The organism is Cupriavidus sp. OV096 (assembly GCF_900115455.1).
GTDB lineage: Bacteria > Pseudomonadota > Gammaproteobacteria > Burkholderiales > Burkholderiaceae > Cupriavidus.
Window position 1 is genome coordinate 56,780 of sequence record NZ_FOWM01000004.1, and the last position, 57,671, is coordinate 114,450.

Annotated in this window: 41 protein-coding genes (2 of these 41 running past the window's edge); 11 read left to right on the forward strand and 30 right to left on the reverse strand. The window is 64.6% G+C overall.

What is annotated here, in order from left to right:
- The 7 genes from BM115_RS10545 to BM115_RS10575 all read right to left on the reverse strand — a co-directional run.
- Positions 1 to 374: the 5' portion of an SDR family oxidoreductase gene (locus BM115_RS10545; protein WP_092293439.1), read on the reverse strand. It extends 430 nt beyond the left edge of the window; the window shows 374 of its 804 coding nt (coding positions 1-374); its start codon is at positions 372 to 374; the stop codon falls past the left edge of the window.
- Between the two features lie 22 nt (positions 375 to 396).
- The gene (locus tag BM115_RS10550) at positions 397 to 1,236 is read right to left on the reverse strand and encodes an IclR family transcriptional regulator (RefSeq protein WP_092293441.1); all 840 of its coding nucleotides are present in this window, start codon (positions 1,234 to 1,236) and stop codon (positions 397 to 399) included.
- A gap of 35 nt (positions 1,237 to 1,271) precedes the next feature.
- A complete protein-coding gene (locus BM115_RS10555; protein ID WP_092293443.1) occupies positions 1,272 to 1,808 on the reverse strand; it encodes a cupin domain-containing protein in 537 nt (178 codons plus the stop codon).
- A gap of 19 nt (positions 1,809 to 1,827) precedes the next feature.
- Positions 1,828 to 2,598, reverse strand: a complete 771-nt coding sequence (locus tag BM115_RS10560; RefSeq protein WP_092293445.1) for an SDR family oxidoreductase — start codon at positions 2,596 to 2,598, stop codon at positions 1,828 to 1,830.
- The gene (locus tag BM115_RS10565; protein WP_092293447.1) at positions 2,591 to 3,646 is read right to left on the reverse strand and encodes an aromatic ring-hydroxylating dioxygenase subunit alpha; all 1,056 of its coding nucleotides are present in this window, start codon (positions 3,644 to 3,646) and stop codon (positions 2,591 to 2,593) included. The genes BM115_RS10560 and BM115_RS10565 overlap by 8 nt, the downstream gene beginning before the upstream one ends.
- Before the next feature lie 25 nt (positions 3,647 to 3,671).
- A complete protein-coding gene (locus BM115_RS10570) occupies positions 3,672 to 3,992 on the reverse strand; it encodes a recombinase-like helix-turn-helix domain-containing protein (protein ID WP_092293449.1) in 321 nt (106 codons plus the stop codon).
- 187 nt (positions 3,993 to 4,179) lie between these two features.
- On the reverse strand, positions 4,180 to 5,058 hold the full coding sequence (locus BM115_RS10575; RefSeq protein ID WP_092293451.1) for an alpha/beta fold hydrolase: 879 nt from the start codon (positions 5,056 to 5,058) through the stop codon (positions 4,180 to 4,182).
- A 497-nt stretch (positions 5,059 to 5,555) separates the two neighbouring features.
- Here BM115_RS10575 and BM115_RS10580 point away from each other — a divergent pair, with 497 nt between their 5' ends.
- Entirely contained in the window at positions 5,556 to 6,650 is a 1,095-nt protein-coding gene (locus BM115_RS10580; RefSeq protein ID WP_092293453.1) for a porin, read from the forward strand.
- A gap of 159 nt (positions 6,651 to 6,809) precedes the next feature.
- Positions 6,810 to 7,805, forward strand: a complete 996-nt coding sequence (locus tag BM115_RS10585) for a Bug family tripartite tricarboxylate transporter substrate binding protein (protein ID WP_092293455.1) — start codon at positions 6,810 to 6,812, stop codon at positions 7,803 to 7,805.
- Here the strand turns inward: BM115_RS10585 and BM115_RS10590 are convergent.
- The 4 genes from BM115_RS10590 to BM115_RS10605 form a co-directional block, all read right to left on the reverse strand.
- Entirely contained in the window at positions 7,786 to 8,175 is a 390-nt protein-coding gene (locus tag BM115_RS10590) for a hypothetical protein (protein ID WP_143093872.1), read from the reverse strand. The genes BM115_RS10585 and BM115_RS10590 overlap by 20 nt on opposite strands.
- Before the next feature lie 26 nt (positions 8,176 to 8,201).
- Positions 8,202 to 9,212: a PAAR domain-containing protein gene (locus tag BM115_RS10595; RefSeq protein WP_369823402.1), complete on the reverse strand. Its 1,011-nt coding sequence runs from the start codon at positions 9,210 to 9,212 to the stop codon at positions 8,202 to 8,204.
- Positions 9,213 to 9,420: 208 nt separating this feature from the next.
- Positions 9,421 to 11,637, reverse strand: coding sequence for a DUF6351 family protein (locus BM115_RS10600; protein WP_143093873.1), 2,217 nt, complete (start codon positions 11,635 to 11,637; stop codon positions 9,421 to 9,423).
- Positions 11,638 to 11,883: 246 nt separating this feature from the next.
- A complete protein-coding gene (locus BM115_RS10605) occupies positions 11,884 to 12,249 on the reverse strand; it encodes a hypothetical protein (protein WP_092293461.1) in 366 nt (121 codons plus the stop codon).
- 132 nt (positions 12,250 to 12,381) lie between these two features.
- Between BM115_RS10605 and BM115_RS10610 the strand changes: the two genes are divergently transcribed.
- Positions 12,382 to 12,603 carry a DUF1484 domain-containing protein gene (locus tag BM115_RS10610; RefSeq protein ID WP_255370769.1) on the forward strand — a complete coding sequence of 74 codons (222 nt, stop codon included), beginning with the start codon at positions 12,382 to 12,384 and terminating at the stop codon, positions 12,601 to 12,603.
- 47 nt (positions 12,604 to 12,650) lie between these two features.
- On the opposite strand, the gene BM115_RS10615 is transcribed toward BM115_RS10610, so the two are convergent.
- The 5 genes from BM115_RS10615 to BM115_RS10635 form a co-directional block, all read right to left on the reverse strand.
- Positions 12,651 to 12,878: a hypothetical protein gene (locus BM115_RS10615; RefSeq protein WP_092293463.1), complete on the reverse strand. Its 228-nt coding sequence runs from the start codon at positions 12,876 to 12,878 to the stop codon at positions 12,651 to 12,653.
- Between the two features lie 408 nt (positions 12,879 to 13,286).
- Positions 13,287 to 15,050 carry a ShlB/FhaC/HecB family hemolysin secretion/activation protein gene (locus BM115_RS10620; RefSeq protein ID WP_092293465.1) on the reverse strand — a complete coding sequence of 588 codons (1,764 nt, stop codon included), beginning with the start codon at positions 15,048 to 15,050 and terminating at the stop codon, positions 13,287 to 13,289.
- 1,221 nt (positions 15,051 to 16,271) lie between these two features.
- Positions 16,272 to 16,922, reverse strand: a complete 651-nt coding sequence (locus BM115_RS10625; protein ID WP_092445168.1) for a hypothetical protein — start codon at positions 16,920 to 16,922, stop codon at positions 16,272 to 16,274.
- 360 nt (positions 16,923 to 17,282) lie between these two features.
- Positions 17,283 to 27,425 (reverse strand): hemagglutinin repeat-containing protein, encoded by a 10,143-nt coding sequence (locus BM115_RS10630; protein ID WP_092293469.1) that lies wholly within the window; start codon positions 27,423 to 27,425, stop codon positions 17,283 to 17,285.
- A gap of 439 nt (positions 27,426 to 27,864) precedes the next feature.
- Complete coding sequence (locus tag BM115_RS10635; RefSeq protein ID WP_092293471.1) at positions 27,865 to 28,305, reverse strand: PRC-barrel domain-containing protein; 441 nt, start codon at positions 28,303 to 28,305, stop codon at positions 27,865 to 27,867.
- A gap of 291 nt (positions 28,306 to 28,596) precedes the next feature.
- On the opposite strand from BM115_RS10635, the gene BM115_RS10640 reads away from it, so the two are divergent.
- A complete protein-coding gene (locus tag BM115_RS10640; RefSeq protein WP_092293473.1) occupies positions 28,597 to 28,959 on the forward strand; it encodes an ElaB/YgaM/YqjD family protein in 363 nt (120 codons plus the stop codon).
- On the opposite strand, the gene BM115_RS10645 is transcribed toward BM115_RS10640, so the two are convergent.
- The gene (locus BM115_RS10645; protein WP_092293475.1) at positions 28,947 to 29,879 is read right to left on the reverse strand and encodes a LysR substrate-binding domain-containing protein; all 933 of its coding nucleotides are present in this window, start codon (positions 29,877 to 29,879) and stop codon (positions 28,947 to 28,949) included. The genes BM115_RS10640 and BM115_RS10645 overlap by 13 nt on opposite strands.
- Before the next feature lie 105 nt (positions 29,880 to 29,984).
- Between BM115_RS10645 and BM115_RS10650 the strand changes: the two genes are divergently transcribed.
- On the forward strand, positions 29,985 to 31,253 hold the full coding sequence (locus BM115_RS10650) for an MFS transporter (RefSeq protein WP_092293477.1): 1,269 nt from the start codon (positions 29,985 to 29,987) through the stop codon (positions 31,251 to 31,253).
- A 42-nt stretch (positions 31,254 to 31,295) separates the two neighbouring features.
- Here BM115_RS10650 and BM115_RS10655 read toward each other — a convergent pair whose 3' ends face one another.
- The 5 genes from BM115_RS10655 to BM115_RS10675 form a co-directional block, all read right to left on the reverse strand.
- Entirely contained in the window at positions 31,296 to 34,418 is a 3,123-nt protein-coding gene (locus tag BM115_RS10655; RefSeq protein ID WP_092293479.1) for an efflux RND transporter permease subunit, read from the reverse strand.
- A 15-nt stretch (positions 34,419 to 34,433) separates the two neighbouring features.
- Positions 34,434 to 35,618, reverse strand: a complete 1,185-nt coding sequence (locus tag BM115_RS10660; RefSeq protein WP_369823404.1) for an efflux RND transporter periplasmic adaptor subunit — start codon at positions 35,616 to 35,618, stop codon at positions 34,434 to 34,436.
- Between the two features lies 1 nt (position 35,619).
- The gene (locus BM115_RS10665) at positions 35,620 to 36,957 is read right to left on the reverse strand and encodes a TolC family protein (RefSeq protein ID WP_092293483.1); all 1,338 of its coding nucleotides are present in this window, start codon (positions 36,955 to 36,957) and stop codon (positions 35,620 to 35,622) included.
- A 278-nt stretch (positions 36,958 to 37,235) separates the two neighbouring features.
- Positions 37,236 to 38,102, reverse strand: a complete 867-nt coding sequence (locus BM115_RS10670; protein WP_092293485.1) for an HpcH/HpaI aldolase/citrate lyase family protein — start codon at positions 38,100 to 38,102, stop codon at positions 37,236 to 37,238.
- A gap of 13 nt (positions 38,103 to 38,115) precedes the next feature.
- Complete coding sequence (locus BM115_RS10675) at positions 38,116 to 39,288, reverse strand: CaiB/BaiF CoA transferase family protein (RefSeq protein ID WP_092293487.1); 1,173 nt, start codon at positions 39,286 to 39,288, stop codon at positions 38,116 to 38,118.
- Positions 39,289 to 39,431: 143 nt separating this feature from the next.
- On the opposite strand from BM115_RS10675, the gene BM115_RS10680 reads away from it, so the two are divergent.
- The gene (locus BM115_RS10680; protein ID WP_092293489.1) at positions 39,432 to 40,409 is read left to right on the forward strand and encodes a LysR substrate-binding domain-containing protein; all 978 of its coding nucleotides are present in this window, start codon (positions 39,432 to 39,434) and stop codon (positions 40,407 to 40,409) included.
- A gap of 119 nt (positions 40,410 to 40,528) precedes the next feature.
- Entirely contained in the window at positions 40,529 to 41,503 is a 975-nt protein-coding gene (locus BM115_RS10685) for a Bug family tripartite tricarboxylate transporter substrate binding protein (RefSeq protein ID WP_092293491.1), read from the forward strand.
- A 20-nt stretch (positions 41,504 to 41,523) separates the two neighbouring features.
- Here the strand turns inward: BM115_RS10685 and tssE are convergent, their stop codons facing one another.
- From tssE to tssB, 8 genes are all read right to left on the reverse strand, one after another.
- Positions 41,524 to 41,955, reverse strand: a complete 432-nt coding sequence (gene tssE, locus BM115_RS10690) for a type VI secretion system baseplate subunit TssE (RefSeq protein ID WP_092293493.1) — start codon at positions 41,953 to 41,955, stop codon at positions 41,524 to 41,526.
- Positions 41,955 to 44,618 carry a type VI secretion system ATPase TssH gene (tssH, locus tag BM115_RS10695; RefSeq protein WP_092293495.1) on the reverse strand — a complete coding sequence of 888 codons (2,664 nt, stop codon included), beginning with the start codon at positions 44,616 to 44,618 and terminating at the stop codon, positions 41,955 to 41,957. Before tssH ends, tssE begins: the two co-directional genes overlap by 1 nt.
- A gap of 114 nt (positions 44,619 to 44,732) precedes the next feature.
- On the reverse strand, positions 44,733 to 45,218 hold the full coding sequence (locus tag BM115_RS10700; RefSeq protein ID WP_092293497.1) for an Hcp family type VI secretion system effector: 486 nt from the start codon (positions 45,216 to 45,218) through the stop codon (positions 44,733 to 44,735).
- 4 nt (positions 45,219 to 45,222) lie between these two features.
- Positions 45,223 to 46,947, reverse strand: a complete 1,725-nt coding sequence (locus BM115_RS10705; RefSeq protein ID WP_092294337.1) for an OmpA family protein — start codon at positions 46,945 to 46,947, stop codon at positions 45,223 to 45,225.
- 10 nt (positions 46,948 to 46,957) lie between these two features.
- Positions 46,958 to 47,605, reverse strand: a complete 648-nt coding sequence (locus tag BM115_RS10710) for a DotU/TssL family secretion system protein (protein WP_092293499.1) — start codon at positions 47,603 to 47,605, stop codon at positions 46,958 to 46,960.
- Entirely contained in the window at positions 47,602 to 48,948 is a 1,347-nt protein-coding gene (gene tssK / locus BM115_RS10715) for a type VI secretion system baseplate subunit TssK (protein WP_092293501.1), read from the reverse strand. The genes BM115_RS10710 and tssK overlap by 4 nt, the downstream gene beginning before the upstream one ends.
- Before the next feature lie 20 nt (positions 48,949 to 48,968).
- Positions 48,969 to 50,531, reverse strand: coding sequence for a type VI secretion system contractile sheath large subunit (tssC, locus tag BM115_RS10720; RefSeq protein WP_092293503.1), 1,563 nt, complete (start codon positions 50,529 to 50,531; stop codon positions 48,969 to 48,971).
- Positions 50,532 to 50,554: 23 nt separating this feature from the next.
- Positions 50,555 to 51,070: a type VI secretion system contractile sheath small subunit gene (tssB, locus tag BM115_RS10725; RefSeq protein ID WP_092293505.1), complete on the reverse strand. Its 516-nt coding sequence runs from the start codon at positions 51,068 to 51,070 to the stop codon at positions 50,555 to 50,557.
- A 293-nt stretch (positions 51,071 to 51,363) separates the two neighbouring features.
- On the opposite strand from tssB, the gene BM115_RS10730 reads away from it, so the two are divergent.
- The 4 genes in view from BM115_RS10730 to BM115_RS27080 are tightly spaced (at most 55 nt apart) and all read left to right on the forward strand, a layout consistent with a single transcriptional unit that may run on beyond the window.
- The gene (locus BM115_RS10730; RefSeq protein WP_092293507.1) at positions 51,364 to 53,706 is read left to right on the forward strand and encodes a type VI secretion system Vgr family protein; all 2,343 of its coding nucleotides are present in this window, start codon (positions 51,364 to 51,366) and stop codon (positions 53,704 to 53,706) included.
- 8 nt (positions 53,707 to 53,714) lie between these two features.
- Entirely contained in the window at positions 53,715 to 56,354 is a 2,640-nt protein-coding gene (locus BM115_RS10735; protein ID WP_092293509.1) for a glycoside hydrolase family 19 protein, read from the forward strand.
- Positions 56,347 to 57,213 carry a tetratricopeptide repeat protein gene (locus BM115_RS27075; RefSeq protein WP_143093874.1) on the forward strand — a complete coding sequence of 289 codons (867 nt, stop codon included), beginning with the start codon at positions 56,347 to 56,349 and terminating at the stop codon, positions 57,211 to 57,213. The genes BM115_RS10735 and BM115_RS27075 overlap by 8 nt, the downstream gene beginning before the upstream one ends.
- Before the next feature lie 55 nt (positions 57,214 to 57,268).
- Positions 57,269 to 57,671: the 5' portion of a hypothetical protein gene (locus BM115_RS27080; protein ID WP_143093875.1), read on the forward strand. It continues 833 nt past the right edge of the window; the window shows 403 of its 1,236 coding nt (coding positions 1-403); it begins with the start codon at positions 57,269 to 57,271; its stop codon lies beyond the right edge, outside the window.

The following is a 57,671-nucleotide window of genomic DNA, read 5'->3' on the forward strand; positions in this document are numbered from 1 at the left end:
GGGTGGATCACGGAGAAGAACTTCAGTTGCAGCTCCTCCATCCAGGCGGCGTCCTCGGTGCTGGCGAAGGTCGACACGCGGCCCTGGCCGGCGTTGTTGACCAGCATGTCCACCGGGCCGAGTTCGCGCGCCACGTCGGCGGCGAAGGCGTTGACCTGCGCAGCCTGCAGCACGTCGCACTGGGCCGCGTAGAGGCGGCAGCCGGTGAAACGCGCGCGCAGCGAGGCCTCGGCCTGGCGCAGGCGCCGTTCGTCACGGCCGCACATGGCCACGGCGGCGCCGGCTTCCAGCAACAGTTCGACGGTCGCCAGCCCGATGCCGGAGGACCCGCCGGTCACGACGGCCACTTTGCCGTCGAGTTGAATCATGGACATCGTCCTCACTCCCCTCTTTTGCTCATTCCCGATGTAAAGACACGACCTTGCCGTGCCCGTTGGCGCGATGCGGCCGGTAGTCCAGCAGCCGCGACAGCTCGCGCGCGGACGCCCTCACCCGTTCCACCATCAGCCCGAGCTGCTCCGGGTCGATGCGCGACGCCGGGATCGTGGCGCCCAGCGCGGCGGTGACCTTGCCGGTGCGGTCGCGCACCGGCGCGGCGATGGTGGAGATGCTGGCTTCGAAGAAGCCTTCGTGCAGCACGTAGCCGCGCGAGCGGTCTTGCTGCACCATCTCGAACAGCGCGTCCACGGTGCGTGGCGTGCTGTCCGAGTAGATCTGCAACTGCGGCTCCGGATAGATCTCGCGTAGCTGCGCCAGCGAGAGGTCTTCCAGCAGCACGCGCCCCAGCACGGTCGCATGCACCGGCAGGCGCGTGCCCACGTTGACATTGCTGGCGAACGGGCGCGACGCCGCCGACTTGGCGACGTAGACCACCGAGCGGCCATCGCGCACCACGAGGTTGCACGGGTACTCGATTTCATCGCGCAGCTTGTTCAGCAGCGGCGCGCCCAGTTCGGTCAGCTCCAGCGAGGCCAGGTAGTCGAAGCCGAGCCGGAGCACGGCCAGGCCCAGCCGGTATTCGCGGCCGCCGTCGGCACGCTCCACGTAGCCCGTGGCTTCCAGCGTCGCCAGCAGGCGGAACACCGTGGAGCGGGGCACGTCGAGCCGGCGCGCGAGGTCGGCCGCCGACAGCACGCGGTCACGCGCGCTGAACTCGGCCAGCAGGCGCAGGCCACGCTCCAGGCCGGGCACGATGTACCGGTCCTGGATCTCGGCGGGCAGTGGTTGGGTGCTCATGGCGGATGGCTGGATGGATCGACGATCGGCGCGGTTCAGCGCTTGACCTGGGTGAGCGGATGCTCGGGCGGGTACGTCGGCGTGATCGGCTTCTTGGCGCCGAGCATCACGCACATCAGCGCGTCTTCGTCGCCGATGTTGATTTCCTCGCGGTACACGCCCGGCGGCACCGACACGAGGTCGCGGTCGGTCAGGATGGTCTCGAAGCGCTCGCCGTCCTTCTCCAGGACCAGCTTGATCTTGCCGCGCAGGATGAAGAAGACCTCTTCCACATCGGTGTGCAGGTGCGACGGGCCTTCGTGGCCGGCCGGGATGATCATCGTGGAGAACGTGAAATGCTCCGACGGCACCGTGTTGGTGTCCGCGGCCACGCCGGTGCCGCCCGTACCGAGGTAGCGCATCTGGGCGCGGCGGTACTTCGGGTCGTAGTCGGCCTGGAACTTCAGGGCATCCCAGTCGTACCGGCGGGTGGAGAAGCGCGCCACGCGGCTTTCCATCCACTGGTCGAACGAGGCGTCGGCAGGTTGCTCCCAGCTACGCTTGATGTTTTCCTGTTGGGACATATCGCTCATTGGATCGGGTTCCTTGGTTTCAGTGCATGACAAAGCCGCCGTTCACGGCCAGGGTCTGGCCGGTGACGAAGCGGGAGAGGTCGGACAGCGCGAACAGCACGGCGCCGCAGACATCGTCGGGGACTTGCTCGCGCTGGAGCGCGCGCTGGTTGCGGTACAGGTCGTGGCGGTGCTGCGGCACGTATTCGGTGGCTTCCACCAGCGTGAGGCCCGGCGCCACGGCGTTGACCGTGACCTGCGCATCGCCCAGTTCACGGGCCAGCGAGCGGGTCATGCCGATGATGGCGCTCTTGCTGGCCACGTAGGCCAGCAGGTTGGGCGCGCCCCACAGCGGGGTGTCCGAGGCCAGGTTGACCACGGCGCCCCGGCCGCTGGCGCGCAGCGCGGGCGTGCAGGCGGCGGTCATCAGCCAGGTGCCGCGCACGTTCACGTTCATCACGCGGTCCCAGGTGGCCACGTCCAGCGCGGTCAGGTCCCGGCCGCCGGAATCGGTGACCGCGCCGTTGTTGACCAGGCCGTCGAGGCCGCCGAGGGCCTCTGCGGCGGCGGCGGCGCAGGCCTGCACCGAGGCCAGGTCGTTCAGGTCCAGCGTCAGCGGCACCACGTTGAAGCCGCGCGCCTGCAAGGCGGCGGCCGATTCCTGCACGCGGTCCGCGAGGATGTCGGCCATCGCCACGGCGCCGCCGGCTTCGGCAATCGCGGTGGCGAAGGCCAGCCCGAGGCCGCGCGCGGCGCCGGTGACCAGCACCTTGCGCCCTGCCAGCAGGTTGGCGGTTGCGGCGTCACGCATGGCTGGGGACTCCGCCTGCCGGTTGCAGCATCGCCACCGGTTCGTTGGCCACTTCGGCATCGGCGCGGCGCTTCAGCAAGCGGCGCACGCGGGTGATGCCGGCGTCGTGCTGGTACAGCATCTCGTGGTCGCGCGCGTTCGGCGCCATCGACTCCAGCACCACGCGGTCTTGCTCGAGGACGTCCCAGTGCAGCCCTTCCAGGCGGTTGCGATACAGGAAGCGCCACACGTCGCGCTCCCAGCCCTGCACGTGGCGGGTGCGCCAGAAGAACACCAGGCAGTGATCCTCGTCCACCGGCGTGGCCATGCCGACGATGCCGAACGGGCCGCCGGGGCCCACCTTGTCGCGGTAGGGGATGGACAGGCGCAGCCACAGCGTGCCGGTCTCGCCGAATTCCACCCAGTCGAAGTTCACGCCGCGCTGGCCGGTCTTCTCGAAGATCAGGCCGCTCTCGGTCTCGCGGATCTGCATGACGGCCGACTTCTCGCCGCTGGCCATCGAGTGCGAGACGGCGTGCAGGTAGGCGCCGTGCATCGGGTCCATGACGTTGTCGATCGCGTAGCGGTAGTTGCAGTCCCAGTGGGCCACGCAGAGGAAGTTGGTGTGGTCGTCGCTGACCAGTTCCTCGGGCAGGCGCAGGGCATCGGCTTCGGCCGGGGCGCTGTCGCCGAACCACAGGAAGATCGCGCCGGCCTGCTCCTGCACCGGGTAGCTGCGCACGCAGGTGCGGCCTTCCAGCGGGCAGCTCTCCACGGCCGGCACGCTCTTGACCTGGCCGTCGCCGCCCACTTCCACGCCGTGGTACCAGCAGGCCACGCGGTCGCCGAGGTTCCAGCCCATCGACAGACGCGCGCCACGGTGCGGGCAGCGGTCTTCCAGTGCGTGCAGCGCGCCGGCGTTATCACGCCACACGACGATGTTCTGGCCCAGGCGGGTGATGCCGATGGGCGCGTGGGTGACCTGCCACGACGCCGCCACCGGATACCAGTAGTTGCGCAGGCCGCTGTTCAGACGCGCCTCGGCACGTGCTTGCTTGTTCGATTCCATGTCTTGTCTCGCTGGGGTTCCGGCGTCAGGCGCCCAGGCGGCGCATTTCGGCGAGGAAGGCTTCCTCGGTCCACGGCTGGCCATCGGCGGCCAGGAAATTCGTGCGGTTGAGCGCGCGGACGATGTCGCCGGGGTTCTTGGCGCCGCCCTCGAAGGCCGCCTCCAGCGCATCGGCGAGCGCGTTCTCGTACGCGGTGGGGGCCGCCGCACGGGTCTGCCAGACGATGTTGGCCACCTTGCCCGGCTGCTCGATATGGCCCTTGCCCGCTACGTTGTTCGGCGCGGGGCGCTCCCACGGCACCAGGTTCGGGTTGTACGAGAGGCTTTCCATTGCGCTTTGCTCCATGGCTGGCTTTGTTGGGGACGGCGGGTTCAACCGCGCTCGCGTTCTCAGGCTCGCTTTGTTTTACCTGTGAAACACGAGTTTAAATATTGAACACAGGTACGACTATAGACAACGACGCTTCAAAAATTGACTGGGGTTAACCCCGTGAAGCGCCGGTTCGTGGCGGAGAAGTGCTGAAACCCTCGCCTTAGTCGTGCAGCGTGGCGCGGATGCGTTGGGCGACGGCCCGGGGCTGCTCGATGTAGCAGGCGTGGCCGGCGTCGGCGATCAGGTGGAACGGGAACTGGCATCGCCCGGCCAGCGCGGACGAGGCGGCGGGCGTGGTCACCACGTCCTGCGCGCCGCAGCCGACATCCACGGGGCGGGAGGCATCGGCAAGGTATTCATCGATGTCATCGCCACAGAGCAATGCGACCGCCTGGCGGTAGCCGTCCGGATGCAGGCGGCGCATATTCCAGCGCACCCAGGCTTGGGCATCGGGCGTGGCAGCCGGGCTGAGCAGGCGGGTGGGGCCGCGCTGGGCGAGACCATCGACGCCGAGGGTGTCGAGCGCTTCGAGGCGCTGGGCCGAGACCTCGCGCGACTTGGCCTCATTACCCGGCGCGCCATAGCCGAGTGCGGGACTCAATAGAAGGAAGCTGGCCGGTTGCATGTCCGGCGCGGCCTGGGCGGCGTAGCCGGCGGCCATCAGCGCGCCGAGCGAATGGCCGACGATCAGGTCCGGGCGGACCTGGAGAGCGGCCAGCAGTTGCTCGAGCCGCGCGGCGTAGTCGCGGGCCGTGGGGGCGGGCATCGGCAATGGGGTGGAATCGCCGTAACCTGGCGCATCCCAGGCAATCACCCGCGCGCCGGCGGCGAGCAGGCTCGCGCAGGGCAGCCAGGATGCCGCGCCGGAGCTGATGCCGTGCAGCAACACGATCACCGGACCATGCGCGCCACCGACGCGGCAGGACACGCGTGTGCCTTGCGCATCGACCGTCACGGTACGCGCGGCGAAATGGTTGTCCAACGCCGCCAGCAGGTCGGCGCCCGGTTCAAGTGCTCGATGGGGCGCGTTTTGTTCCATATGTGAAACCTGTATTTATAAATAAAACTCCTCGACTATAGGCCGGGTTCCGGGAGGGGTGGGATCAGGGTAAACAAGTAGAAAAAATCCACGTCTGAAGCGCCGCCGCCGCGCGCAGTCCGGACGGCCTCGGCATGCCCCGCAACGGGGCATCGTCAGATTTCACCCGAAAGCGGCTTGCTGCCTCGGTTTGCCGAGCGAGGACTGACTTCGCCCGCCCGGCCACTTTCGCAAAGGCGGTGCGCTGCCCTGGAAGCCGCGCACCACAACGATTCCAGGCCTTTGTGGTATCCGCGCCATGCCACGGCGTCGCCATGTCGCCTCACTAGGGTTCCCCCTGATCTACGCCGCAGGCTCTCCTGTCTATATTTCGCTGAACGTTTCCTATGTAGTTCATTGTTTTACTAATGAAACGCAAAGACGGATCGGTCCCCCAACATGCCCCGGCCGGACGGAAACGCAGACGAGCCCACGAAAACTAGAGAAGGAAACGGTAGATGAAGATCGGAAAGTACGCGGCAGGCCTGCTGGCCGCAGCGCCCCTGCTGGCCTCGGCGCAATCGTCCGTCACACTGTATGGCGTGGTGGACACCGGCGTCGAGTTCGTCAACAACGTCGGCGCGGCCGGCAACAGCGTGGCCCGCATGAATACGCTGACCGGCACCGTGCCGTCCCGCTGGGGCCTGCGCGGCACCGAGGATCTCGGCGGCGGCCTGAAGAGCGTCTTCGTGCTGGAGTCCGGCTTCGCGCCGGATTCCGGCACCGCCAACCAGGGCGGGCGCCTGTTCGGGCGCCAGGCGCTGGTCGGCCTGAGCGGCAAGTGGGGCCAGGTCTCGTTCGGCCGCCAGTACACCATGCTGTTCTGGGCCGTGCTCGATCCGGACATCCTCGGGCCGAACGCGTTCGGCTCCGGTTCGCTGGACAGCTACATCCCGAACACCCGCGCCGACAACGCCATCGCGTACAAGGGCACCTTCGGCGGCCTGACCGTGGGCGGCACGTACAGCTTCGGCCGCGACGTGGCCAACGCCGGTCCGAGCCCGGCCGGCACGAACTGCGCCGGCGAGAATCCGGCCGACAAGTCGCAGTGCCGCGAGTGGTCCGCCATGATCGGCTGGGACCAGAAGACCTGGGGCATTACCGCCGCGTATGACTCGCAGCGCGGTGGCCCGGGCGCCTTCGCCGGCCTGACCAGCAGCAGCCTCCGTGACGACCGCGCCTCGCTGGCTGGCTACGTGTTGCTCGATCGCACCAAGATCGGCGCCGGCGTGATCCGCCGCGAGAACCAGGGCAGCGCCACGCCGATCTCGGCGCTGTACTACATCGGCGCCGCATACGACATCACGCCCGCGTTCACGCTGGCCGGCCAGGTCTACTATCTGAACTACAACAGCAGTGATAACAAGTCGATGCTGTACGCCATCCGCGGCATGTACAACTTCAGCAAGCGCACGGCCGTGTATGCGACCGCCGGCTTTATCAACAACGACGGCAACCTGACGTTGTCCGTCAGCGGCGCGCAGGCCGGCGCCAACACGAAGCCGGGCGGCCAGCAGTTTGGCGCCATGCTCGGCATCAAGCACATCTTCTAAGAACGGCGGACGCACGCGGCGCCGGGCAGCGTGTCCTCTGCCTTGCGCGCCGCTCGCCACAAGCCCGATGGGAAATCCGGCACAGCACCGTTTCCCCGACTCCTTCGCGCCGCCATGCCCCCGCATCGGGCGCGAACCCTGACAAGAGGTGTTTCGACCATGAAGACTGTCCGCCGCAACGTTCTCGCCGCCATGGGTGCGGCCTTCGGCGCCGCTGCCCTGCTCGCCGCCCTGCCCGCGATGGCCCAGGGCGGCTACCCCAACAAGCCGATCACCATCGTGGTGGCCTACCCCGCCGGCGGCGACGTGGACGTGCTCGCCCGCCTGATGGCCGACAAGCTCGGCGCGCGGCTGAAGCAATCGGTAGTGGTGGAGAACCGCACCGGCGCCGCCGGCACCATCGGCAGCGCCTACGTGGCGCGCGCCGCCGCCGACGGCTACACGCTGCTGATGGCGCCCAACACGTTGTCGATCGCCCCGCTGGTGTTGAAGTCCGGCACCGGCGCCACCTACGACGTGCAGAACGACTTCACGCCGATTGCGCAGCTCGGCACGCAATCGCTGTTCGTGGTGGTGGCCAAGACCACCGGCATCACCAAGATGAGCGACCTCGTGGCGCGCGCCAAGGCCGGCAAGCTGGAGACGTACGCCACGCCGGGCAATGGCTCGCCGATGCACATCATGGGCGAGATGTTCAACAAGTCGGCCAGCGTGAAGATCGCGCAGGTGCCGTACCGGGGCACGGCGCCGGCCATCGTCGACGTGCTGGGCGGGCAGGTGCCGATGACCTACGTCACCTACGGCGCCGTGGCGCAGTACGTCGGCAACGGCAGCCTGGTGCCGCTGGCCGTGGCCGACACCAAGCGCTCCCCCTTCGCGCCGAACGTGCCGACGCTGGGCGAGCTGGGCTACAAGGACGTGGAGATTGGCGCCTGGCAGGCGATGCTGGGCCCGAAGAATCTGCCGCCGGAAATCGTCCGCACGCTGAACGGCCATGTGAACGAGATCCTCAAGCAGCCCGACGTCATCGCCAGGATGGCGACCATCGCCGTCACACCAGTCGGCGGCGAGCCCGCCGTGCTCCAGAAGCTGATTGCGGCGGACACCGCGCGCTACACCAAACTCGTGAAGGAATTCAATATCCAGGCCGATTAGACGTCTGAATCTTGAAGGTGCCGGCGCCGAAAACACCGGTAGTACTGGCCACCCCGGCATTGCTGCCGGGGTTTTTTTGTTTGAGCTGATCCCGAATCCAGAACACGGAGACGGCGTACGACATCACCAAGAAGAGCATGCCGGCTAGTAACATCCCCACCATTCGCCATCGATAAACATGGCGCCTCAGGAAAGCGATCACGAGCACCACCAGCCCGGCAAGGATAAGCAAGAGTCCGAAGAACGCGGCAATGGCGAAGTAGGCGGCGGCAGGTCCGACGTACAGATCGTTGCGCTTGAACGGTGTCAGCATCAATGCGATGCAATAGATCATGCCGTCCAGGGCAAACAGCACGGCGATCCCTTGCATAACCCTCAGGAGCACAGCTTTCGGCCTCATCGCAGCCCCTCTTGGCGCAGTCGCTTTGCCAACTCCGTCCAGCGGCGTGGGCTGTCATCCATCACATGCGCGTAGTAAAAGTGGCCTTCCCCTTTATTGGCAATGAACTGCTTTGCAAGAACAGGTGAAGTGGCAATCAATTCACCCCAAGGCATGCCCGCGTAGATCGGGTCACCGTGCCTCCCGAGATCGATCGTCACGACCTTTCTGATGTTCGGGTGCGCAAGGAGGTCCGACAGGAATTCGACATCGATCGGTGACGCGATTAAGACGAGATGGTCTATCACGTGCCCTCCTCGCGCATATGACCACGCGGTCTGCGCAGCGAGCAATGAGCCATAGCTGTAGCCGACAAGGTTGAACTGAGGCGCCTCAGGCACCATTCCGCTCGTAATCGTCCACTCGCCATCGTCGCGATAGCGCACACTGAATCCGGATCTGATCGCGTCCAGGATCATGCCAACCGGCGCCGTTCCCTCTGGCAAATCCGCTGTCGCCGAGTTCGTCAAGCCAGCGAAACAGTGCTCGATCCCCGCCTTCCGGAACGCCTCCAGTTGTGGCCGCACGTAGTCTCCGTCGAGCCCAGCTCCGCCCCAGTACAACGTCCCGCGCGGCCGCAGAAGGTATTCCTTCGTCGACGGTTTTTCCGCAGCCAAGTGCGTTACACCGGGATTCGGCGTGGCGGCTACCGCGGCTTCCTCCTCCTGCTCTGGCGACCGGTCTACTTCGATCGAAAAGATATGCTGCGACGGCAGCACGCGCGGGTGCTCCTTGCACTTGCAGAACACGCGCGCCCCCGAAACCAGAATCTGCTTCCCATGCAGCGAGTATCTTGGATCGCAGTCGTTGTACACCGGCCCGCCGACCTTGCACGCCGGGCAGGTCGCATGGTCGCCTTCCACGCCAACATTGACGCCGTGGTGAATCGTGTACGTGTTGAGCGCGATCAGCACGCCACCTGTCGTGGTGGCGTTCCCGTTCAACAGTGCGTAGCGTATATCCCGCATGATCCTTCCTCCTTATCGAGACGATGGCTGGCACCTTCGCTCCATTCGAGGAAGAAATCTTTGGCGCAAATCAAGGAAGGGATGCGGCGAGATCCGCCGCTTTCGGGGGGGATCCGGAGGGGAATAGGAAGGTTCTGACCGGCTCGGAAATGAAGTGGGGCGGGAGCCGGCTCTGCGGCCGGTCCGCCCCTGTTACGCCTACCCGCTCCTAGGACTTGGTGATATCGAACACCACGTTCACCGGCGATGGGCCGAACGAGCCGTTCGGGACCACGCCGGACTGGTTGACGCCCGGCTTCGACCAGTCGCACACGCCGTTGGGGAAGATGGCCTGCAGGCGCGTCATCTCGGCGCCCGAGAACATCACCGTGTAGTCAGACGCCGCAATCGGCTTCAGCGTGCACTTGATGATGTTGCCCGCCACCGGTCCGCCCGCCGCGATGCGCGAGGCCGTCCACGAGGGGAACAGCCCGTTGCAGGTGGTGTTGCCGATGGCACTCAGCGTCTGCTTCTCGTTGACGAACGTCGCGGCGTCGCTCCAGCAGCCGTCCACCGCCGTGGCCGGCTTGTGGGTGACCACCTTGTCCTTCTGCGCGGTGGTCGTCACATCGGCCTTGTACGCCGCCACCCACTGGATGAAGGTGTTCCACGCCGTATCGGCCGGCACGGGATTGCCGCGCCACATCACGTGGTTGTTGCTGTCGCCGTTCGCCGCCACCATCCGCTCGCGCAGGGCGAAGTGGAAGTACTGGTAGTGGTAACCCGAGTCGTCGTTGTAGATACCCGTCACGTCGAACACGGGGATGCTCGCCAGCCCGCCGTTGGTGCCGATCTGCAGGCCGCTCTGCTGCGCCCGCAGGATAGCGCCGGGGTCGCCCGCGGTGCGATTGGTCACGTAGTTGGCATCCTGGTCATAGCCGCCAACCTTCTCGTTCAGGTCCAGGAACTGCGTGGTGGTGATCGCCCCGCTGTTCAACGCCGCGAGGCCGTACTGCACGCCCACGTTGTCGTAGGGCCTGAGCGCGAAGCCGGTGGCCTTGTCGACACCGTAGATGTTTTTCGCGGCATCGTAGACCGTGGGACGCACGCCGGTCTTGTTGTTGACCGGGTCATAGCGCACCGACGTCGGCACCACGCTGTTGAACACGCCGGAGTTGTAGCCCGCGTAGTCCACACGCGCCGGCACCGGATCGGTCCGGCCAGCCTGGTTGGCGGCGTCCTCGAAGGCCTTGCGGCTCTTGTAGCCGGTTACGGCCGCGATCTGCGCGTCTGTCAGCGCCGTTGGGAAGAGCGTGATGTAGTGCGTGATCAGGTGCCCATCAGACCCGGCGAAAGCAATCGACAGCGGGTCGGGGAAGGTGCACGAGATGAGCACGCCGTCGAACAGTCCCGGGATGCGGTCTGCCGGCTGCGTGCTGCCATAGGAGCCGCCCGAGCAACCCGCGCTCACCGTGAACGCCGGCACGCCGAAGCGTTCGATCGTGGCTTCCTTCGACATCATCGCCGCCTCGCTGGCCAGCACCGCGTTGCAGTTGTTCGACGCATGCTGGAGCGTGTTGGCGAACGTCGCATAGCCCTCGGCCAGCCGCTGCGTGTTCAACAGGCTGAAGTCGAAACCGGCGCTCTGGATGTTGCCAATCGCCCCGCCCTGGATATACCAGCCGCCGGGGCAGCCGAAGCCTTCCACGGCGATGAGGCGCCGGTTCCAGGCTTTAGGCGGCGAAGTCGGCGTGGGCGCGGATTCCGTCGTCGGGTCATGCAGGACGGCGTTCTGGTAGATACCGCGATCGACGGTGCCCGTTTCCACCCGTACGATGAAGGGCGCCTGGGTGCCGCTGAGCGTGGTGACCGTCGCCACGTCTGCGGGGCGTGTCCTGGTGTCGGTCATCGGCTTCAGCGCCCCGCCCTGCGTGGACTGGTAGAGATAGGTCACGCGCGTGGTCACGCTGCAGTTCTCGTCGAGCGGCGCGCCAAGCGTGGAGCCATCCGGCAACGCAAACGTGCTGGTCTGGCAGACGAACGGCGTCTGCCAAGGACCCGAGATCACCGGACCGGTGATCGGGTAGTTGGTCATCGTGATGGTCTTGGAAGCCTTGCCCACGCTGGCCGTGACGGAGTTCGTGCCATTCACGAGCCCGGTCAGCACGGCTTGCTGGTGGGAGGAATCGGTGGGGCTGGTCTTGAATTGGGCGCTGACGTCATTGCCGTTCAGCGAAACCTTGAGGGGGCGATCGTTGTTCACCGTGGTGGGCACGCCAATGTCGATCAGCGCATTGCCGCCGGTCACATAGTCGGGTTGCGACGAAAGCAGCTGGACGGTGGGCGCGATGCCCGGGTCATCATCCCCGCCTCCGCCGCACGACGAAAGGCCGATGAGCATAATGCCGGCGAGCGCAACGCCGAGCATTCTCCTGATGGATTTCATGGGGAGTCTCCTAATGTTTTTAATGTTCCAGACAGCCCTGTCATGGATCAGCTGCCTGAGGCCAGCTTAGGAGGCAGTTTTGGGCTTTACAACGGGCGTGCGAATTCGCAACGATGGCTTGAAAGAACTGCGCGCGTCTGTGATGTGAGGCACATTGTCTTGAGGCCTGGTGTGTAAGAACACCAAGAAACGTGATGCAGTGCGGGGTGGAATTCCTGCGCGGGTTGAAGTTTTGTGCGCTGTTTTTTACAACGCGGCGTCGACCATCGCGACAGCCAACCCCACGAGCAAGGCCACGGCCGAGCCGATAAACCAGCGCACCGTCTGCCGATATTCATCGACGGCGTCATCCTCGATGCGCAGCGCGCGAAACAGCGCCACGATCTGCAGCGCCACCGCGATCAGCAGTGCCGCAGCGGCGAGAATAGCGAGCGTGCCCCATCGCCCCGGTGTCTCGAGCCCCCAGAATTTCCAGAACGCCAGGGAGAAGCCAAGTAGGACCGTGATCGCCGTGATGATGCCTTGTCGGAATCCGGAAGGAACGACTTGCGGCGTGGGAGGTTTGGGCGGGGTGGACGCGGCGTCTTGCTGGGCGGGCGGTGGCAGGGTCATAGCTTGCCTTGTCTTCTGGGGCGCCCGTCGAGTATAGGTGCCGGGATCCACAGAATGCGAATCGTCTCATGGACTGGCGGGGTGGGATGGGGAAGACTGATCCGACTGAACAGCCCACCTCCCAGATCTAAGATGCGTATGTCCGAATCTAAACTGCCTTCGCCCGCCGGGACGACAACCGGTCCATCGAGCCGCGCGGCCAATGCCGAGGCCGTGCTGGCCGGCCTCGACGGGGTGCTGGAATTGCTGGAGAAGCAAAGCGAGACGTCCGAGCCTTCGTATAACGCTTACTGTTTGCTGGGACTGGTGCGGGGGAAGTTGGCGGAGGTGTTGCGGGAGGGTGGCCAGCGGTAGAGAAGGGGCCGCCCTCACACTTTCGGCCTGTTACCCCATTTCGGCAATCAGTTGCTGACGGCGACGCCGGATGTCTCGGCCGATATGGTCTCCACGCCCAGCAACGGGGCGCCGGTCAACTTGACCGGACCCGCGCCTGGCGCGAGCCAGACCGTGCTTTCGAGCGTGGGAAACAGGCTGTTTGCTCGCTCGTACCGGACTTTCACCTTGCAGGCATTTGGGTAGGCCTTGCCCATGGCGGAGACATCTTCCCGGCCCAGGTACTGGATCGTCAACTGCACGGTTCGACTAGGCGTGGTGGAAAAGGCCGGTTGTGGGTTGGTCGACAGGCGGACTTTTGGAATTCGCTCATCGTCACGGTGCGGGTTTCGTTCGGCAACATCCCGACCAGATTCGGCGCACCGGATGCCCCCGACGTCACATCCGAGTAGGAGAACCGGCGATATTTGGTGTAAGTCGTGCCGGTGCCATCAAACACGCTGCCTCCAACGGCTGCTCGCCTTGGGACCGTTGTCCGTCGGTGCGGCGGATGTACCGGCGCTGCCGGTGTCGTCCGACCCACCACCGCAAGCCGCAATCGCCACCGCGGCAGAAACCATTGTCAACACGAGTGACTTCTTCATGAATGACCCATCCATAGGAGATTGAAAAGAGAACGGTCTGATGCCGTCTTCAGGGGCGTTTTAGTACTGATAGACGAGTTGCATCCCGCCCGTGACGCCTGCGGTATGGAACGCTTCAGGCTTGTACACAGGTGTTCCAACAAAGACGTCATAGGAAACACTGCCGAAACGGGAGCCGAGACCACCACGGAGACCGACAACCGCGCCCGCGAGTTGTGTCCCGACCAGGGCGGCGGTAGTGGGTCCATATACCCGCCCATAATCGATGCCGGCATAGATGGCCTGCCCAGTGCCGCCGAGTGGCGCCTGCAGTTCATTGCGCCAGTAGAAGCCGCGTTCGCCAGCCAGCTGGCTTTCACCATCGAAGCCGCGCACGGTATAGCGGCTGCCGATCGTCAGATCGTCAACGTAATAGAGTCGATCATTGGTGAATTGCCCGCGAACCGTGGTCACATAGCGGAAGCCCTGCTCTGCGATCTTGAAGGGCACTGACAGGTTGGCGTCGAGCACCATCATTCGATACCGCCACGTGGGACCGTCTTCGGCGGCCAACGCATCGGGCTGGGCACCCAAGGCGCCGATGCCTTGCCGAAACCCGAATGACGCGTCTAGCTGCGATTGGCCGAAGTAATGACGATCTGTTACGCCAATCTCGAGGATCGTGTTGTTGCGGCGCTGTTGCGGAATCTCCGTGTCCTCGATATAGCTTTTGCCAAAGCGCCGCGTTAGCCGGACCTGCATACCAAATACATCGTTCTGGTTACGATGCAGGACGCGATGCAGCTTCAGATCAACGTTCTGTGATTTCCCGCTCGATATGAACGTGGTATTCACCCCCGCGATCTGCTGGAAATAGTTGCTGCTATAGGCGGACACCGTGGCCGTCCAGTAACCCCAAGGTACCGAGTAATAGCCATTCCAGCCCCGCGTGCCATGCTCCTTGTTGCTCAGCATCAGGTCCTGGTTATAGCCGACGTTGAACATGTCGTTCAGGCCGAGCGGATTATCGATTCCCAGGCTCAGATTCCCTTGCCACCGCCCGGTGCCACGCGAGCCGGAGTTGTCGACCGACGCCACCACCGTCCACGGCTTGTTGCGCTTGATCGCGATCACGACGTCGCTGCGCCCCGGCGTGGCAGTCGGCACGATCTGCATATCCACATCCTGGCTGGCGACGCGCTTCATCTGCTCGAGGCCCTGCTCCAGGTCACGCAGGTTCAGCAGTTCGCCAGGGCCGGTCGGGAACGCGGTTCGCCACGTGCCCCATAGATCCGGCTCCGCGAAGCGAATCTCGCCGACCACACCGGGAATCAGCGCCAGCTTTAGCATGCCCGTGGTCAGGTCCTGCTCCGGCACCAGCACCCGCGTGGTGACGTAGCCCTTCGACAGGATCGCCTGCGAGATACCCTTGACCAGCAGTTCCACACCGGCCTTGCCGACGCACGCACCGGTGTAGTGGTCCAGCCATTGCTGCGCGAAGGCGAACGGGTCCATCGGCAGCGCGGAAGCGCCGCTGATCTGCAGATCGGCGGGCAGGTCCTGCGGCACTTCGAGCAGGATGCGGCCGATGCGGAAGCACGGCGCTTCCTCGGGCAGCGTCGGGAACTCCGCTGCGGCGATGGCTTCGGCGCGTACGGCCGGCGCTTGTACGATCGCGGCGCGCTCACGGGCTTCCTGTTGCTGGCGCGTACGCTGGTCCTGCTCGGCGTTGGTCAGGGCGGCGGATTGTGACGGAAGAGCCTGTGCAAGAACGGGGAACACAGGCAAGCCGATGCTAGTCGCAAGCGACGCCGCGACCGCTAGCCGCAATGTTATGGAATGCATTTCAGGCGAATTCGGGCCAGGAACGCCTCAAAGGCGTACTCCTGTTTCAGGTATATGCGATATCGTGGCTCGAAAATCAGGCTTTCACGAGTCCTTGCCAGGACTCTCCCCATTGTAAAAATTCAAGCCACACTTCCAGCAAGTCTTCGGAGCCAAATCCACGGCATTAAACCCTCTCATCCTAAGAATATAATTACACTTTGGACATCTATACTTCGTAAATACCCAATAAAACATCCACAGCAAATACCCCAACATTACGACGAAATTCCAGATTATTCCCGCAGAAATTACAAATAACGTTGAGTAAACGTAAATGAATATTGCGGTTACACCTATTAAAATCCACCTAGCCCTATGAAACCTTAGCAGGTCATCTTTATATGCCAGCATTCAATCCTCGCTTATATGTGAACTCAATAAAATTGACTTTACCTTCAAGGACCAGCCCATATGAGGGTGTTACAGCCACCCCCGCCTTCATTTGAGTGTATGTTCCAACTCCTTTGCCGGCGCCAGTAACATTGGACCAGCCGCCAGCCGAGATGGACGTCTCAACGCTGCCCACACCAAGTTGGGCCGACCCGCCTATCGACGTTCCAATTCGATACTCCCCGCTATTAGCGTCTCTTCCTTGCGTCCAGAGGTCGCCTTTAATCGCTGCGGACTGACCTTTCACCCAACCGTGCCCTCCAGCACCGAATCCGAATCCGACTTTCACATCAGTTGGCGTCCATCCGACGAGCCCAATCTCGCCTTCGCCTCCCAAACCGAAATAGACGCCCGCGCCAACCGACCAAGGCACACCTACTGGCGGCTTCCCCAGTGCTATGCACTCAGCCGATATACAGCCATTGCCCGAGGGAACAAACGGTCGAGAGTCTGAGTACTTTTCTCCTCCGTCGCCCAATACAGGCGCACCCGCCCCAAGCGTCGCGGCATCCCAGCTATACGGCGAATTGCTTCCACCGGTCATCAATTGAACATACGCAGCCAGCCCTGGATCAACTTGAGTCTGCACAGACTGCACCAATGTACGCCCGTCCCCCGAAGGCACGGTGAACGTCCCACCGCCGTCACCACTGTCATAGACACCCTGCGGATTGCTGACTCCGTCCACCACCATCCCAGTGGTCACGTTTTCGCCCCGCTCCGCATTGCTGGCTGCCCGAAGAATGTCACTGACTTGCTTCTCGGTGTACTTCCCTCCGCTAGCCGCAGCTATCGCCGCGCCAGCGCCCGCTCATCCGGATGCAACTGCCTGTTATAAGCATCCGCCATCCCCGCCGTCGCCGCAGCAGCATTTCCGCTCGCCCCTTCCCCCCCAACAATCTTGGCAACCGCCATACCAACAACCTGCAGCATCTTGTCGCGGGTTCCAGGTTCCACGCCGAGGCTACCCATGTTCTCGTCCAACAACCTAATCGCCGCCGTAGCCGCCGCAACCCCTGCCGCTCCAGATCCAAACCCGCCGCCCAGCGCCTTGCTCACCAGCCCACCGATCAGCCCGTGGACAGCCACCTTTACCGGCTCCGGCGCCCCCTTCAGTTGATCGCCCACCACGTCATACAGATAGGGCGCAGCCTGTTGCAGCGTCTGCTGCTTCAGTTGGTCGTAGGCCTGCTGTTCCTTGATCTTCTCCGCGTCGAATATCTTGCCGATGCTCTCGTTGGCGTTCTCCGTATCGCGGTTCAGGCTGGCAATGGTCTCTTCCGCAGTCTTGCCGGTACGCACCTTCTGGCCTTCGGCGTCCGTGATCGTTACCGTACCCTCCGCAATCGCGCTCCGCGTTGTTCCAGCCGCGTTGCCCTTGATCGGCGCACTGCTGTCGCCGGCCAGCGTCGCGATTGCCGTCGCGGCGGCCGCGCCCATCACGTCGGTCTTGCCCAGATCGATGTGGGGGTCACTCGCCAGAACGCTGCTGCCAGCAGCGCGCGTAATACCACAATAATTGGAATCTTATTAATAACCCTCACTCTTCACCGCGCTCCTTGTACGTCTCCTTTGCACGCCTCCACGCCGACTTCTCAAATGGCCTAATTCCTAGCAACGCCGCCCGAGAAGCAACACCTCCAACTATCATTAAAAAGAACCCAGCCATAAACATGATGACTCTTAGAATCGGCATGAGCCATTCAAAATAAAGGCCGGACCACCCAATAGCGACCCCCCCCACAATAAATATTGTTCGGAACATTGGGCTAACATTCCCATTTTTTACGACACATATCTTCATTTTTGAAAAACTCCATTCCATTTATCATTTATCCATGTCTTTATAGCACCCATGCTATCAGTCGACTTCACAGCTTCGCCCATTTCGTTAATGACTGGACCTGCCACGGGGTACCGCTCACCGAAATAGAATCCCATCGTTGCAAGCGTAGACTCGGCCGTGTACTGCCCCACGTCGGGCCTTGCTACTTGCTCGATCCCCCCGGCGATTAGACTTGCCCCTGTCATCGCATAGGAGAAAGCTCCGGCTGGTAGGGCTATTAAGGGATTCGCGCTACTCACACCCGCAACGGCACCCGAAATTGCACCAACGCGCCCCGCTTGAGTACCAAAGTTGCTAGCGGCGTCCGCAACGAACTGTCTTCTACGCGCGAGCTCTTCCGAGCCGTATGGCATTGCTAAGCCGGCTACGCAGTCTGCTTGACCAGACCCGCATCGCGCGGTCGGGAGGGGAGTCGTATAACTGATCTTCGGAACGCTCGAGTAATCTTGACGGGTCTCGTAGGGTACATCCCCTAACGCGAGCTTTTGCTGTGCCTCAATATAAGCAATGATCTCCGCGTTTGCCTGTGCCGGTATTTCACGGATTTGAGTGGTTCCAGCGACGCTGATCCATTTAGCACCATCATCTGTAGGCTTCGTTGTAGCAGCATTAATCTGGTCCGGCCCACCTGTCTCAACCACTTTGCCGCTCATGTCTACTCGGTTGGACAGGCGCATTTGGGCTTCGATCTCATCCACGGTGTACTTACCGTTGCTGTTCGCCGCCATGCGCTTCGCCAGATCACGTTCCTCTGGATGCAACTGCCGGTTGTAAGCATCCGCCATCCCTGCCGTCGCCGCAGTTGCATTGCCACCAACAATCTTGGCAATCGCCATACCAACAACCTGCAACATCTTGTCGCGGGTTCCAGGTTCCACGCCGAGGCTACCCATGTTCTCATCCAACAACATAATCGCCGCCGTAGCCGCCGCAACCCCTGCCGCTCCAGATCCAAACTCGCCGCCCAGCGCCTTGCTCACCAGCCCACCGATCAGCCCGTGGACAGCCACCTTTACCGGCTCCGGCGCCCCCTTCAGTTGATCGCCCACCACGTCATACAGATAGGGCGCAGCCTGTTGAAGCGTCTGCTGCTTCAGTTGGTCGTAGGCCTGCTGTTCCTTGATCTTCTCCGCGTCGAAGATCTTGCCGACACTCTTGTTGGCGTTTTCCGTATCGCGGTTCAGGCTGGCAATGGTTTCTTCCGCCGTCTTGCCGGTACGCGCCTTCTGGCCTTCGGCGTCCGTGATCGTTACCGTACCCTCCGCAATCGCGCTCCGCGTTGTTCCAGCGGCGTTGCCCTTGATCGGCGCACTGCTATTGCCGGCCAGCGTCGCGATTGCCGTCGCGGCTGCGGCGCCCATCACGTCGGTGTTGCCCCAGTTGGTATGCGCCTGCTGGACCGGGCCGTCCATCGGATTGCTCGCTGGAACGCTGCTGCCAGCCGTAAAGCTCCCCGCAATCGTCGACGTATCGCTCTTGTACTCGGCCTTATTCTCGATATCGCTCGTCGTCAACGTGCCGGTAGTCAAGGTGTTCTTGTCCTTGTCCGCCGTGCTGGCGATCACCGCGCCCTTCAGGTCGGTGTTCCCCTCCACGTTGATATCGAACCCGCCCTTGCCGGCATAGAGCCCGGTTTGCTCCACCACGGATGCATAGGTGCTATCCGTCTTGCCGCTGCTCACACTGCCGCTGGCGCTCACCGTGGTGCCGTAACAGATCGGCGGCACACAGATGCTGGCTTGCATACCCGATGACGATTCGCGGCTGTGGTAATCGTCCGTGTCCTGACGGCTTTCAATGTTCAGGTCACGTCCGATATCAGCCTTGATGGTGTCGCCGGTAGCCGTGGCGCCTTTCAGGTTCGTGTCACGGCCGCTGGCGATGGTCAGCGTGTCGCCAGCCGTGACATGCGTGTTCTGGTTCGTGACTGCGGTGCCGTCAGCCTTGGCCTTGTTCTGTGCCGCCGCCAGCTCAATCGTGAAGCCGTTCTGGGTGCCGCCCAGGGACAGGCCCACGCCAATACTGGCGTTGCTGCCGCTGCTCTTGCTGTTCTGGCTCGCGGCATCCTGTGCGCTCTCCAGGTTGATGTCCCGCGCGGCAGTCAGCGCGACGTTCTTGCCGCTGATCTCCGCACCGCGCGCGTTGATATCGCCATCGGTGAAGTAGCCTTCAGCGTCTTTTGCACCCGAGCCTGCCGCAATAATGTTGACCGAGCCGCCTGCGTTGACCGTAGTGCCCTGGCTGCTGCTTTGGGCGTTGTGGACTTCTGCCTGCTGGCTGCCGCCACCGATGCTGACCGTGGCCTTGATGATCGACCCGCCGCCGTTGCTATTGCCCGGATTGCCCGTTGCCGAGTTACTGACGGGGGGCTTGCCCTGGCCTTGCAACGCATTGACCGCGCCCACCGAATTGGCCGCCGCAATGCCCGCCTGCACCGCATACAGCGCAGCCGACTTGCCGTCACCGCTCTCCATTGCCCGTGCTGCGTTCTCTGCCGCCTGTGCCGCCTGCACGGAATAGCCCGAGAAGGCTAGCGTCACGCCATATTGGCTCGACTTGTCCTTCTGGTTCATCGTGCTGGAATCCTCGCCCGGATCGAGCACGACGTTCTTGCCGATCAGGGTCACGTCCTGCCCTGCGGAGATATCGGCGCCGCGCGCGGTGAGGTCGTCCTTGGCGGTGATGCTCACATTGCCACTGTCGCTGACCACCTGGCTGCGCACAGTGTTCTCGCTCGTGCTGTTTGCATCAAGATGGTGCGATTCAGACCGTACGCCGAAGGTCCCTGCATAGCCGTTGCCACCCAGGTCGCCGATGGCCTTGCTGCTGCTGTCGCTACGCTGCGACTTGGTTTCCTGCCCCGAGAGGATGTCCACCCGACCCTGCTTGGCCGAGATGGCAATGTCATGCTCTGCGGCCACGCCGCTGCCTGCGATCCGCACGTCGCCGGTGCGGCTGGTAATCGTGACGGAATCGCCGGTGATCGTGCTGGCGTTCTGCTGGCTGGCGGACAGTTCGCTGCTGGAATTGGCCTTCTGGCTGCCATACGGCACAACGGTCACGCCGCTGCTGTTGGCACCGCCGTTGATGCTACGGCCGATGTCGCCCAGCGTAGCGCCGGCCGTGCTGATCTTCCAGCCGCTGCTCTGCGACGAAGACGACTCGCTGTACGTATCCGTCGATGCCTCGATGTTCACGTTGCGTTGCGCGTCCAGCACCGCCTTGCCGCCCGCGCTGACCATGCCGCCATGCAGCAGGATGTCACCATCGAGCGCTTTGCCGGCATCGTTCTTCGCCCCGCTGCCGGTGGCGCGCAGGATGATGTCACCCGCGCCGGTCAGCGTGCTGCCGCTGTTGGTCAGGCTTTCGGAATGAAACTCGGCGCTGCTGGAGTTCCGCCCGTAAGTCACCGCGATCTGCGGCGCCGTTCCCGCCGAATGGCCGATTTCGCCCGCCACCTGCTTTGTGGCCGTGACCTTGCTGTCGGCTTGGCTGTTGGCCTGGATGTTGCGTACAGAATCCAGCGGCGTGCCGACGACGGCGACGCCGAAGCTGCTGGACTTGCTACTCTGGCTGCTGTCCTGCACGACCCGGTCGATGCCGGTAGTGATGGCGATGTTCTCGGCCTGGATGTCGATGTGGCCGGCGCTCTCGTTGTCGCCGCTCCGACCTGCGATCAGGTCGCTACCGATGATGACAGCGTCCTTCCCCGCTGTGATGGTGACGCTGCCGTTGGTGGCACCCACTGCGGAGCGTGCGTCGCTCTGGGTCACGGCCACGGTATGCGACGACGATTTAGCGTTGCTGCTGCCAGCCGACACGCCGATTCCACCCTGCCCCGCCGAGAACTTAACGCCGGACGAAGAGCGCTCGTGCGTCTCGGTCACTTCGCGAACGTTTTCGCCGGCCGTGATCACGACGTTTCCTCTGGCTGCCGTCAGGTCAACGGCATCCGTTGCCGTGACAGTGCTCTGGCGGATGAGCAGGTCGTTGCCAGCGACTGCCTGGACCGTGTTGCCGCTGATGGCGCTACCCACGCCCACGTCCGCGTAGCTGGCGATTGCATCGTGGCTCGACGAGCGCGACAGGAACCCGCTACTGCGCGAACGTTGCTCCGCACTGGATGCATGCACCTCACGGCCCTCGGCCACGATCACGTCTTCCGTGGCGACCATGGTTACGCCGCCACCGGACGCACCCGTGCCGGCCGTCACGCTTGAGCCGATGACCGCCACGCTGCCTGCGCCTGACGTCTGCGTCGCCTCGATGCCGTTGGCGGCAAGTACCGTACCGACCAGCGCCGTCTGTCCAGCCGCCAGCTTGGCGTTGCCGCCCGCTTCGATCTCGCTGCCGCGCACCGTCTCGTCATAGGACGACTTGGTGTAGGAAGCACTCTTGCCGCCCAGCGATGCTTCGGCATGGACCTGCGAGTCCGTCGTGTTGAGTACGACCAGGTTCTGGCCCGCCACCAGCGTGGCATCCGTGCCTGCGCTGACGGCGGCATTGGCCAGGACTACGTCTCGCCCGGCGACAGCCGTCAAACCCTTGCCGGCCGTGACATCGCTCCCCTGGTAGGTGGTCGCGGCATCGTGGCTGTAGCTTTGGCCGTTGCGCGTGTCCTGCGTTGTGCCAAGGGCCACCGTGCCCATGTTGATGTCGCGGCCCGCACCAATTAGTGCATCGCCGCCTGCAGCCAGCGTCGATCCGGCCAGCGTCACATCGCGGCCGGCAAGCACTGCGACATTGCCCTTGCCTTCGATGACCGCCTGCCCACCCACGGCCGTGGCGCTGGCACTGGATCTGTCGACCGATTGCACTGCAGAGATCGTCTGCGTCTCGTTGATGACATCACGCCCAGCTGCGACGACCACATCCTGCCCACCAATCCGGCCGCCCAGGTTGCGCACATCCTGCGCGGCCTGGACCAGCGTCGTGCCGGTGGTGCCGCCGATGGCGCCCCGGTTCACGATATCGGTGCCCAGCACCTGCGTGGCCACATCGCCGACGATATTGCCGCTGTTGTTGACGTTCCCCGTGGCGTTGATCGCCACGGCATTCCCCGCCACCAGCGCACCAGTGGCGTTGAGGTCCACGCCGGGGCCCTGCGCGAGATAGACCTTGGGCACGAGCACTGACTGCGTCGTTCCGTCCGGCAGGGTCACGTCCTGCGACACCATCCACACCATGTCCGTGGTGAGCTGCCGCATCTGCTCCTCGGTCAAACCCACCCCCGGCGCCAGGCCAAAGGCCTTGCCGTAGGTCACGCCGTTGTTCATCAGCGCCTTGTATTCCTCCATCTGGTCGGTGTAACCCGTCAGGAAGGTTTTTCCGGTCAGCGCCGTTACCTGGTCGCGGATCAGCTTTTCTTCATAGAAACCGTCGCCAAGGCGTTTCTGGGTACGCTGAGGATCCAGTCCGAGCGCGCCGAGCATGTAGTCGCTCGAGATGAAGTTGTTGTACTGGGTGAAGCGCGAATCGGTGGCGACCAGGTAGGTATCGCCCGGCGCGCTGCGATAGATATAGAGCCCGTTGGTCGGCAGGTGCAGGTTCGGAATGCCGCCACTGGCGGTACCCAAGGTCTGCGGACGCGAAGTCTTGCCGGCCGCACCATCGATGTGCGCGCCGCTACCGCCACCGCCGGCCACGCCGCTGCTGCTCACATCCACGCCGACAGCGTTCACCGCACCCACGGAGACATCCCGGGCGCTCGTCTGTACGGTCTGATTGGACGTTACAACGCTCGGGAGCGCTGCCACCGTGGTCGGGGCCTGCGGCTCGGGGGCATAGACCACAGTCTGCTGATCCGAGTTTCCGCCGCTCTTCTGGTGCCAGTAGAAGGTCGAGGTACTCGTTGTGGTAACCGTCTGCTGCAGGACCGTACCGACATCGTCAATGGTGCCGCCCGCGGCACGGCGCGAAAGGTTGCCGCCCGCCGCCATTGTCGATGACTGGTTGAGGATGGCGCCACCGTCCGCATTGATGCGAATGGCACCGCGTGCCTGGATTTTTCCGGCGTCCGTGGCACTGATCAGTCGGTCAGTAGCCGTCATCGTGACAGTGGTACGCGCGATTTCGCTGTAGTCGTGTACGTCCGGCCCGAGGTCGTAGCGGACGATCTGCTGGTCCGGCCGGATCTGCGTAGCAGGGTTCCAGTTCGGCCAGAACGTGATCTTATAGCCGGCGCCCGTGTCTTCGATCGCCTGATAGTACTGCACGGGATTTGACGCGATGTTCCTGTCTACAAGCAGGTTTCCGCAGAAATCACCGTTCTCCGGGCACAACCACTGCCCCTCATATTGGTCTATCGGCGCCTTGGAGAACGATAGCGTCTTGTTACTGGTGTCGACGTAGACAACGTCTGACTTGGGGACCTCGACGGTAATCGGGTTCCTCAGCGCATTCATCATGTCTGCGCTGATGGGCGCCTCGTTCGAATTCCAGCGCCACTGCGGAAACACAAGGCTGTTGTAGCCCCCTCTGCCATCGCCCTCGAATCCGGCCATCCAAGCCGTCAACGTCTGCCGCGCCGTCTCCACCGGCGTTCCACCCTCCGTCACGATGCTCGTGCGCTTGTTCACCACCGAACGCGCTGCGATGTCGATATCCCCATCGGCCTCGATGGTTGCCGAACTATTGACCAGCGCGTTCATCTGGTTCGCCGGCATGCCGCCGCCGTCCCGCGTGCCATCGCGAGCGATCTGGAGGTTGCCCATGCTGTAGATCGTGGCGCCGTCGGTGTTCGAGACGGCATTGCTGGCGTAGATCTTCACATCCGATGCGCCAGCGATGATCGCGGCCGCCCCGGCGTTGGAAACATCGCTGGCTTGCACCTGGATGGCGTTGCCGATGATCGTGCCCGTGTTACCAAGCGCTGCGCTATTGGTCATTACAGCGTCACCGTCGATCCGGCCAGCGTTGCTGATCGTACCGCTGGCGCTGACGTTAGTCGTGGCGCCCGTCATGGTGGCGCCGGCGGCGTTGACCACGTTGCTGCCTTGAACCGTCAGATCCTCCCGCGCAGCCAGGCGCCCGGTGTTGGTGACAGCGCCCGTGGCCGTCACACGGAGGTCGCCATTTGCTGCCAGCCGGTTGGCGGCGTCATTGACGTAGTCCCCGTTGACGTCGAGGCTCAGGTTACCTCCGGCGGTCATCTCGCCACTGCCGGCCAATGCACCGCCGACGCCGATATCCTGGTTGGCACGTACGCTGCCCCCAAGGTTGTTCATCGCACTCACGTTTAGTGCGATGCTCTTTCCACCCAGCAGCGTGCCATCGCTGTTATCCATGTAGGCGCCGGCCTGCTGCATCGTCAGTGCCTGCCCGCCGTAGATTCTGCCGCCACGGTTGTCCACGCTGTTGCTGACGGATAACGTGAGCGAGCCCCCACCGGCGACATTGCCGCCGCCGGTGTTGATAAGATCGCGGGCGGCGAGCGTCGTGTTTCCGTTCCCTCCCAGCGTGCCCCCCGTGTTGTTCAACGAACCTGCGGTGCTGACTGAGGTTGCGCCGGCCCCCGCATTGGTGAGCCGGCCACCGGTGTTATCGACCCCGGCAGCCGTGACGCTTACGGTGGAATCCGCGCCGTTGGCGGAAATCGTTCCACCATTGTTGGACAGGACCCCTGTCGCACTCAGCGTCAGATCGCCGCCGGCCTGCAGCGAGCCCGCCGCGTTGTCAATTTGGCGAAGGGTTCCGACGCTCAGCGACTTGTCAGCGTAGACGGCGCCCTGATGGTTCGTGATGCCGTTCCCCGCGACGAGGCTCACATCGCCCTGCGCGGAGATGACGCCCCTGGTGTTGTCCAAAGCGAGGAGGCGAGCATCAATGGTGCCGTTCGATTGAATGCTGCCGTCGGTGTTGTCGGCAGCGCCCCTTTCGCCAAGTACGGTCATTCGGCCAGCACCCGCGTGGGCGATCTTCCCGCCTTTGTTGGTCAGCGTGCCAACATCGAGGGTCCCACCGCTTCCATTGATGGCGACGGAGCCGCCAGTGTTGTCGAGCGTACCGCCAGCGACAATCGTCGTATCGGAAGGCCCATATTGCGCAATCGTTCCACCCGCATTGTTCAGGTCGCCGGTTGTGCGGAGTGCAAGGCCGTCTGCCTCGATCCGGCCGCCGCGATTGTCGATCGTGCCGCCATTGAGATCCACCGAGGCACTGGAAATCATGCCGTTGCGATTCGATACCGCGCCGGACGCGGAGATGTCCGCGGCACCGCCCGCGATGACCGCGCCGGCATCATTGTCAAGCCTGTCCACGTGCAGCTTTGCGCCGCTCCCGGCATTGATCTGACCGTGATTGACGAGCACGTCCGCATCGATCCGCACGCTGCCGTTGCCACCGATGACCCCACCCTGCGCTCCGCTCGCGGTGGTGCCAGTAGTGTTTTCGATGGTGCCTCGTGCGGCGATCGTCAAGTCATCGCCATTGAGCGAGACCACACGCCCTGCCTGATTCCCGAGCGACGCCGTGTCCATTGAGAGTCCACCGCCCGCCTGCATCACACCGCCGGCGTTGTCGACCGCGCCTGCCGAACGGATGTCGATGGCACCGTCCGCGATCAATTGCGCGTTCCGGTTCGAGACGCTTGCGGCCGTCACATTCGCGCTTCCGCCGGCGCGTAGTGTGGCACCTGACGCATCAAGGGCGCCGCTTGCATGAGCGCCGAGCGCACCGCCCGCCGAAAGCGTGGCGCCGTGCAGATCAATCTCGCCTTGACTGGCCTTGATCTGCACGGCGCCAATGGCCGATGTCTCGCTGCCGGCCAGATTCACCGAACCACCTTGCACCGTAGCGTCCGCCCCGGCGAGCACCTTGCCGCTCGCCTGCACCGCGCCGCTGGCATTCAGCGCCAGCGTCCCGGCCTGCGAAACGGTGCCGTCGGCGCCCACGCCGGACGCCAGCGTGCCGCTCGATGCAATCGACGCTGCGTTCGCCGAGAGGCCGCCGCCCGCCGCGAGCGTGCCACTGTTGGTCAGCGCGCCCTGCGTGCCGAGTGCCAGCCGTTGGCCGGCATAGGTGGTACCGCTGTTATCGACCCCGTCCCGTGCGCTGACGGTCATCGCGCCGGTCGTATTGGTCTGCCCCGCAAGTTGCAGCCGCCCCTGCGCCGTCAGCGTAAGGTCGCCAGCCTGCGCCGCCACCACGCCGCGCGTGGAAACCCCCACGCCCGCCTCGGTGGACGCCAGCAGGATCTTGTTGGCATACATGCCGCCGAGTTCGCTGACGTCGATGCCCACGGATGGCGCCGGACCACTGCCCGCAATGGCCGAGGCGGAGAGCGTCGCGCGATCCACCTGGGCGGCACCCGCCACGACGTTCAAGTTATTGGCATACAGGGCGGCATTCGCCTTGACGGCTCGCGCAATCAGGTCCACCTGATCCACGCCCGTGGCATGCAGGCCACCGCCTTCGACGAGGATCTGCCCGCCGGTCACGCGGAAGGCATCAAGGCTGCCACTGCCGCCATAGACCGGAATCCCGGTCGTCAGCGTCGCGCGGCTCGTGTTGATGAATCCCGCGCCATCAACCAGGATCCCGTTGGGATTGGCCACGATGACTTCCGCACGCGGGCCGGCCACTTCGAGGTAGCCACGCAACTGGCTGGGCAGCGTGCTGGTGACCTGATTGACGATGATCCTTGCTGACCCGCCGGGCTGCAGGTTGGGATTGCCGTTGATGTAGCCCGCCTGCTGCGTCGCCACGATGCCCGGCGAGTTGTTGAGGATGGCACCGGCCTTGTTGACGTCGAACTGGTTGTAGTGATTGACGGAGACGCCTGCCCCCGATGGCCGCGTGATATTGACCTGCGGCAGGCCGTTCGCCGTCTGGACAACCCCGGGGCGGCTTGCGCCCGCATTGGGGTCGGCGACGATCTGCGCGCCGGCCACCATCGGCACCCCCATCGCCATCCACGCTGCCAGTTGCAGCACGGGCACGCCAACGCAGAGGCTTCCCGTCCAGACCCGCCGCGTCTCACCCCCCACAGCCTTCCGGCCAGCCCGCCGCCCGGACCCGGTACTGCTTGCGGTTTCCTGCACGGCCATCAGCATGGCGCGTGTCTTGTTGAAAACGAGACGGTAACAAAGACGATTCATTCTGGACCCCGGCTGCTGGCGCACGCGTGGCCGCCGTCAGCAATTCGGGTCCTACTCGCACAGAAGATGCGCGAAACGCCGTACTACTACCGCGAGCCTACTTGTAACCAGTTGTAAGTTTTTTATAAGCGAGGCGGAGCGTACGGCACTACGCAGGGTCCGGCATACCCCACTTTTTTCTGATTCCATCGCCATCCCAAGGCACAAATCTGTTCCGCCCGAAAGTGGGGTCCGCCCCAGCAAACGGTTTCCGGGAAAACCGGCAGCTTTTACGATTCCGTCAAATCTGGGTCATAAGTGATATGAATCATTTTTAAATCAGATTTCAATGACGTGCCCTGACAACGCATGGTCGCCGTCCCGTTACAGTCCACGAGCAAACAAAAACGGCGGCCGTCGTTGCAACGGCCGCCGCCTATCCAGCCAGCAAACGCTCAGCTCAAAGCGCCCCACCCACTCCAGTCCAATACGGATCCCGCCCGTAGTACTCATGGATCGTAGTCGCCCACTGCGGATCGGCCATGCCGGGCCAGCTGTCCTTGTTGAAGCCTGGGGCGTCCTTGATGCGGTCCGCGGTCAGGCCGAGGCGGAAGCATTTGGCGTCGGTGTCCATGACCAGGGCACTCCAGGGAATGGCGTGGAGGGTGTCGCCGATGCCGAGGAAGCCGCCGGTGCTCAGCACGGCGTAGGCCACGCGGCCGCGGGGGACATCGATCATGATTTCCGAGATTTCGCCGACGTGCTCGCCGTCGGACGAATAGACCTTGGTGTCGTCGAGGCTCGATGCGGCCATCACCTCGGGGCCGGGGCCTTCGCCCACGCCGGAGCCGACGATGCCGGCGCCCTGGCCGGAAGTGAGGGTGGGATCAGCGGTGTTCATCTGCAACTCCTTGCGTGGGGGTGTGGGACCCGTGATCCGCAACGAGCGTGCCGAGGGAGCGCCCGCCTTGCCGGGCGCGTGCAGCGGTCCGGGGCGGCGTGTCGCGCACCCTTTGCCGTCGCGGACAAATTACAAGCACCGGTAACTTGCCACGGCGTTTCTATATTAGAGAGCGCGCCGCACGAGTGGGGTGGCGGCGCGTGTGCTGGTACGGAACCTGCGCAGGCATGTGTTGCATCAACTTTCCCGCACCTTCCCCCGCACCTTCGCACTGCCTGACAGGAGACACGCATGGATCCGAACAACCTCAATCCACAGAACTCGAGCGCCGATGCATCCGCCGCGCGAGCCAACCTGCGCGCCGACACCAACCAGCTGGCCAAGGATCTCGACGATCTGCTCTCGCAGTTGCCGAATCTGACCGGCGAGGCCGTCGACGCCGCCAAGAAGACGTTTCTCTCCAAGGCGGAGCGCGGCTCGCAGGCGCTGGACTCGATCAAGTCGACGGTCAGTCACAACTGGCAGCAAGGCCAGGAGTGCGTGACCGAGTACGTGAACAAGCAGCCGATGCGCGCCATCGGCATGGCGCTCGGGATTGGCGTGCTGCTGGGCGCGGTGCTTTGCCGGCCGAGCCGGCACCGCTACGACGACTGACTAGCCGCCCGCGCTTCCCGCAACGACGCCAGCAGGATGTCCGCCAGCCGCTCCACCTCGGGCGGCATGATCGGCGCCGCCCGCAGCATGACCAGCGGTAGCGACGGCAGCCCGGGCAGGCCGGCCTCCCCGGCTGGCACCGCGCGCACGTTGGCAGGCAGGCCGTAGCGGGAACGCACGGTCAGCCCCAGGCCCGCGGCGGCGGCGGCCCACAGCCCGCCGAGGCTAGGGCTCGAGAACGCCAGGCGCCATGGAATGCCGGCGCGATCCAGCGCAGCCGTGGCTGCGGCGTGGAACTGGCATGGGCGGTCGAAGGCGATCAGCGGTAGCGGCTCGCCCGGTTCCCAGATCATCGGCGCCGTCGCGGAGCCGACCCAGCACATGGGCGGTTCGTCGATGGGCTCGACTGCGCGCTGGCCCAGCGCGTAGCCGGGGATGCCCGGATCGGGCGATCCCAGACCGCCATCGGACCAGATCAGCGCGAGGTCCAGCCGCCCGGTATCGATCCGCGCCAGCAGTTCGGCATTGCGCGCCACCACCGCCTCGATGCGCACCTTCGGGTGCGCGCGGGTGAACCTGCCGAGCACGTCGGGCAGCAGCCCTTCGCCAAATTCCTCCTGCAAGCCCAGTCGGATGCCGCCCGCCAGATCCACGCCGCGCACCGCCGCCGCGGCTTCGTCATTCAGGTCCACCAGCCGCCGGGCGTAGCCGAGCATGGCCTCGCCGGCCGCCGTCAGCGCCAGTCCGCGTCCGGATTTGCGGAACAGCGCCGTGCCGGCCTGCTCCTCCAGCTTCTTGATCTGCGCGCTAATGGCGGACGTGGAGCGCCCGACGCGATCCGCCGCCCGTGCAAAGCTGCCCAACTCCATCCCCGCCAGCAGGCTACGCAAGGCGGCGACGTCGAAATTCGTGCGTGACATCGATCATCCTGTTTTGTCGAACGATTGCTGAAGTATTTTCTGATATTCAGGATGAATTGTGGGTGAGAGACTCGGTCCGGTCAAATCATCGATCGGCAACCAGCCATGTCATCCCAGACCCTTGCCTCGGCGCCCGCGTCGACAAATCATCACTTCGGTGCAGGCCACCGCTGGAAAGTCCTCGGCGTGGGCGTCGCCGCCAATGCCAGCGTGATGGCCGGCGCCAGCGGCATTCCCACCACCGCCGTCTGGCTGCGGACGGGGTATCACTTCGACAACGCCGAGCTGGGCCTCGCCCTCGGGGCGCTCGGTTTCGGCGTCGCCCTGTCCGAACTGCCCTGGGGCGTGGCGGCGGACCGCTGGGGCGACCGCCCCGTGCTGCTCGGCGGCCTCGCCTCCACCGCCATCGCCCTGCTGGTCATGGCGCTGTGGCTCGCTCCGGCCGGTGGTCATGCGCCGCCGCTGGGCTGGCTGATGAGTGCGATGGCGGTCGTCGGGCTGTTGAGCGGGAGTGTCAATGGCGCGAGCGGCCGAGCCGTGATGCGCTGGTTCCGCGAAGGCGAACGCGGGCTGGCCATGAGCATCCGGCAGACGGCGGTGCCGCTGGGCGGTGGCATTGGCGCCCTCACGCTGCCGTGGCTCGCCTCGACGGTCGGCTTCACCTGGGTCTATGGATGGGTAGCGCTGCTGTGCGGCGTGTCGGCGTGGCTGACGTGGCGATGGCTGCATGAGCCGCCGGCGGCAGGCTGCGTGGCGTCACCGGCGTGCCGGGTTCCCACGGCGAATCCCCTGCGGCAACCGGGCATCTGGCGCATCGTCGCGGCCATCGGCCTGCTCTGCATGCCGCAGTTCGCGGTGCTGACGTTCGCGTCGATATTCCTGCACGACTTTGCGCACGCCGGGCTCGGCGTCATCACCGCCACCATGGTCGCCGTGCAGGGCGGCGCGATGGCCATGCGCGTGTGGAGCGGCCGTTGGACCGACCGCCGTGGCAACCGTCGCGCCTATCTGCGCGGCTGCACGCTGGTGTCGGTGGCCGCCTTCCTGGTGCTGGCGGCCTGCGTCCAGGGCAGCGCCGGCAACGCCCACGGCCTGTGGATGGCCCTGCTGCCGGCGATGATCGCCCTCGCCGGCATCTGCGTCTCGGCCTGGCATGGCGTGGCCTATGCGGAGCTGGCGGCCATGGCCGGGGCCGAGCGCGCGGGCACGGCGCTCGGCATGGCGAATACCGCCGTGTTCCTCGGATTCTTCCTCACGCCACTAACCCTGCCGCACTGGCTCGCGGCCACCTCATGGCCGGTGGTCTGGGCCGGCACTGCTGTGATCGCGCTGATGGCGTGGCCGCTGTTTCCGGGAACGAAGCCCAGAATGTGAATCGCCCCCGGGGGACCGGGGGCGATTCACGATGCTGCGGGCTTACGATGCCAGCGAGGGCGAGATCCGGTTGTGGTCTTCGTCCTCCGGCTCCTCGTCCGGCCAGGAGCGTCCCACCATCCACTCGTACAGCGTCGGCAGCACGATCAGCGTCAGCATCGTTGCCGTAATCAGGCCGCCGATGATCACGATGGCCAGCGGGCGCTGCGTCTCCGCGCCAATCGCGCGCGAGATCGCCATCGGGAACAGGCCCAGCATGGCCAGCATCGCCGTCATCAGCACGGTCCGCAGCCGATCCATCGAGCCAGCCAGCACGGCCTCGCGCACGGAGAGCCCTTCATCGCGCAGCTGGTTGAAGTACGTCACCATCACCACGCCGTTCAGCACGGCCTGGCCGAACAGCGCGATAAAGCCGATCGCCGCCGAGACGGACAGCGGAATCCCGGTCAGGAACAGCGCGAACACGCCGCCGATCAGCGCGAACGGGATGTTCGAGATGATCAGCGTGGCACTCTTGAACGACTTGAACGCGTTGAACAGCAGCAGGAAGATCACCAGCACCGACAGCGGCACCACGATCGACAGCCGCGCCATGGCGCGCTCCTGGTTCTCGAACTCGCCGGACCAGCTGATTTTCACGTCCTCGGCGTTGACGTTCTTCTTCACCAGCGCCTGCATGTCCTTCACCACGCTACCCATGTCCCGGTCGTGGATGAAGATGCCGATCGACGTGGTGCGCTGGCCGTTCTCGCGGCTGATGTTCATGGCGCCCGAGGCGGCCCGGAACGTCACCAGTTGCGACAGCGGCACCTGCGCGCCATCGGCGGTCTGCATGAAGATGTTCGGCAGGTTCGGCAGTTCGCGCTCGCCCGCCTTCAGGCGCACGGCCACGCTGAAGTGGCGCTCGCCCTCCCACAGCTCCGTGGCGGCCTTGCCGGCCAGCGCGGTTTCCATCAGGTCCTGCACGTCGGCCACGTTGATGCCGTAGCGCGCCGCCTGGGCCCGATCGAACTCCAGCACGTACTGCGGCAGTTCGCCGTCGCGGTCGATGAACGCGCGCATCACGCCCTTGACCGACTGCACGTTCGCCAGGATCTGGTCCGCTACCTGCTTGTTCTGCTGCAGGCTGTCGCTCTGCACCTTGATCACGATCTGGCCCTTGATCTGGGAGATGCTCTCAAGAATGTTGTCGCGCACCGGCTGCGAAAAGTTCGGCTCGATGCCGGGCATCTGGCGCAGGTTGCGGTTGATTTCCTCGATGATCTTGCGCTTGTCGTAGCCGGCCCGCCACTTCTGGTCCGGCTTCAGGTCCACCAGGATTTCGACGGTGTTGATCAGCTTCGGATCCGTGCCGTCGTCCGGGCGGCCCACCTTGGAGATCGTGGTGTTCACCTCGGGCGTCTGGCGGATCACGGTCCGCAGCTTGCGCGCCTGGTCGCGGGCCTCATCCAGCGAGACCGACGCCGGCAGGTCGAAGCTGACCCACATCGAGCCTTCGTCCAGCTCCGGCAGGAACTCGCTGCCGAGGAACTTGCCCACGCCCACGGTGGCGACCAGCAAACCCAGCGCGATGCCAACCACCATCTTCTTGTGGTCCAGCGCCCACTTCAGCATCGGCTCATAGAGCCGCTTGCAGTGGCGCACCATGAAGTTGTCTTCGTGCGCGATGTTCTTCTTCAGCAGCAGGTGGCACAGCAGCGGCACCAGCGTCAGCGAGATGATCAGCGAGCCGATCAGCGCCCCGGTCACCGTATAGGCCATCGGCGCGAAGATTTTGCCCTCATGGCGCTGCAGCGTGAAGATCGGGATGTGCGCCGCGATGATGATCACCATCGAGAACACGGTCGGCCGGCCCACCTCGGTCGTCGCCAGCAGGATGGCGTTGAGCCGCGCCTTGTTGTCCTGGATCTGCTGCTCCTTCAGCTCGCCCAGCCGCTTGAAGATGTTCTCCACCACGATCACCGCGCCGTCCACGATGATGCCGAAGTCCATCGCGCCGAGCGACAGCAGGTTGGCCGGAATGCCCACCCAGGTCAGGCCGATGAAGGTGGAGAGCAGCGCCAGCGGAATCACCAGCGCCACGATGGCCGCCGCACGCACGTTGGCGAGGAACAGGTACAGCACCGCCATCACCAGCAGCGCGCCTTCCACCAGGTTGCCGAACACCGTGTGCAGGGTCTTGTCGATCAGCGTGGAGCGGTCGTAGTACGGCACGATCTTCACGCCCTTCGGCAGGATCGTGCTGTCGAGCAGGTCGATCTTCTGCTTCAGCGCGTCCAGCACGATCGACGGGTTCTCGCCCTTGCGCATCACCACGATGCCAGAGACGATATCGTCCTCGTCGTCCTGCCCCATCAGGCCCTGCGGCGGCGCCGAGCCCACCTTCACCTCGGCGATGCCCTTGACCAGGATCGGCGTGCCGTTCTTCTCGCTCACCACCACGTTGGCGATGTCCGCCGAGGTGCGGAAGCTGCCCAGTGAGCGCAGCAGGAACTGCTGCCGGCCATGCGCCACCGCGCCGCCGCCGGCGTTCGAGTTGCCACGCTGGAGCGCCGTGAACAGTTCGGACAACGAGATCCCGGCATCGCGCATCCGCGCCAGGTTCGGGTTCACCTCGTACTGCTTGATGCTGCCGCCAATCGTCACCAGGTCGGCCACACCGGGCACCTGGCGCAGGTTCTTCTCGACCACCCAGTCCTGCAGCGTGCGCAGTTCCTGCGGCGAATAGCCCTTGCCGGTCAGCCGGAAACGATAGATTTCGCCGATGGCCGTGGAGAGCGGCGCGAGGTCCGGATGCACGCCGTCGGGCAGGTCCACGCTGCGCAGCCGCTCGATGATCTGCTGGCGGGCGGTGACGTCGGTGGCCTTGTCGTTGAACGTGACCATCATGAACGACAGGCCGAACTGGGTGTGCGAGAACACCCGCACCGAGTTCGGCGTGCCGGCCAGGGCGGTCTCGATCGGGATCGTGACCTGCCGCTCCACTTCCTCGGCCGCACGGCCCGGGTAGAGCGTGATGATGTTGACCTGGATGTCGGAGACGTCCGGGAAGGCCTCGATCGGCAGGTTCTTGAAGGCGGCCAAGCCGCCGGCGACGAAGATGATCAGGCCGAGCCAGACGAACAGCTTCTGGTGCAGCGCAAAGTTGACGATACGGGAGATCATGTGTCCGCCATTCCCTTACTTGGCGGACGCGCGCGCCGCATTGACCGCCGTGGCGTCACGCAGGATGTCCTGCAGATAGAGGTTGCCGTCGGTGACCACCACCTCGCCGTCGGTCAGCCCTTCCAGCACCTCGGTCATGCCCGGCAGTGACACGCCGGTCTTCACCAGGCGCCGCTCGAACGTGTTCGTGCCCTTGCGGACGAACACGTAGTTCTTGTTGTCAGCCAGGAACACGGCCTTCGACGGCACCGCGATCCCCTTGAACGAGGCGGCCTGGAGGCGCGCCGTGACGAACATCTCGGCCTTCAGGCGGCGGTCCGCGTTCGGCACGGTCAGCCGCACCTTGATGCTGCGCGACGACGGATCCACGTAATCGGCGATCTTGACCACGGTGCCCTGGAACGTCTCGCCCGGATAGGCGGCGCTGGTCAGTTGCACCGTCACGCCCGGCTTGAACAGGCCGAGGTCCGCCTCGGCCGCATCCACCTGGGCCCAGAGCGTGGTCGGGTCGGTGATCAGGAACAGCGGCGAGCTGGGCGCCTGGTCCGGGCGCAGTTCCATGCCCGTGTTGATATTGCGCTCCACCACCAGGCCCTCGATCGGGCTGCGCAGCGCGAAGCGCTGGTTCACCGCATCGCCACCGGCGGCCGCGCCGTACATGCGCAGCGCCGCCTGCGTGCGTTGCTGGTCGGCGGCGGCACGGGCGCTATCGGCCTGCGCCTGCTCCAGTTCCTTCTGGGCGACGATGCCGGCGCCGTACAGCTCGCGCTGGCGTGCCAGGGACTTGGCGGCCACGGCGCTGTCGGCGGCGGCCTTGCGGGCATCGGCCTGGGCCAGGCCATAGTCGGGCGAGGTCAGCGTCGCCAGCGGCTGGCCGGCCTTCACGGTCGCGCCGGGTTGCACGAGGATGTCCATCACGCGGCCCGCGAACGGGGTGGTCACGCGTACGGTCTTGTCCTCGTTCCAGACCAGCCGGCCCGGCAGGCTCAGCATGCGGTCGCCGCCCAGCTTCACCGGCTGGCCGACGATGCCGGGCAGGGTCTTCACCGACTCCGGAAACTGGATGGTCTGGCCGCTGACCTTGGGGTCGTCATCAGCCACGGGTGCCTCCTTCTTGCCACAGGCGACCAGCGCCAGCGCGCAAAGTGACCCGACGGCTGCCAGGCGGAGAGGACGGAACCACTGGGACGAAGACAGCATGTTATGGACGCGACGCATCGGTACGGACCTGGGGAAGCTTGTTGATATCGGAATTGGTAGCTTGCAGCGCGGTGCGGTAGGCGGCCAGCGCCTTGGCGTAGTTGCCCTGCGCCTCGACGGCGTCCACGCGGGTCTGGCGCAGCGCGCGGCGCGCGTCGAGCAGATCCAGCACGCCCGTGGCACCCTTCGTGTACGCGAATTCGGCACTGTTCGCGACGGACTCGGCGGCCGGCAGCACGGCGGCCTGCATCTGTTGCAGCGTGGCGCGCGCGGCCTCTAGCTGGCTGCGCAGGCGCTCGATGTCGTTCTGCGCCTCCAGCAGGATGCGGTTGCGGTCGTCCAGCGCGGCGTAGTAATCCACCTCCGCGCGGCGGGCCTCGCCGCCATTGCTGTGCCGCACAAACAGCGGGATCGAGATGAACACGCCGTAGCTGTTGCCATCGCCATAGGTATTAGTGGGCGATTGCGGATAGTGCTCGGCCTGCGCGCCCACCGTCACATCGGGCACGCGGCCGGCGCGGGCCAGGTCGCGCGAGGCGGCGGCGGCGGCCAGCCGGGCTTCGGCGGCGGTCACGTCGGGGCGGCGTTGCAGCACGTCGGGGTCCACCGGCGGGACCGGGGTGTCCAGCGCCGGCCAGTCCGGCACGAGTCGGTTGTCGATCAGCGTGCCCGGCACACCGATGGCGGCGGCCAGGGCGGCCTTGTCGCTGGCGTGGTCAGCCTGGGCGTTGCGCAGGTCGCTCTGGGCGCGCAGCGTTTCCAGCTGGAGCTTGGTGACGTCGGCGCGGGAAATATCGCCGGCCTTCAGCCGGGTCTCATTGGCTTGCTGGGTGCGGGAATAGAGGCCGACGGTCTCGGTCAGCACTTCCAGCCGGGTCTGGCTGACCACGGCTTCGTACCAGGCCTGGTCCACCGCGCCGAGCTGCTGCGCCACGATGGCCTGGGTGGTCTCCCCGGCGGCGGCGCTGGCCTTGCGGGCTGCGTCCACGCGCAGGTTGCCCTTGTTGGCGGTTTCGATGACCTGATCGATGCGCAGCGTGGAATCCACCGTCTTGCTGCGCAGGCTGCCCGATCCCACCCCCGCATGCGGATTGATATTAGTGACACCGAGGCTCAGGACCGGATTCGGCCGTTGCGAGGCAATCTGGACATCGGCCTGGCTGGCTTCCTCGCCGCGCCGGGCGGCAATGATGTCGCGATTGCAGCGCTGGGCGTCAAGCCGCGCCTGGGCAAGTGTGAGCGTGGCCTTGGCCGGTGGCGGCACACAGGGGCCGTCTGGGGGCATCGGCTGGCTGGCGGCGTGGCCAGCAACGGCTGCCACGGCCAGCAGCACGGCCATGGCGGCGCGGGAAACTGAAAAATGCACGATCGGTCTGGCTCAATGTCACTTCGGTCTGACGTAAACGACCGTGCCAGCCGAACGGTGCACCGGGCGGGCGATTTTCTTTCATCGCTCCCCGGGAACCCGCTCTTTTAGCCGCGCTGCCTTGCCGCGCACGATCTCCCGTGCGCATTCAATCGCAATCTCATTACAAACGGCTTTCATCTTGTCGGCATTCCCACCCAAATTCGCCCAACGTGTGGGTCGGGAAAACACCGATTGGCGCTGCGCCCGGTTCAGGCGGAGGTGGCGGATGAGGCGGATGGCGCCGCTGGGCCCGGCGCTGCGGCGACGATCCGCAGCGCACGTTCGAGCACCGGGCGGTCCACCATCTTGCCGTCCACGGCGATGGCCGCGCCCTGCGCGGCGGCGGCTTGGTCCACCACGCGCCGTGCCCACGCCACTTCCTGGGCAGACGGCGCCAGCGCCGCATGCACGCCTTCCACCTGGTTCGGATGGATCAGCAGCTTGGCGCCGAAGCCGAAGCGGCGGCCCCGGGCGGTGTCGTCCGCCAGCGCCTCGGCATCGCCGATGGCGGTGCAGACCCCGTCGACCGGCGCCGGCAGCCCGGCCGCGCGCGAATGGAGTACCAACTCGCTGCGGAAGTGATGCAGCGGCTCGCCATCGTCGGCCACGTCGAGATCGAACATCAGGTCGATGCTGCCGAACACCAGCCGGGTGACGCCGGGCGCGCGCGCCACGTCGTACAGGTCGGCAAACCCGGCGGCGGTCTCCAGCAGGGCATGGCAGTGGGCGTCCGGCAGCTCGGCGTGGAGGGCGGCCAGCGCGGTGGCATCGGCCTTCGGCAGCATGATCTGGCGCACCTGATGCGCCCGGCACCAGGCGAGATCGTCGGCGAACCATGCGGTATCGGCGCCGTTCACGCGCACAAAAAGCTGCACGCCGCCGACCTGGGCGGCAGTCCGCAGGCCGCTCCAGGGGTCGGACAGCCCCGCGCGGGCCTCGGCCTTGGCATCGGGGGCGACGGCATCCTCCAGGTCGACAATGACCGCATCGGCGCCGGCCGACAGGGCCTTGCCGATGCGCTCGGGGCGGGAGGCGGGAACGAACAGGTAGCTGCGCGGTACGCGGGGGGTAGTCATGGTCGGCTCCTGATCAAACCGCGCCGTCGGCGTGAAGTTGGGCCACTTGCGCGGCGGAACAGCCGATTTCCGACAGGATGGCATCGGTATGCTCGCCGACTGCGGGAATCGGATCCATGCGCGCATCGGTCAGGCCCGGCGGCAGCAGCGCCGGGATCTCGCCGACCGGCGACGCCACGGTGCGCCACCGTTCCCGCGCGGCCAGTTGCGGGTGATGCCAGACATCGGCCATGGTATTGACGTTGGCATTGGCGATCTTGGCCTCCTCGAGCCGCTGCACCACCTGCTCCGCCGTCATATGCGAGAACGCTTCGACGATCCGCGCCCGCAACTGGGCCCGGTTGGCGCTGCGCAGGCTGTTGGTGGCGAACGCGGCATGCGTGGCCAGCGCCGGCTCGCCCAGCACGGTCTTGCAGAAGACCGACCACTCCCGCTCGTTCTGCAGCCCCAGCATCACGGTCTTGCCGTCGCCGGTCGGGAACGGCCCGTAGGGGTAGATGGTGGCGTGGGCGGCGCCCGCGCGCGGCGGCGGCTCGGCGCCATCGAACGCGTAGTACATCGGGAAGCTCATCCACTCGACCATCGACTCCAGCATCGACACGTCGATCCGCTTGCCGCGCCCGGTCTGGCCGCGCTCGATCAGCGCCGCCAGGATATTGCTATAGGCGTACATGCCGGCGGCGATGTCCGCCACCGAGGCACCCGCCTTGACGCCCTCCTCGGCCGTGCCGGTCACCGAGACGAACCCCGATTCGCTCTGCACCAGCAGGTCGTAGGCCTTCTTGTCCCGGTAGGGGCCGTCGCCGCCGTAGCCCGAGATGTCGCAGACAATCAGGCGCGGATAGCGGGCCGAGAGCGTCTCGTAATCCAGCCCGAGCCGGGCCGCCGCGCCCGGGGCGAGGTTCTGCACCAGCACGTCCGCGCGCTCCAGCAGCCCTTCCATCACCGGCGCGGCGCCGGGCGCCTTCACATCCAGCGTCAGGCTTTCCTTCGAACGGTTGGTCCAGACGAAGTGCGAGGACAGGCCGCGCACGCGCGTGTCGTAGGCGCGGGCGAAATCCCCCGGGCCGGGCCGCTCGATCTTGATCACGCGTGCACCGAGGTCCGCCAGCTGGCGGGTGCAGAACGGCGCGGCAATCGCCTGTTCGAGGGAGATGACGGTAATGCCGGCAAGGGGTCGGGTCATGGCGATGGGTCCGGGGGTGCTCGATGCCGCCAATCTACCCGCGCGCCCCGACTATGTGAAATAGGGATTGCCGAAGCCTCCATAAGTAGAATCAATACCCTCAACGAGACGACACCCGACGAACGGGGCAGGAGGCAGCAGCGATGGACATCCGGGCAATGCGGTATTTCGTGGCGATCGTCGACCACGGCAGCCTGACGCGCGCCGCCGAGGTCGTGTGCGTGGCGCAGCCGGCGCTGAGCCAGCAACTGGCCGCGCTCGAGGAGGAATTCGGCGTGCCGCTGGTGCATCGCGGCGCCAAGGGCGTACGGCCGACCGAGGCCGGCAAGACACTTTATCGTCACATTCGCAATATCCTGCGCCAGGTCGAGATGGCCGGGGCGGACGTCCGGGTGGCCGGCTCGGAAATCTCCGGCAACGTCGCCATCGGCCTGCCGACCACGGCGGCGGCGGCCTTCGGCATGCCGCTGGTGCGGGCCGTGCGGCAGCGCTATCCGCAGGTGCGGCTGCAACTGTTCGAGAGCATGAGCGGCTATATCTCCGAGCTGCTGAACCAGAACCGGCTCGACTTCGCGATCCTGTTCCGCGACACGGCGTCGCGCGCTGTGGAGCCCGAGCCGCTGGCCAGCGAACCGCTCTACCTGATCGGCACGCCGCCCGGGCGCGCCACCCGCTCGGCCACCATCGCACTGAAGGCCCTCGACGGCATGCCGCTGGTGCTGCCCAGCGGCTCGCAGGGCCTGCGCGAGGTGGTGGAGCGAAGCTTCGCCAAGGCCGGTATCGCCCTGAACGTGGTGGCGGACCTCGATTCGCTGCCCTTCCTGCTGGCCGCCGCCCGCGAGGGGCTGGCCTGCACGGTGCTGCCGGCGTCGTCGCTGGGCGAGAGTCCGGGCGCAGAAGGGAATGGGGATGGGGCTGGCGATGCCGAGGGGGGCATCGGGCGTCGCCTGATCCTGCCGGAGTTGCGCCGCACGCTGTCCCTGTGCTGGCCGCGCGCGCTGCCGCGTTCGAATGCGGCCGAAGCCGTCGCCGACATCCTGCGGGAGATCGTTGCAGCGCGCATCGCCCAGGGCGGCTCCCTGGCGCCGCCGCCCGCCCCTACGGCACCTGCCAGCCGATAAGAAATCCTTATGGCCATAGTCGGCGATTGAATTTCTCCTGCGCACCGGCCTCGGCTAGAGTGGGCGCCAGCATGGGCGGGACCGACATCCCAGATAACCGCCCGCCATAGGAGACAACAATGCTTCGCACCCTTCCCGCCCTCGCCGGCATGGCCGTGGCTCTCACGCTGGCCGCCGTGGGCAGCGCCCACGCCGACACCTATCCCAGCAAGCCCATCCAGATGATCGTGCCCCAGGCGCCGGGCGGCACCAACGACATCGTCGCGCGGCTCGTGGCCGCCGATCTGTCGCAGCGCCTGGGCCAGCAGGTGGTGGTCGAGAACCGTCCCGGCGCCGGCGGCAACATCGGCACCCAGGCCGCCGCGCGCGCCACGGCCGATGGCTACACGCTGCTGATGACCATCAGCAGCACGCAGGCGATCAACCCGTCGCTCTATCGCCAGATTCCGTTCGATCCGATCAAGGATTTCGAGCCGATCGCCCCCGTGGCGACGGTGCCGAACGTGCTGGTCGTGAATCCCGCGTTCCCGGCCAAGTCGATGGCGGAGCTGATCACGATGGCCAAGGCCAAGCCGGATTTCTATCGCTATGCGTCGGCCGGCAATGGCACGCTGAACCACCTGCTCGGCGAGATGCTGAACAGCATGGCCGGCATCAAGCTTGAACATGTGCCCTACAAGGGGGTGGCGCCGGCGCTGAACGACGTGCTCGGCAACCAGGTGCCGATGGCCTTCGCCAGCCTGCCCTCGGTGCTGGCCCATATCAAGGCCGGCAAGGTGCGGGCGCTGGGTGTGAGTTCGGCCAAGCGGTCGCCATTCGCGCCGGACATCCCGGCCATCAGCGAAACCGTGCCCGGCTATAGCGGCGATCTCTGGGTTGGCCTGTTCGCCGTGCGCGGCACGCCGAAGGCGGTGACGGAGAAGCTCGCCAAGACCTTGCAGGCCGCGCTGGCCGACGCACCGCTGCGCGACAAGCTCGCCGCGCAGGGCGCCGAGGTGCTCATCGGCACGCCGCAGCAGTTCTCGACCATGTTGCGTGCGGATATCGACAAATGGGGCAAGATCGTCAAGGCCTCGGGCGCCCAGGTCGACTGAACGGCGTTAGCCGTAGCCCCTCAGTCGCGGTCCTGCACCGCGCGCAGCAGCGTCAGCCGGGTCTTGCCGTCAGGCATGAAATGCGTGCCGAAGCGCACCAGCCCGGCGCGGCGCAGGTGGCAGGTCATCGTGAAACTCAGCAGCATCCCGGGCTCGGTATCGTCGATGTCGATATCGATGCCCCGGAGCCTCGGCTCGTAGCGCAGCAGCGTGGTTTCAATCTCCCGCTTGAGCGTGTGGGCCGACGCGGGCAGGTGCCGGTAGATGCGCGACAGGTCGCCCAGCCCATAGTCCGGCAGATGAGCCAGCCCGCCGCGCCGACTGTTCAGAATGCGCTGGATATTGTCCTGGACGGACAGGAAGGTCTGCGTCGCCAGATCGAATTCCTCGACCGGCACCCCATTCGCGAAATGCCCTGTCACGGCCTCGAACAGGCCCGGACCGCCGGCCATTACTGGCCAGCCTCATCGAATTCCAGCCCGATGCCGTCTGCGTCCGAGAAGGTCAGCCGGATCGTAGCCGGGGCGCTCGTCTCCGCTGTCTTGTTCCCCATTCTTATTAGCAGCTCGCGGGCCAGCACCGGCAGGATCTGCTGGTCGAGCAGGCTGTCGATATTGCGCGCGCCGGTGTCCGGCAACAGGCAGCCGGCGACCAGCGCGTCCACCAGCCCATTGTCGTAACGCAGCGGCACGCCGAACCGGCGCGCCACCCGCTCGCTCACCTTATCCAGCTTCATGCGTACGATTGTCGCCATCGGCCCGGCGGCCAACGGCCGGAACACCACGGTCTGGAAGCGCGCCAGCAGCGCGGGCTGGAAATGCTCGACCAGCGTCGGGCGGATCGCCTCCATCAGCATGCCGGGGGTCGCCGCGCCGCCGGCCTCGGTCACGGCGTCCGTGGCGGCCAGGATCTGGTCGCTGCCCAGGTTCGACGTCATCACGATCACCGTGTTGCGGAAATCGATCACCCGGCCTTCGCCATCGCGCATAAATCCACGGTCGAACACCTGATAGAACAGGCTCAGCACGTCGCGGTGGGCTTTCTCGACTTCGTCGAGCAACACCACGCTGTAGGGGCGCTGGCGCACCGCCTCGGTCAGGACGCCGCCCTCGCCGTAGCCGACGTAGCCGGGCGGCGAGCCCTTCAGCTGCGACACCGTATGCGCTTCCTGGTATTCGGACAGGTTGATGGTGATCAGCGCCCGCTCGCCGCCGAACATCAGGTCGGCCAGCGCCCGCGCCGTCTCGGTCTTGCCGACGCCCGAGGGCCCCACGAGCAGGAACACGCCGATCGGCGCGTCCTCGGCCTTGAGCCCCGCCTTCGCCGCCCGCAGCCGCTTGCCGAGCGCTGCGAGCGCCTCGTCCTGACCCACCACCACGCTGCCCAGGTTGGCCTCCAGGTCCAGCAGCGTGGCCAGTTCGCTGGCCAGCAGGCTCTCGGCCGGCACGCCGGTCCAGTCTGCGATGACTTCGGCAATCGCGTGCTCATCCACCTCGGCGCGGATCAGGGCGGCCTGCCCGGCCGAACCCACCGCGCGGTGGGCGGCTTCGATCGATGGGGAGAGGTCCTGCCGCAGCGCCTCGTCCGCGGCCTGCCATTGGCGACGCAGGCCGAACAGGGTTTCCGTTGCGGCCTTCTGGGCGGCGAGCGTCTGCGTGAATCGGGCGAGGTCGCCGTCCAGCGCCTCCAGCCGGCTGTCGATGGCGCCGATCCGTGCGGCGTCACGGATGCCCGTGGCGCCCTCGTCCTGCGCCAGCGCAGCCCGCTCGGTCTCCAGCGCCGCGCGCTCGGCCTCGCACCGGGCGAAGGCAATCGGCGTGGCGTCCTGGCTCATGCGCACCCGCGCGGCGGCGGTATCGAGCAGGTCGACCGCCTTGTCGGGCAACTGGCGCCCGGTCAGGTAGCGGCGCGAGAGGCGCACGGCGGCGACGACCGCCGCATCGGTGACATGCACGTCATGGTGCCGCGCATAGCGCTCCTTGAGGCCGCGCAGCATCAGGCACGCGGCCGCGTGGTCGGGCTCGTCCACCTTCACCATCTGGAAGCGGCGTTCGAGTGCCGCGTCCCGTTCGAAATACTGCTTGTATTCGGACCACGTGGTCGCCGCGATGGTCCGCAGCTCGCCCCGCGCCAGCGCCGGCTTCAGCAGGTTGGCCGCGTCGGCGCCGCCAGCGCTGTTACCTGCCCCGATCAGCGTATGGGCTTCGTCGATAAACAGCAGGATTGGCGTCGGCGACTGCTGCACCGCCTCGATCACCTGCTTGAGCCGCTGCTCGAACTCGCCCTTGACGCCGGCGCCGGCCTGCAACAGGCCGAGGTCAAGCGTCAGCACACTGGTGTTGGCGATGATCGCCGGGACATCGCCCTCCGCAATACGCAGCGCGAGCCCTTCGACCAGCGCGGTCTTGCCGACGCCGGGCTCGCCCACGAGGATGGGATTGTTCTTGCGGCGCCGCGCGAGGATGTCGATCATCTGCCGGATCTCGACATCACGGCCAAAGACCGGATCGATCTGCCCGGCACGGGCCTTGGCGGTGATGTCGATGGTGAAGCGGCCCAGCACCGGGTTGTCGGGGAGGTGCGCCACGGCCGGGGTGTCGGTCGGAAGGGGAAGGATCTCGGGCAGCCCGTGCGCCTCGCTCGATATCTGATCCAGCTCCGGCATCAGTCGTTCGATCTGCGCGGCGGAAATGCTGAGCAGCGGCCAGGCATCCGGCGCGCGCAGCCAATGCGGCGCTTCCACCAGCGCGGCGAGCAGGTGCGCCGAGCGAATGTCGGTGTCACCCGGTGCCGCCGCAGCGAGCGACGCACGCATCCATGCCGCCTCCAGCCACTGCCCCACGCGCGGCGAGAGCCCGGGCCGGCCGCGCAGGTCATGCGGCAGGCGGTCGATGGCGACGAGCAAGGCATTCCAGATGGCATCGACATCGATTTCATAGCGCCGCAGGATCGCCAGCAGGTCGCCCTCGCCCAGTTCGAGCAGCTTGATCAGCCAGTGCTCGACCTCAATGTCCCGGTGGGCGCGGGTTTCGCAAAGGCTGGCCGCCTCGGTCAGCGCGCGGGCGCAATGGGGGTTCAGGCGGCGCAGGAACGGGGAATAGTCGCGGGCAATCATGAGGGAGGGATGGCGATGGGCGGGAAGAATGCGCGGTCGAGGGATGGGGCGGCCGGCGGCGCGGCCGAGGGGCCGAGGGGCCGAGGGGCCGGCGCGAGGCCGGCCCGACCTTACTCAGGCACGCTCGTTCCAACTATCGGCGTGGATGATGTTGCCGTCCTTGTACGACCAGGTGATCTTCTCGTAGCGCAGCTCGATGCTCTCGAGGTGGTTGTGCTTCTCGAAGGCCGGGCTCTTGATGTCGTGCATCTTCGGCGTGACGCCGACCACCTTGACGTTCTCGAGCTTGGTGTTGAAGTACTCCTTCTCCTTGCCGGCGTCGTCGATCTTGTACCAGCGAATCTCCACCGCCTTCAGCGTCTGGCCGCTGGAGACGGCCTTGTAGAGATACGGCGTCGAGGCGTCGGTCTCCTTGGTGAAGACGATCGGCTCGTGCACGCGCGTGCCGGTCAGCTTGCCGGTGTTGGCGTCCGTCGGGATCTTGACCGCGTGATCGAACGCCACCACTTCGACGCTGCCCTCGCGGCCCGAAACCGTGACCGAACCCTTGATGTCGGCGCCACCATCGTCCTTGATCCACATGTATGCGGGAATTGCCATTTACTTACTCCTTCTGCTGAAATGAACAGGCCGACTGGCCAGAAGTGACCCGATCGCCGTCACGGCAATCGGGAACAAGGGTAATTTCCACACGGCGATTGGCGGCGCGGCCCGCCTCCGTGTCATTGCCCGCCTTCGGGCGGGTGTCGCCGTAGCCTTGCGTCGCGAAATGCGTCAACGGCAAGCCGGCGGCATCGGCCAGCCAGTTGCGGACGGACACCGCGCGGGCCTCCGACAGGCGCAGGTTGCTGCGCGGGTTGCCGGTGGCATCGGTATGGCCAGCCACCAGCACGCGCTTGTCCGGATGCGCCCGGATCATTTCCAGCGCACCGATCAGCACGCGGTTGGAGCCGGGATTCAGGGTGGCGCTCCCGCTGCGGAACAGCGACAGGCTGTCCAGCTCGATCGTGGCCGGCGGCGGAGGCGGCGGGCGGTAGCCGGCGATCAGCGTGTCGATTGGCGCACGCAGCGCGGCCCCGCGATACAGACCGAGGCCGAGCCGCAGCGGCACGCCGTTGCGGGCGTGGCGGTCGAGTTCGTCCCGGTCGCGTTTGATGACCTTGAGCGCATCGATACGCGCGGCGTCCTGTGCCGGCGCCAACGCGCGATAGCGGTCCATATTGCCGGTGACGCGCGCCACCAGCGCCCGGTTCTGCCACGCCGAGGCGGCCGCAGCCGCGCAGAACGCCACCGCGAGCCACGCGAAGCCATGCGCCAGCGCACGTGGCAGCGCGCGCCGCACCGGCTGTCGACCGATGCCACGGATCAGCGGGTCCGGCAGTGGGTAGCGACCGCTGCCGCCCTCTTGTGCCGGGCGGGCTCCGACCAGACCGGTGATGCGGGCCACGGCACTGGCAAACAGCGAGTTGTCGGCTGGCGTGCCGCGTACCGCGATCGCGCCGAGAGCGGCCACCTGCACCGGCCTTCCCGTACGGTGGCCGTCGCGGCTGTCGTCCCGTAAGCGCGACAACAACGTCGATTGCGCCCATCTGGCTAGCGCGTGCAGCCGATTAGCGCGATACCAACGTGCGGCGCGGTCGGCCGGCTTGGCGGCGCGGGCGTACTGGTCGAGGCTCGCCGCGACTTGCGCGATCCATGCCTCGTCCGCCGGCATCGCTTCGCCAGACATACCGAACCATGGGCTTTCGTCCGGCGGACCCGCGGCGTCCTCGCCGTAGACCGCGATGCACACTGGCAGCGGATAGCCGACGGCGCGGCTCGCCTCGCCAATCGCGTGACGCAAACGGCCGAGGCGCGCGCTCAGCGTTGCGGCGTCATAGATCCGGTCGGCGGCGGTCAGGCATGCCACGGCGTCCGGGCCCTGCCCGTCGCGCCAGCGCTTCAGGGCATCCGCCACGTGAGCCAGCCGCGACGGGTCGCCCACACGTACCCAGATCGCGGACTCGGTGATACGGACCAATTCGTCGCCGAATGCCCGCACCAAGGCGCCGTCCGGCTCACCAACGGCGAGCACGAGCGGCGTATTCCGGCGCATGTCGCCGGGCAATGCATCGAGTGACGCGTTCACGGCGACCAGCACCGCCTGCGAGGCCTGACGGCCAGCACGCCCGCGCCGCGTGGCGACAATCATCGCCACCAACATCAGCGCCACGACGAACAGCCCCAGCAGCAAATTCCACGTGGTCGACCACGGCGAGCTGAATCCGAGCCACGCCAGACAAAGCGCCGCGATCCAGCCGGCCAAGGTGCGATAGGGATAACCGGTCACGTCGCGCCCTTCAAACAGCCAGCCGCGCGATGGCCGCGTCGAGCCAGCGGTCCAGCGCCAGATAGACCAGCCCGGCGCCAACGAGCGCCAGCACCACCCATGCAATCGGCGAGATGCGCCTACCGGCGCGTGCCTTGCCGTGGGTGACAATGACCGGCCCGTTGCCCTGGTCGAGCCCCGCGCGCGCCAGTCGCTCATCGAGCGCGCGCAGCAATGCGGCGCGGTCCGTGGCGCCGTTCAGGGCGAATCGCCCCTGGAAGCCCAGCCCAAGCACCACATGGAAGACCGCGAGCAACGGCAGCACCGGTTGGGGCGCTGCGAGGCGCCGTTCGATGCGGTCGATCAGCGCGTCACCCGCGTCGTGACTCTGGAACTCCTTGACTTGCAAGGGCTCGTGCTCCCACTCGTCCCGGCTCGCCCCTTCCAGGTGGCGGAGCGCGAACTCGTCGATCAGCGCGCATTGCGCATAGATCGCGTCCTCGACGACATCCGGGGATTGCCCCGCCGCCCGGAGTTCCTCACGCAGCCGGGCGATATGGCCCAGGCACGTTTCACGGAACGCCGCGAAGGTCACGGGCCTGTCCCCGCCGGCCAGCGAAGCGACAGTCAGGGCCGTATCGCGTAGCGCGAGCGGAAAGATCGGAAGCGAAGTTGTCATGCCGGCAATACCGCGAAGAGTTCGAGCGAGACGTCCGGCACGGAAGCCGGCACATAGAACTGGCACGCCCGCGCGTCGAGCATGCGCCGGAACGCCGGGTGGGCACTGTCAAGCGCGAAGTACTGGTTTTCGATCCGCACGGGAATGGCGGCAGGCAGGCGCGACATCGTCCGCAACGGAATGCCGGGCAGCGCCGAGTTGACGATCTGCGAGACTTCATCCGGCGCCCCCGCCTTGCAAAGGCGCGGCAGTTGTTCGAGCAAGGCGTGCGCGGGCATGCCCGCCTGCACCGACAGGTAGTACTCGGTGCCCTCGACCAGGCGCTCATCGAGGATCTTGCCGTCCCAGATCGTGGGCCGCAGCCGTTCCAGCGCGACCGGCACGACGCGTGACGGCACTACCGCATCCACCAGCCGTCGAATCATCGACTCCAGTTCCGCGAATACGGGCTCTGGCGCCATGTGGTCGTAGGCCGGAATGGCCTGCAGGGTCTCCGTGGTCGAGAACGTCAGCAGCGCGCCCGCCAGCCGGGCCAGCACACGGTAGAGTTGCTCGGGATGCTGCTGCGGGGCCGCGCGCAGCCGCGCCAGCTCCGGCCAGGCACTGTTGACACTGTGCAGCAGCCAGAACAGCGCCACATCGGCCACGGCGTAATCGGCCATCTGGTCGGAACGCTCGCGCCGGCGCACGCCCAGGCTCGCACTCTTTGCGCTGAGGATGGTCGACAGCCGTGCCATGCGGGCGGTCAGCTGCTCGCTTGCGGACAGGAACAGGCTTGGCGGCACGTAGGCCGGATCGAGTTCGATCTGGCCCTGCGGCGTCCGGATAAGCCGAGCGATCGGGCAGGTCACGTAGTCGCCTTGTGCCTCGCCGTCGAACAGCAGGGCCAGTGCGTGACGTTCGACGCTGATTTCCTCCTTGCCCTCACCGTGCAGGTCGGCGACCTCCAGGTACTCACGCACGAAGCGGCGTGGCCGCGCCGGCCGTTCGCCATCGTCGACGCAATTGCCACCCAGCGCGTCCATCAGCGGCAGCCCGATCAGGACCACCGCCGAGTCTGCACCGGCCGGCAGATCGGCCAGATCGCGCGCGGGAGGCGTCCGGTCGGCCGTCTCCGTGTCGATCACGGTGCCATCCGGCAGGCGTGCGGCAAGCGAACTCACCGCCAGTCGATTCACTGTCAGTGCCTGGGAATCGATGACGACGCGCACGACGCCCCATGGTTCCGGGGTGGCGATACGCGCAATCTGCTCGCCGGCGTGGCGCTCCCATAGCGCCTGCTGCTGGAAATGCTGCGGCGTCATAAAGATGCCCTGCGCCCACAGCGGTCTTGTGATCTTCATGGTATCGGGCCGATTCCGCTTCAGTTCTTCGCCTTGGGCATCTGCGAGACGAGCGACAGGTTGATGTCCATCCCCTCGATCTGGAAATGCGGCACGATGAACAGCTTCACGCGGAAGAAGCCCGGGTTGTCTTCGATATCCTCGACAATGACCCGCGCGTCGCGCAGCGGGTGCGATGCCTGCAGTTCGTCGCCCGGATCGGTCATCTCGGTCACGAGCGTCTTGATCCAGCTGTTCAACTCCAACTCGAGGAGGCGGCGGTCCTTGGTGGTGCCGATGTTCTCGCGCTGGATCAGCTTCAGGTAATGCGCAATGCGCGACAGCAGGAAGATGTACGGCAGGCGCGCGTTGACACGACTGTTGGCGGTGGCTTCCTTGGTGTCGTACAGCGCCGGCTTCTGGGTCGAATGCGCCGAGAAGAAGCACGCGAAATCGTGATTCTTGTAGTACGACAGCGGGATGAAGCCAAGGTTGGCGAACTCGAACTCGCGCGTTTCCGGAATCAACACCTCGGTCGGGATCTTGGCCTGGTTGCCGGTGCCCAGGTCATAGAGGTGAATCGGCAGGTCCTCGACCAGACCGCCAGCCTGCGGGCCCCGGATCTGCACGCACCAGCCGTTCTTGATGAAGCTCTGCACCATGTTCGCGGCGAACGAGAACGATGCATTGGCCCAGAGGTAACGGTTGTGATCCGGCCCCTTGACGGCTTCCGTATAGTTGAACGCCCGGACCGGCACGGTTTCCGGACCGTACGGCAGGCGCGCCAGGAAGCGGGGCAGCGTCAGGCCGATGTAGCGCGCGTCGTCGGACTCGCGGAAGCTCTTCCACTTCAGGTATTCGGCGCGGTCAAAATAGTTGCCGATGTCGCGGATCGCGGCCACGTCCTCCATCGACGTCTTGCCGAAGAACTCCGGCGCCACCGCGCCGACGAACGGCATGTGCGCGGCCGCCGACACCTTCGAGATATTGCGCAGCAGGGCGATGTCCTGCGGGCTGCGGTCGAACGCGTAGTTCGAGATGATCGAGCCGATCGGCTCGCCGCCCGGCGTGTCGTACTCCTGGATATAGGTGTGCAGGTACAGGCCGCTCTGGATCACCTCGGGGGTGTCCTCGAAGTCCTGGCGCAGCGCTTCCTTCGAGACATCGAGCACCTCGATCTTCACGTTCTTGCGGAAGTCAGTGCGATCGACCAGGAACTTCAGGCCGCGCCAGGCCGATTCGATCTCCTGGAACGTCTCGTGATGCATGATCGCATCGAGCTGCCGGCTGATCTTCTCGTCCAGATGGGCGATGTGGAAGTCGAGCAGGCTCTTGTCGAGCCGGTCCACCTGCTGTGACGAATCCTGGATCATCTTCAGGAACACGTGCATGGCCTGCGCCACGCGCTCGTCGAGCGACGATTCGGACAACGCATCGGCGCTCTGGAACGACTCCACCGGCCGCGTGCTGCGGACCGGCGACAGGTTGATCTTCTCGCAGAGCGCCTCATAGACGCTCTTGCCCGGTGCGTCGAGGACGGCGGCAGCGGCGGCGCTATCGGCGGCGCTATGGGTACGTGCGGACAGTTCGTGCTTCTTTTCCATGGGGAAAATCCTCGGGTAACGGGTTACGGGGCGGAGGCGGGAGCCGGGGCAGCCTGGCCGATCTTCTGCAGATCGGCGCGCAGGCGTTCGGACAGCCCGGGGTCCTTGAGGATCTTCTCGAGCTCGCGGCGAAACATCGCGTTGTCGAGCAGGTTCGACTTGAGATCGCGCAGCAGATTGCGCGCCGCCATCAGCGCGCGCAGCTCGGGCACCTTGCCGGCGACTACCTCCGGCTTGAAGTCATCCATGGAATGGAAGTCGAGATCAACGGGCAGCTCGGAGCCATCGGCGGCGAGCGTGTTCTCGACGGCAATCTTCGCCCGCGGATTGAAGTCCGCCAGGACCGCATTGAAGTTGTTCTTGTTGATGGAAACCTTCTCCCGCTCCGCCAGCGCGCGGGTGTCCTGCCCATTACTGTAGTCGCCCATCACCAGCAGCTTCAGTGGCAATTCCACCTTCTTCTGCGCGCCGCCGGTATGCAAATCCAGCTTGATGTTGACCCGCGCCTTGGGCACTTCGTTCTGGAAGCTCTCTGCCATTCTCGATTCCTTCTCCAACAGGTTTTCAATCCGCACGGCACTCGATTCGTCGATCGCCGCATGGCCGGTAGACACGCAAGTGCGGGAGACTATCTTTTTTATTTCCCACTGTATTTAGGTGACTTCCTAAAATTCATCGGATTTTTGATCTTTTTTATCTAAATCAATAATTCGATCCAGTCCTATTTTCCTGAAAGCCACAAGACGGTAAGGTGCGGCGCGCAGGAGCATGTCGCTTGCGAAGCGGCACGCCTGACCTGTTACGCCGGATTGCCCGGCCTTGGAGAGAGACGATGTCGGGTGGGGTTGCAACACTGAAGGCATACGGGGAAGCGCTGCTCAAGGGACTGGGCGGTGGCCAGCAGTCTTACTTCCTGAAGGTGCCGGGCGCGGAGACCGCCGTGGGTCTGTCGGTGGTGTCGTTCGAAGCGGTGGAGAAGCTCGGCGCTCCCTACGCCGTCACTGTCCAGCTTACGCATCCGCTGGAGCTTGAGCGCGCCAGCTACCTCGGCAAGCCCGCGACATTCGAGATCGACCCTGGTGATGGCACCGAGCCGCGCAAGTTCGCGGGATGCATCACACAGTTCTCCAAGACCGCGCGGACGCAAGACTTCCACGGCTACCAGATGGTGGTGGAGCCCCTTGTGGCCCGGCTTCGGCTCACCCGCTCCACCCGCGTCTACCAGCACCAGACCGCGCCGCAGATCATCGAGGCGATCCTGCGGCGGCATGAACTGGTCGGCCACCAGTTCGTCTTCAAGCTGCGCCGCGAGTACCCGCAGCACCCGTTCCGCTTGCAGTACCAGATGTCCGATTGGGACTTCATCCGGCTACTGATGGAGCAGGAAGGGCTCTATTCCTATTTCCTGCCGGGGAAATTCGGCGAGATGGTGGTGTTTGGCGACGACATCGACCATTACCTCTACAAGCCTGAATTGCGTGTGCCCTATCGGGAATCGGCCGGGCTTGAGGCCGGCATCGAAGCCGTCTTTGGCATTCGTACTAATGCTAAAACGGTCCCCGAATCGTTCCTCGTGGCAGATTACAACCCGGATCTGGCATGGGAACCCTTGAAGGGCGAAGCCAACGTCGCGAGGAAGGACAAGACCACTTACGGGCAACCGTATGTCTTCGGTACGCATCACCTTGATTTCGATGGTGCCAAATGGGAAGCGCAGCTTCGTCATGAGGCGGCGATGGCGTCTCAGGTCGAATACGAGGGCGAGAGCAACGTCCTGGAACTGCGTCCGGCGCGGATCCTGAGAATGGATCTCGACTTGCCCGACGCCCCAAACGGGCAGGTCATCACCGAAGTCACCCACACCGGCGCGCGCGATGCGGCGTATCGCAATACCTTCAAATCGATCCCATCCGATCGTCGCTTCCGGCTGCCGCTGGATGAGGCCAACTGGCCAAAGATCGCAGGCACGCTGAGCGCCCGCATTACCTCACCCAGCCAATACACGTACGCCTACCTGACGCAGCAGGGCTACTACACCGTCCGCTTCGACTTCGATTTCGAGAAATGGCCCGGTGGTGGTGAGTGCGTGCCACTGCGGCTGGCAAAGCCATTCGCCGGCGCATTCCAGACAGGATTCCACTTTCCGCTGATCGACGGCACCGAAGCCGCCATCGCGTTCCGGGACGGGAACCCGAACAAGCCCTACATCGCCCACGTCCACCACAACAGCCGCCAGACGGACCTGATCACCAATCACGACCGCTGGCTGTCGCGCAACGTCATCCGCACGCAGAGCGACAATAAGCTCGAGTTCGAGGACTGGGAAGGCCAGGAGCACGTCAAGCTGTCCACGGAGCATTCCGGCAAATCGCAGCTGACACTTGGCCATATGGTGGATGGGAAGTGGAAGAAGCGGGGGGAGGGGTTCGAGCTGCGGACGTCTGGTTGGGGGGCGATTCGGGGCGGTAAGGGGTTGTTTATCTCGGCGGATGACCAGCCGGGCGCGCGAGGGGAACAACTGGCCATGTCGGAAGCAGAAGACTCTCTGCGCCAGGCAATGGAGATGATGCGCAACTTGAACGAATCGGCGGAGGCCGCCCATGCCTGGCTTGCCGACGCTGATCGGCAACGCGAATTGGTAGAACAGACACTAATGAAACTGAAGTCATCCGCCATTCTCGCTCACGCCCCCAAAGGTGTCGGTATCGCTAGCGGTACAGATATGCAGATCGCCGCGCGAAGGCGAATCTTCGTGAATGCACATGACGGGGTGGATGTCGGGGTCATGAAGCGACTCACGCTCGCCGCCGGCGAGGCTATCTCGCTCTTCGCGGCCCGGTTTGGAATTCGAATCTTCGCAGCCAAGGGAAAGGTTCAGGTGCAAGCGCAAGACGATGCGCTGGAATTGATGGCTATGAAGAACGTCCTGATTAGCGCCTCCCATGGCGAGGTCATCATGACTGCCGCAAAGGGCATTACGTTGGGCGATGGATCAGGCGCATTTATCAAAATCGCGAACGGAAGGATTGAAATCGCAAGCCCGGTGGGCGAGGTCAACGTCAAGGGCAACTTACGTGCACAGAGTCCGGCGGGTGGAAGCTTCACCTTTCCGGCCTGGAATTCGATGCCGGTTCAGGATGTGAACGGCACCATGAACTTCAGCTTCTCGAAGTGAGGGCGGTCATGACAGCGACTCCATCTAATCCCACGGGTACTCCGCCTCTGAAGAAACTGAACTTTGCTTTTCCTTTTCGCAAGGCATCCGAAGATCAAAGTAAGCCGTCGAAAGACTTTACTGACGCACAAGAGTTCCACGGGCTGCTGCGCAAAGAAATTCATGGCGCATACCCCGTGAGTCGCGAGTGGCTTTGGCACGGCGGGATCCATGTCACCGATACCGGCGCAGGGTCATCGCTGGATCTCAAACACGGTGTCCGATGCATGGCGGATGGCGCGATTGTGGCATGGCGCTTGAACAAGACATATCTCGTTGACGATTTGCCCGCAGAAGGAGAGGTGCCAGCATTCCAAGCCCAGTACAGTTCGGGCTTTGCACTCGTGCGCCACGTCATGGAGTTCCCCGCCGATAACTCGCTGACCTTCCACAGTCTGTACATGCACCTGCAGGATTTCGCGAGTTACGAGTTGGACGAGTCCCAGTTGCACCCGGCGTACTGGACCAAGCGGTTCCGCGTAGCAAGCGGGGCCAATGACAAGCCTAATCCGAGTGCGAGCGGGACGTCTGCCCCGCCGGAACATACTGGATTGCGAGTCAGCGCGTCCAAGTCGACAGGAAGGATTATTGGCATCCTCCCTCGGGGAGCGCAGTTCAGCCTCATTAAGCAGGAAGGAAATTGGGGACAAATCGATGCCGTCCATGCGTCAGCGTTGGTGCCGCCCAGGGTTGGCGGCTTCGTCGAATCCGACGCCGCAGTAGGCGGCTGGATCAATCTGGAGAGGAACGGGGATACGCACGTAGTCACCCCTTTCACGCCCGAAGACGCACTTGATCGCATCGTGGTGCCCGTCGTTCCGTTTCCCATAAAGGCGGGAGATTTCATTGGTCACATCGGCCGGTTCGATTCCGTCACCGATCGAAACGCAGCACGCATGGTCCATCTGGAAGTATTCGCCGGCAGCGAGATTGAGCCGTTCATAGAAGAAAGCCGAAGCTGGCTCGTGGAGAACGCCGCCAAACCGGCGAAGTGGAAGCAGTTAGGCCTATCCGCCGCACCGACCATCCTCCGGATAGACACCGGCACTAAGCTTTTTGCTAGCCCCAATCAGGAAGGCAGGGACGCCCCGACGACTGGTGTCATTCAGTCCTATTCGCTGGCGGAGCTCGCGAAGGGCGCCGAGAGTGCTGTGCTCGAAACCAACCGGGGCAGCGATGGCAAGAGAATGCGCTGGTGGAAGGTCGAGAGCGCCGATGCGCGCAGACGCGAGATTTCGGGCTGGATACGCGAAGGGAATTTCGCCGGCGGGCGCGTATCTCGGGAGTTCGCCCAGAAGTGGGTTGACTTTGAGGTCTTAGCCGCTCCGCATGATACGGCCCACACCATCTTCGCCTCGGCCCAGCATTGGGCGGACTATGCCAGAGGGGCCGATGTTCCGGCCGCCGGCGGAATTGACAAGCTCAGCCCGCTGATGCACGCCGTGTTTCGACAACTATATGAAACCGGCGACGGAAATCAGGCGGCGAACGATCTGGCCGTCGCCTCACGGCAAAAATGGACGGCCTTGCGGGCGTCTCACCTTATCGTCAGGCATGAGAGCGAGTGGGCCAATAGTGAAAAGTGGCTCCAACTTATCACGGCGATCGAGAAGAGCAAGGGTGCAACGGCCACGCTGAGAGCTGAATGGGACCGCATTCAGAAGCTCGTATGGTGGGAGGAGGTCAGTGCTCAACTCCCTGGCCTCTCCGACCCGAATGTTTTCCATATCCATCCGATCGCCATGATTGGAAATTTCCAGACAAGTTGCTCCTGTACTGGCCAGCTTCTATCTGAGGAGGATCTTCAGCAGATCGCCCAAGGTACGCCGAGAGCGAAGATCCAAGAGTATGTATCAGCTCTGAATACTGCATTTAACGATTACAAGTTCGACACATGCATCTCACGCGGACATTTTCTAGCGCAGATTCTCCACGAAAGCGGCGGTCTCAATTTTACGCTAGAGAGCAACGGAAGAGGCGAGTTGTCTTACGATCCTTGGCGCGGTCGCGGCTTGATACAGATCACATTCAAGAGTAACTACGAGGAATATCAGCTATACACAGGGGAGGACGTCACTTCAAACCAGCTCGCCATGGAGAAACTCGAGCAAGCGCCGCACGCCCTCCTCTCCGCCGCCTGGTTCTATGCAATCAAAGCAAAACTAATTGAAGCCAGCGACGCCGATGATTTCATTTGGATCACGCGAGTCATCAATGGAGGCTTCAATGGATACGATCATCGGCTTCAATATTTCAATCGATCGATCCAAATTCTAGGCCTCCAAGGCTGTTTGAAACTGAACAGAAATGGGTCATATCGATTTGAAGAAAGCAAAGCATATCGGGAAAAAAGAGCGTCGTTTGCCTGGGGCCTATGGAATGACCCAGGACTCACTAAGCGAGGGATCGCCGAAAAAACGAAATCCGAAGCGATAAAGGGATACGCACGCTACTTAGAACTGGACGATAAGGTAGGAAAAGCCACAGACAAGAAAGGCGATCCAAAGGACAAAGGGTGGTATGGAATCGGCCGTCAGGTGTCCGTCCGTCATTACTGCGAAACCCGACTTACGGAAATTTCAAACAGAAGCCGAGGCCAACATGATTAAGCATCTCACTCGCGCGAGCGGCTCGCTTTGCCTTCTATTTTCGTTGGCTTCCCAGGCCGCAGATCCCACCTCATCGATATCTGGAGAATTTGAAGGTGAAGGCGCCTCAGGGCGACTTATCTATTCGATTGATCACGACACATTGCTTCTGAAATATTCTTCATCGCGCACGACCAGACAATTGGCATACAAGATCCAAAAGTTTGACGCCTGCAGCACGATGACGGTCTATCAAATACCCCACACACGTCAAATTGCCATTGATGGCAGCTGTTTAAGCCGGGGCGGACAAATCCTCACGGAGGTCTACGAATGGAAAGTACCACACTCCAACTGGTGCCTTGTTCGCGGCATTACCGGAGAGCGGAGTGACGATTTTGACGAGCCAAATCAAACCTTGAGCGTCTCGCGCGCGATTGGATGCTCTACCCCCGGAAGTCGCGGCGATCGAGACTTCGCGTCTCCAGCGGAAACGGCAAAGCAGGTGAAAGTGGGCATCGAGGCGCTGAAGAAGGTTATCAAGGATGGTACTCAGCTAACGGAATATGCACGCACGACTCCCTATTATGCGATCGCCGAATTCGTCCCGTACACGGATTCCGACAATGTAGAAGCGCTTAACCGCCTCGCGATCTGCCTTATCAATATTGGTCGAGCATCGGAAGCCACCCCGCTTCTCCAGAATATAGTCGCAAGATTTCAAGCCGTGCAGGACGCAAAATTGAACCTCGCAGATGCCTACTGGGAATCAGGTCACGAGACCATCTCCTCGCGGACATATCTCGAGTACTACGAACATGCAATCAACGAGGGGATTCAGGACATCCCAGAACGAGTACTTGAACGGAAGGCGAAGTAAGACATGAGGGAGCGTGTTATGAACATGATGGACTTCACTGCGGCGGGTGGGACCGATGCCTATTGATTTCCGACGCATCCCGCCCAAGACCGTGGTGCCCGAGCTGCCACGATGGTCAGTCACGAAATGGACAGCGCTCTTCGTCGCCATCGTTGGTGGCGGAGCAATCCTTGCGCTCTATATGTGGCCTACATCCCGACCGACTGATACCGCTTGGTTTTGGGTTCGTATCGTTGGTTATCCGCTACTTGCATGGATATTCCTCTGGAGCACTACGCTGGCAGGCGCACATGCCCGCCGCAGCGTTGCCTTCGCGAAGAATGAAGTGAGTGAGCGATACGAGCTGGCATGTCATGCGCAAGCAAGCAGGCCGCTCGCACTCCTCGGGCATGCCTGGCGCTTTTCTGCCGACGATATGGAGAACAACGTCAACGCAATTGTCGCAGGCGACGTCGGAA

Bases quoted from the DNA above. Each gene is read 5' to 3' on its own strand.
- BM115_RS10685 (WP_092293491.1), top strand. From the start codon at position 40,529: ATGCTTCGCACCCTTCCCGCCCTCGCCGGCATGGCCGTGGCTCTCACG.
- BM115_RS10735 (WP_092293509.1), top strand. From the start codon at position 53,715: ATGACAGCGACTCCATCTAATCCCACGGGTACTCCGCCTCTGAAGAAA.
- BM115_RS10670 (WP_092293485.1), bottom strand. From the start codon at position 38,102: ATGACTACCCCCCGCGTACCGCGCAGCTACCTGTTCGTTCCCGCCTCC.
- BM115_RS10630 (WP_092293469.1), bottom strand. From the start codon at position 27,425: ATGAATCGTCTTTGTTACCGTCTCGTTTTCAACAAGACACGCGCCATG.
- BM115_RS10710 (WP_092293499.1), bottom strand. From the start codon at position 47,605: ATGACAACTTCGCTTCCGATCTTTCCGCTCGCGCTACGCGATACGGCC.
- BM115_RS10580 (WP_092293453.1), top strand. From the start codon at position 5,556: ATGAAGATCGGAAAGTACGCGGCAGGCCTGCTGGCCGCAGCGCCCCTG.
- BM115_RS10610 (WP_255370769.1), top strand. From the start codon at position 12,382: ATGCGTATGTCCGAATCTAAACTGCCTTCGCCCGCCGGGACGACAACC.
- BM115_RS10565 (WP_092293447.1), bottom strand. From the start codon at position 3,646: ATGGAATCGAACAAGCAAGCACGTGCCGAGGCGCGTCTGAACAGCGGC.
- BM115_RS10700 (WP_092293497.1), bottom strand. From the start codon at position 45,218: ATGGCAATTCCCGCATACATGTGGATCAAGGACGATGGTGGCGCCGAC.
- tssK (WP_092293501.1), bottom strand. From the start codon at position 48,948: ATGAAGATCACAAGACCGCTGTGGGCGCAGGGCATCTTTATGACGCCG.
- BM115_RS10655 (WP_092293479.1), bottom strand. From the start codon at position 34,418: ATGATCTCCCGTATCGTCAACTTTGCGCTGCACCAGAAGCTGTTCGTC.
- BM115_RS10635 (WP_092293471.1), bottom strand. From the start codon at position 28,305: ATGAACACCGCTGATCCCACCCTCACTTCCGGCCAGGGCGCCGGCATC.
- tssC (WP_092293503.1), bottom strand. From the start codon at position 50,531: ATGGAAAAGAAGCACGAACTGTCCGCACGTACCCATAGCGCCGCCGAT.
- BM115_RS10675 (WP_092293487.1), bottom strand. From the start codon at position 39,288: ATGACCCGACCCCTTGCCGGCATTACCGTCATCTCCCTCGAACAGGCG.
- BM115_RS10680 (WP_092293489.1), top strand. From the start codon at position 39,432: ATGGACATCCGGGCAATGCGGTATTTCGTGGCGATCGTCGACCACGGC.
- tssH (WP_092293495.1), bottom strand. From the start codon at position 44,618: ATGATTGCCCGCGACTATTCCCCGTTCCTGCGCCGCCTGAACCCCCAT.
- BM115_RS10625 (WP_092445168.1), bottom strand. From the start codon at position 16,922: ATGGGCGCGGCCGCCGCGACGGCAATCGCGACGCTGGCCGGCGACAGC.
- BM115_RS10600 (WP_143093873.1), bottom strand. From the start codon at position 11,637: ATGAAATCCATCAGGAGAATGCTCGGCGTTGCGCTCGCCGGCATTATG.
- BM115_RS10620 (WP_092293465.1), bottom strand. From the start codon at position 15,050: ATGCATTCCATAACATTGCGGCTAGCGGTCGCGGCGTCGCTTGCGACT.
- BM115_RS10665 (WP_092293483.1), bottom strand. From the start codon at position 36,957: ATGGCCGTGCTGCTGGCCGTGGCAGCCGTTGCTGGCCACGCCGCCAGC.
- BM115_RS10595 (WP_369823402.1), bottom strand. From the start codon at position 9,212: ATGCGGGATATACGCTACGCACTGTTGAACGGGAACGCCACCACGACA.
- tssE (WP_092293493.1), bottom strand. From the start codon at position 41,955: ATGGCCGGCGGTCCGGGCCTGTTCGAGGCCGTGACAGGGCATTTCGCG.
- BM115_RS10645 (WP_092293475.1), bottom strand. From the start codon at position 29,879: ATGTCACGCACGAATTTCGACGTCGCCGCCTTGCGTAGCCTGCTGGCG.
- BM115_RS10560 (WP_092293445.1), bottom strand. From the start codon at position 2,598: ATGCGTGACGCCGCAACCGCCAACCTGCTGGCAGGGCGCAAGGTGCTG.
- BM115_RS27075 (WP_143093874.1), top strand. From the start codon at position 56,347: ATGATTAAGCATCTCACTCGCGCGAGCGGCTCGCTTTGCCTTCTATTT.
- BM115_RS10650 (WP_092293477.1), top strand. From the start codon at position 29,985: ATGTCATCCCAGACCCTTGCCTCGGCGCCCGCGTCGACAAATCATCAC.
- BM115_RS10575 (WP_092293451.1), bottom strand. From the start codon at position 5,058: ATGGAACAAAACGCGCCCCATCGAGCACTTGAACCGGGCGCCGACCTG.
- BM115_RS10605 (WP_092293461.1), bottom strand. From the start codon at position 12,249: ATGACCCTGCCACCGCCCGCCCAGCAAGACGCCGCGTCCACCCCGCCC.
- BM115_RS10550 (WP_092293441.1), bottom strand. From the start codon at position 1,236: ATGAGCACCCAACCACTGCCCGCCGAGATCCAGGACCGGTACATCGTG.
- BM115_RS10660 (WP_369823404.1), bottom strand. From the start codon at position 35,618: ATGCTGTCTTCGTCCCAGTGGTTCCGTCCTCTCCGCCTGGCAGCCGTC.
- tssB (WP_092293505.1), bottom strand. From the start codon at position 51,070: ATGGCAGAGAGCTTCCAGAACGAAGTGCCCAAGGCGCGGGTCAACATC.
- BM115_RS10730 (WP_092293507.1), top strand. From the start codon at position 51,364: ATGTCGGGTGGGGTTGCAACACTGAAGGCATACGGGGAAGCGCTGCTC.
- BM115_RS10555 (WP_092293443.1), bottom strand. From the start codon at position 1,808: ATGAGCGATATGTCCCAACAGGAAAACATCAAGCGTAGCTGGGAGCAA.
- BM115_RS10570 (WP_092293449.1), bottom strand. From the start codon at position 3,992: ATGGAGCAAAGCGCAATGGAAAGCCTCTCGTACAACCCGAACCTGGTG.
- BM115_RS10590 (WP_143093872.1), bottom strand. From the start codon at position 8,175: ATGCAAGGGATCGCCGTGCTGTTTGCCCTGGACGGCATGATCTATTGC.
- BM115_RS10640 (WP_092293473.1), top strand. From the start codon at position 28,597: ATGGATCCGAACAACCTCAATCCACAGAACTCGAGCGCCGATGCATCC.
- BM115_RS10585 (WP_092293455.1), top strand. From the start codon at position 6,810: ATGAAGACTGTCCGCCGCAACGTTCTCGCCGCCATGGGTGCGGCCTTC.